The organism is Bacteroides sp. Phil13, assembly GCF_001940965.1.
Taxonomy (GTDB): domain Bacteria; phylum Bacteroidota; class Bacteroidia; order Bacteroidales; family Bacteroidaceae; genus Bacteroides; species Bacteroides intestinalis.
The window spans coordinates 1-52,255 of sequence record NZ_MSHA01000084.1; the positions used below are offsets into that span (position 1 = coordinate 1).

The 52,255-nt window shown below is 44.4% G+C and carries 41 protein-coding genes and 1 tRNA gene; 15 read left to right on the forward strand and 27 right to left on the reverse strand.

Features of this window, described 5'->3' with window-relative positions:
• Positions 1 to 1,183 (forward strand): methionine adenosyltransferase (gene metK / locus BWI44_RS16135; protein WP_286815028.1); only part of this gene is annotated, 1,183 nt, incomplete at its 5' end.
• A gap of 394 nt (positions 1,184 to 1,577) precedes the next feature.
• On the forward strand, positions 1,578 to 2,057 hold the full coding sequence (locus tag BWI44_RS16140) for a hypothetical protein (protein WP_278705540.1): 480 nt from the start codon (positions 1,578 to 1,580) through the stop codon (positions 2,055 to 2,057).
• A 40-nt stretch (positions 2,058 to 2,097) separates the two neighbouring features.
• Here the strand turns inward: BWI44_RS16140 and BWI44_RS16145 are convergent, their stop codons facing one another.
• The 10 genes from BWI44_RS16145 to BWI44_RS16190 form a co-directional block, all read right to left on the reverse strand.
• On the reverse strand, positions 2,098 to 6,192 hold the full coding sequence (locus BWI44_RS16145) for a hybrid sensor histidine kinase/response regulator transcription factor (RefSeq protein WP_286815031.1): 4,095 nt from the start codon (positions 6,190 to 6,192) through the stop codon (positions 2,098 to 2,100).
• 19 nt (positions 6,193 to 6,211) lie between these two features.
• On the reverse strand, positions 6,212 to 7,543 hold the full coding sequence (locus BWI44_RS16150; protein ID WP_286815034.1) for a family 43 glycosylhydrolase: 1,332 nt from the start codon (positions 7,541 to 7,543) through the stop codon (positions 6,212 to 6,214).
• 100 nt (positions 7,544 to 7,643) lie between these two features.
• On the reverse strand, positions 7,644 to 10,232 hold the full coding sequence (gene xyl3A / locus BWI44_RS16155; RefSeq protein WP_195423179.1) for a xylan 1,4-beta-xylosidase: 2,589 nt from the start codon (positions 10,230 to 10,232) through the stop codon (positions 7,644 to 7,646).
• Between the two features lie 48 nt (positions 10,233 to 10,280).
• On the reverse strand, positions 10,281 to 11,339 hold the full coding sequence (locus tag BWI44_RS16160) for a glycoside hydrolase family 43 protein (RefSeq protein WP_286815037.1): 1,059 nt from the start codon (positions 11,337 to 11,339) through the stop codon (positions 10,281 to 10,283).
• A gap of 54 nt (positions 11,340 to 11,393) precedes the next feature.
• Positions 11,394 to 11,567 carry a hypothetical protein gene (locus BWI44_RS16165; protein ID WP_195208667.1) on the reverse strand — a complete coding sequence of 58 codons (174 nt, stop codon included), beginning with the start codon at positions 11,565 to 11,567 and terminating at the stop codon, positions 11,394 to 11,396.
• Between the two features lie 263 nt (positions 11,568 to 11,830).
• Positions 11,831 to 12,727, reverse strand: a complete 897-nt coding sequence (locus tag BWI44_RS16170; protein WP_195208668.1) for an alpha/beta hydrolase — start codon at positions 12,725 to 12,727, stop codon at positions 11,831 to 11,833.
• A gap of 28 nt (positions 12,728 to 12,755) precedes the next feature.
• Complete coding sequence (locus tag BWI44_RS16175; protein ID WP_195208669.1) at positions 12,756 to 13,904, reverse strand: alpha/beta hydrolase; 1,149 nt, start codon at positions 13,902 to 13,904, stop codon at positions 12,756 to 12,758.
• A 10-nt stretch (positions 13,905 to 13,914) separates the two neighbouring features.
• On the reverse strand, positions 13,915 to 15,852 hold the full coding sequence (locus tag BWI44_RS16180; protein WP_394368896.1) for a sialate O-acetylesterase: 1,938 nt from the start codon (positions 15,850 to 15,852) through the stop codon (positions 13,915 to 13,917).
• Between the two features lie 420 nt (positions 15,853 to 16,272).
• Positions 16,273 to 17,994 carry a RagB/SusD family nutrient uptake outer membrane protein gene (locus BWI44_RS16185; RefSeq protein ID WP_117706179.1) on the reverse strand — a complete coding sequence of 574 codons (1,722 nt, stop codon included), beginning with the start codon at positions 17,992 to 17,994 and terminating at the stop codon, positions 16,273 to 16,275.
• Positions 17,995 to 18,015: 21 nt separating this feature from the next.
• Complete coding sequence (locus tag BWI44_RS16190; protein ID WP_286815060.1) at positions 18,016 to 21,141, reverse strand: SusC/RagA family TonB-linked outer membrane protein; 3,126 nt, start codon at positions 21,139 to 21,141, stop codon at positions 18,016 to 18,018.
• A 122-nt stretch (positions 21,142 to 21,263) separates the two neighbouring features.
• Here BWI44_RS16190 and BWI44_RS16195 point away from each other — a divergent pair, with 122 nt between their 5' ends.
• Positions 21,264 to 21,491 (forward strand): hypothetical protein, encoded by a 228-nt coding sequence (locus tag BWI44_RS16195; RefSeq protein ID WP_115503658.1) that lies wholly within the window; start codon positions 21,264 to 21,266, stop codon positions 21,489 to 21,491.
• A gap of 82 nt (positions 21,492 to 21,573) precedes the next feature.
• On the opposite strand, the gene BWI44_RS16200 is transcribed toward BWI44_RS16195, so the two are convergent.
• The 4 genes from BWI44_RS16200 to BWI44_RS16215 form a co-directional block, all read right to left on the reverse strand.
• Positions 21,574 to 23,025, reverse strand: a complete 1,452-nt coding sequence (locus BWI44_RS16200; RefSeq protein ID WP_195208671.1) for a family 43 glycosylhydrolase — start codon at positions 23,023 to 23,025, stop codon at positions 21,574 to 21,576.
• A gap of 2 nt (positions 23,026 to 23,027) precedes the next feature.
• Entirely contained in the window at positions 23,028 to 23,726 is a 699-nt protein-coding gene (locus BWI44_RS16205) for a hypothetical protein (RefSeq protein ID WP_007660994.1), read from the reverse strand.
• A gap of 30 nt (positions 23,727 to 23,756) precedes the next feature.
• Entirely contained in the window at positions 23,757 to 24,914 is a 1,158-nt protein-coding gene (locus BWI44_RS16210; RefSeq protein ID WP_044154864.1) for an alpha/beta hydrolase-fold protein, read from the reverse strand.
• 528 nt (positions 24,915 to 25,442) lie between these two features.
• Positions 25,443 to 25,844, reverse strand: a complete 402-nt coding sequence (locus tag BWI44_RS16215) for a hypothetical protein (protein WP_007660990.1) — start codon at positions 25,842 to 25,844, stop codon at positions 25,443 to 25,445.
• 179 nt (positions 25,845 to 26,023) lie between these two features.
• On the opposite strand from BWI44_RS16215, the gene BWI44_RS16220 reads away from it, so the two are divergent.
• The 11 genes from BWI44_RS16220 (at position 26,024) to BWI44_RS16270 (ending at position 34,346) form a co-directional block, all read left to right on the forward strand.
• Complete coding sequence (locus tag BWI44_RS16220) at positions 26,024 to 26,611, forward strand: LOG family protein (RefSeq protein ID WP_007660989.1); 588 nt, start codon at positions 26,024 to 26,026, stop codon at positions 26,609 to 26,611.
• Positions 26,608 to 27,336, forward strand: a complete 729-nt coding sequence (locus BWI44_RS16225) for a DUF4271 domain-containing protein (protein WP_115503652.1) — start codon at positions 26,608 to 26,610, stop codon at positions 27,334 to 27,336. Before BWI44_RS16220 ends, BWI44_RS16225 begins: the two co-directional genes overlap by 4 nt.
• A gap of 4 nt (positions 27,337 to 27,340) precedes the next feature.
• Entirely contained in the window at positions 27,341 to 28,093 is a 753-nt protein-coding gene (locus BWI44_RS16230; protein ID WP_007660987.1) for a uroporphyrinogen-III synthase, read from the forward strand.
• Between the two features lie 137 nt (positions 28,094 to 28,230).
• Positions 28,231 to 28,617, forward strand: a complete 387-nt coding sequence (gene rnpA, locus BWI44_RS16235) for a ribonuclease P protein component (RefSeq protein ID WP_007660986.1) — start codon at positions 28,231 to 28,233, stop codon at positions 28,615 to 28,617.
• Positions 28,614 to 28,835: a membrane protein insertion efficiency factor YidD gene (yidD, locus tag BWI44_RS16240; RefSeq protein ID WP_007219099.1), complete on the forward strand. Its 222-nt coding sequence runs from the start codon at positions 28,614 to 28,616 to the stop codon at positions 28,833 to 28,835. Before rnpA ends, yidD begins: the two co-directional genes overlap by 4 nt.
• A 20-nt stretch (positions 28,836 to 28,855) precedes the next feature.
• A complete protein-coding gene (locus BWI44_RS16245; protein WP_007660985.1) occupies positions 28,856 to 29,500 on the forward strand; it encodes a TatD family hydrolase in 645 nt (214 codons plus the stop codon).
• 76 nt (positions 29,501 to 29,576) lie between these two features.
• Positions 29,577 to 30,869, forward strand: coding sequence for a tyrosine--tRNA ligase (tyrS, locus tag BWI44_RS16250; protein ID WP_007660984.1), 1,293 nt, complete (start codon positions 29,577 to 29,579; stop codon positions 30,867 to 30,869).
• Between the two features lie 103 nt (positions 30,870 to 30,972).
• Positions 30,973 to 31,046: transfer RNA gene (locus BWI44_RS16255), tRNA-Gln, on the forward strand.
• A 238-nt stretch (positions 31,047 to 31,284) separates the two neighbouring features.
• Complete coding sequence (gene kduI, locus BWI44_RS16260; protein ID WP_007660981.1) at positions 31,285 to 32,127, forward strand: 5-dehydro-4-deoxy-D-glucuronate isomerase; 843 nt, start codon at positions 31,285 to 31,287, stop codon at positions 32,125 to 32,127.
• Positions 32,128 to 32,198: 71 nt separating this feature from the next.
• Entirely contained in the window at positions 32,199 to 32,993 is a 795-nt protein-coding gene (locus tag BWI44_RS16265) for a gluconate 5-dehydrogenase (RefSeq protein ID WP_007211540.1), read from the forward strand.
• 108 nt (positions 32,994 to 33,101) lie between these two features.
• On the forward strand, positions 33,102 to 34,346 hold the full coding sequence (locus BWI44_RS16270; protein ID WP_007660975.1) for a BT3233 family polysaccharide utilization protein: 1,245 nt from the start codon (positions 33,102 to 33,104) through the stop codon (positions 34,344 to 34,346).
• 80 nt (positions 34,347 to 34,426) lie between these two features.
• Here BWI44_RS16270 and BWI44_RS16275 read toward each other — a convergent pair whose 3' ends face one another.
• From BWI44_RS16275 to epsC, 12 genes are all read right to left on the reverse strand, one after another.
• Positions 34,427 to 35,041, reverse strand: a complete 615-nt coding sequence (locus BWI44_RS16275) for a polysaccharide deacetylase family protein (protein ID WP_022393111.1) — start codon at positions 35,039 to 35,041, stop codon at positions 34,427 to 34,429.
• Positions 35,042 to 35,149: 108 nt separating this feature from the next.
• Entirely contained in the window at positions 35,150 to 38,494 is a 3,345-nt protein-coding gene (locus tag BWI44_RS16280; protein ID WP_195210030.1) for a protein O-mannosyl-transferase family, read from the reverse strand.
• 619 nt (positions 38,495 to 39,113) lie between these two features.
• Positions 39,114 to 39,959 carry a metal ABC transporter ATP-binding protein gene (locus tag BWI44_RS16285; RefSeq protein WP_195210031.1) on the reverse strand — a complete coding sequence of 282 codons (846 nt, stop codon included), beginning with the start codon at positions 39,957 to 39,959 and terminating at the stop codon, positions 39,114 to 39,116.
• A gap of 27 nt (positions 39,960 to 39,986) precedes the next feature.
• Positions 39,987 to 40,913: a metal ABC transporter solute-binding protein, Zn/Mn family gene (locus BWI44_RS16290; RefSeq protein ID WP_138291358.1), complete on the reverse strand. Its 927-nt coding sequence runs from the start codon at positions 40,911 to 40,913 to the stop codon at positions 39,987 to 39,989.
• 164 nt (positions 40,914 to 41,077) lie between these two features.
• Positions 41,078 to 41,734, reverse strand: a complete 657-nt coding sequence (mnmC2, locus tag BWI44_RS16295) for a tRNA (5-methylaminomethyl-2-thiouridine)(34)-methyltransferase MnmC2 (protein WP_044533936.1) — start codon at positions 41,732 to 41,734, stop codon at positions 41,078 to 41,080.
• Positions 41,735 to 41,739: 5 nt separating this feature from the next.
• Positions 41,740 to 42,213: a YqaA family protein gene (locus BWI44_RS16300; RefSeq protein ID WP_007660966.1), complete on the reverse strand. Its 474-nt coding sequence runs from the start codon at positions 42,211 to 42,213 to the stop codon at positions 41,740 to 41,742.
• Positions 42,198 to 43,196, reverse strand: a complete 999-nt coding sequence (locus BWI44_RS16305; RefSeq protein ID WP_182427865.1) for a hypothetical protein — start codon at positions 43,194 to 43,196, stop codon at positions 42,198 to 42,200. Before BWI44_RS16305 ends, BWI44_RS16300 begins: the two co-directional genes overlap by 16 nt.
• A 62-nt stretch (positions 43,197 to 43,258) precedes the next feature.
• Positions 43,259 to 44,533 (reverse strand): phosphoribosylamine--glycine ligase, encoded by a 1,275-nt coding sequence (gene purD / locus BWI44_RS16310; RefSeq protein WP_044533937.1) that lies wholly within the window; start codon positions 44,531 to 44,533, stop codon positions 43,259 to 43,261.
• Between the two features lie 37 nt (positions 44,534 to 44,570).
• On the reverse strand, positions 44,571 to 46,796 hold the full coding sequence (locus BWI44_RS16315; protein ID WP_195210032.1) for a S9 family peptidase: 2,226 nt from the start codon (positions 46,794 to 46,796) through the stop codon (positions 44,571 to 44,573).
• A 2-nt stretch (positions 46,797 to 46,798) separates the two neighbouring features.
• The gene (locus BWI44_RS16320; RefSeq protein WP_044534307.1) at positions 46,799 to 47,374 is read right to left on the reverse strand and encodes an ORF6N domain-containing protein; all 576 of its coding nucleotides are present in this window, start codon (positions 47,372 to 47,374) and stop codon (positions 46,799 to 46,801) included.
• Positions 47,375 to 47,555: 181 nt separating this feature from the next.
• Complete coding sequence (locus BWI44_RS16325; protein ID WP_195210033.1) at positions 47,556 to 49,025, reverse strand: THUMP domain-containing class I SAM-dependent RNA methyltransferase; 1,470 nt, start codon at positions 49,023 to 49,025, stop codon at positions 47,556 to 47,558.
• A 220-nt stretch (positions 49,026 to 49,245) separates the two neighbouring features.
• Positions 49,246 to 50,145 carry a serine O-acetyltransferase EpsC gene (gene epsC, locus BWI44_RS16330; RefSeq protein WP_195210034.1) on the reverse strand — a complete coding sequence of 300 codons (900 nt, stop codon included), beginning with the start codon at positions 50,143 to 50,145 and terminating at the stop codon, positions 49,246 to 49,248.
• A gap of 163 nt (positions 50,146 to 50,308) precedes the next feature.
• On the opposite strand from epsC, the gene cysK reads away from it, so the two are divergent.
• On the forward strand, positions 50,309 to 51,256 hold the full coding sequence (gene cysK / locus BWI44_RS16335; protein ID WP_115503640.1) for a cysteine synthase A: 948 nt from the start codon (positions 50,309 to 50,311) through the stop codon (positions 51,254 to 51,256).
• A 509-nt stretch (positions 51,257 to 51,765) separates the two neighbouring features.
• On the opposite strand, the gene BWI44_RS16340 is transcribed toward cysK, so the two are convergent.
• Positions 51,766 to 52,255: RHS repeat-associated core domain-containing protein (locus BWI44_RS16340; RefSeq protein WP_286815115.1), on the reverse strand; the 490-nt coding region annotated here is incomplete at its 5' end.

Here is a 52,255-nt window from a genome sequence, read left to right on the forward strand (position 1 = left end):
GAAAGTAGCTTGCGAAACTCTGGTAACTACCGGACAGGTAGTACTGGCTGGAGAAGTGAAAACCAAAGCGTACGTTGACTTACAACTCATTGCGCGCGAAGTAATTCAGAAAATCGGCTATACAAAAGGCGAGTACATGTTCGAAAGTAACTCGTGCGGTGTATTGTCCGCCATTCATGAGCAAAGTCCCGACATTAACCGTGGCGTAGAGCGTCAGGACCCTATGGAACAGGGTGCAGGCGACCAGGGTATGATGTTTGGTTATGCTACTAACGAGACTGAAAATTACATGCCTCTTTCTCTCGACCTGTCACATCGCATTCTGCAAGTGCTGGCCGACATCCGTCGTGAAGGTAAGGAAATGACTTATCTCCGTCCCGATTCTAAGAGTCAGGTAACCATTGAATACGATGATAACGGCACGCCCGTACGCATCGATACGATTGTAGTTTCTACTCAGCATGATGATTTCATTCAGCCGGCTGACGGCAGCGAGACTGCCCAGTTGAAAGCGGATGAAGAAATGCTTGCCACAATTCGTCAGGATGTCATTAATATCCTGATGCCACGTGTCATAGCTTCCATTCATGCAGAGAAAGTTTTGGCATTGTTCAATGATCATATCACTTATCACGTCAATCCTACCGGAAAGTTCGTTATTGGCGGACCTCATGGAGATACCGGTCTGACAGGGCGTAAGATTATTGTAGATACATATGGTGGTAAGGGTGCTCATGGTGGCGGCGCTTTCTCAGGTAAAGACCCCAGTAAGGTAGACCGCAGTGCTGCTTATGCTGCCCGTCACATTGCCAAGAATCTGGTGGCTGCCGGTGTAGCCGACGAGATGCTGGTACAGGTATCTTATGCTATCGGTGTGGCACGTCCCATCAATATTTACGTCAATACTTATGGACGCGGTCATGTAACGATGAGTGATGGTGAGATTGCAAAGAAGATTGATGAACTTTTCGATCTTCGTCCGAAAGCCATTGAAGATCGTTTGAAACTCCGTAATCCGATTTATCAGGAAACTGCAGCTTACGGCCATTTGGGACGTGAACCGCAAGTAATTACCAAGCACTTTAAATCTCGTTATGAAGGTGATAAGGATGTAGAAGTAGAACTCTTCACTTGGGAAAAGCTGGATTATGTGGATAAAGTGAAGGCTGCTTTCGGTCTGTAGTATTTTCCTTTCAGTTAGTAATCAGCGTAGCTTTACAAGCTATTTATATAGAAGCCGTCTTTCTCCATTCCGTTTTGCGGGGGAGAGGACGGCTTTTTATTTTCTTGTTACATCTTCTTAATCAGCCATTCCATGACTTTTCCCACTCATTTGTTCGGGAGCTAAACAGGTGTTTACTATGCAAGTTATGGCGAATAGACTTCTCAATAATAATGTAGATGTGCGCTTTTTTAGATTATTCTGTTTAATAATAAAACATTTTCTCTGAATAAAGAGTTATTTATATGGCTACGAAGATATAATTTATTTGTGATTTGTCATTATCTTTGTAGGCTTGGAATAATGCCAACGGTGTTATTAAATAATTGAAGATACACTTTTGAACTGATTAAGAATGAGCAATATCTTTAAAAAAATATTCTCTTTAACGAGAGATAATGACAGCAAACGGGATTTCCAGACTTGCTGCACTCCTATGGAAGTTTTTGATGAACAGAAAGTAAAAGCTATTGTAAAACACTGGCTTTTGTCCATTGATGAGTATGAGACTATCCCGGATGATATCGTTGCGTTGAACTTCAATCTTTGGGAAGCTGTTGAAGAGGATGGTGGGAGTTGCTATACGCTTGAGTTGACGGGTGCCAAACAGTATGATGCAGAAGATGATGACTGGGCATGCGAAGAGGATTTTGATCCAAGATTAAGGAACTGTGATGCATTGCAACTTTCGAGTGCAATCCCATGGGAGGATATATTGAAAGGGCTGGTAGAAGTCTTGAAAGAACTGAAGGTTGAGTTGGGGGAGATAAATCTCTTTCAGGTGGAGCATATAACTGTTGGATTTACGGAAGGGAATCTGGAAGTTATAAAATGAATCCTTTTGCAATTTACCGTAAATAAACATAATTTTAAGACTACTTGGAGAATGAGCTTGGTGTTTGCTTATATTGTTTTACAAAGCAGCGGGTAAAATATTTGGGATCATTAAATCCTACCCGGTAGGCTATTTCTGATACAATGACATTATTGGTACTGTTCTCTAATATCTTCTTTGCAATCTGTAACCTGTACAGTTGGATGAAACGTACCGGCGGAAGCCCGGTAAGTGAAATGAACTTCTTGTAGATGACCGTGTAGCTGATATTCAGTTTGTCTGTCAGATCCTTTACACCGAATTGAGGATCAGCATAGTTCTTTTCCAGAATATTCATAACTTCGTTCATGAACTGCTGGTCGGGTTGCCCCACTTCCAGCAGAATAGGATTCAAGTCTTGTTCCATGAATTTCTTCTGACGCAAATCCCTGTTCTTCAAGATGGAGTCTATGTGGGCTAATAATACGGATTGTTCGAAAGGCTTGGTGATATATCCGTCTACTCCGTTTTCATAGCTTTCTATCCGGGCAGTCTCACTCGAATTTGCCGTGAGAAGCAGGAAAGGAATGTGACTTAAAAGTTTGTTCTCGCGCAGTCTTTTGCAGAAGTCGGAACCATCGCATACGGGCATCATCAGATCGGATACAATAAAATCGGGCACGATATTCTGGGCTGTCTTATAGCCTTGTTCGCCATTGTTTGCTTCAGCGATATTGTATTTTTCTTTCAGCATATTCTTGATATAATGACGCATATCGGGATTATCTTCTACCAATAACAAAGTCGGCTTGTTCCTGTCTATAGGAATGAATGGCTCGATTTTGTCTTCAACGGGTACGGGATCTTTATATTCCTCATGAATTTCATTCTCCGCTGCGTCTGCCAGTGTAATGGGGAAATATAGTCTGAAAGATACACCTTCTTTTCCCGAACTCTTGACTTTAATTGTTCCGCCTAATAGGTTGATAAGCTCTTTCACGATGTGAAGTCCGATGCCCGTACTACTCTGACCGTAGTTCGTATATTTGTTTTGTTCGGGTATCCGGTAGAAACGGTTGAATATTTTGTCTATTTCGTCAGGAGCTATTATGCTGCCACTGTTGGTGACGGAGATAAACTGCATGAGCTTGTTCGACTTGTCTGTGAATTGGTTGGCACGCAATGTGATTTTTCCTTTATCGGGAGTATGCTTGATGGCGTTGGATAGTAGATTGAACAGTATCTTATGCAGGTTTTCCTTATCAGAATAAATATGGTCACTCTTCAAGCGGTATATCTTTTCAAAGCTGATATTTCGTTCTTTCATCAGGCTGGAAAAGTCAGTTATTGTTGTGTTCAGGAACTTGCTGAAATTGAATTGAGAGTAATTGAGCGTTAAGTTGTGGGTATCGATCTTGCGTAAGTCAATCAGTTGGTTGACCAGTGAAAGCAGGTATTGAGCATTCCGGTTGATAATCTGTAAGTCCTCTTTTTCTTTGGGATCGGTAGTTTGCCTGACAAGCTGGCTTGCCGGTCCTTGTATCAGGGTCAGGGGTGTCTTAAACTCGTGTGCGAGGTTGGTGAAATAGGATAGCTTCTCTTTATTGATAGCCTCCATCTGTTCGGACATGATTTCTATCTTTTCTTTCAGAAGTTTCTGGATATGTTGTTGCCTTGCATTATACCAATAGATGATATAAAGTAGAATGGACATTATCAATATAGCGATAAGTGAGTAGAACCATCCTGTTTTATAGAATGGGGGATGTACAATAATGCTGAGACAGGTGGCCTTGGTAGACCATGTGTTGTCTTGGTTGGTGCATCGTATTTCCAGCGTATATTTTCCCGGTGGTAGGTTGGTGTACTTGGCGTTTCTCTTTACCAATCCTGTGTTCCAGTGCTCCTCCAGTTCATGAATGCGATGGAAGTAGAATACCTTTTCCTGTTCGATATAATCCAGGCAGCTGAATGTGATTTCAAAGGAATTCTGCGGTGGATATAAATGCAGTTCCTTGGTTGTTGAGATACTTACAGGCAGATTATCGCTGTTCAGATAAGGTATCAGCTGGCTGCCGTTACAGACAACACTGGTGAGGGTTATCGTCCGCTGCTTTTGCTTGGGCAGGTTTACTAGCGGGCTGAAAGTTACGAAACCATCGATAGTTCCCAGTAACATATTGTGATTGATGGTCTTACAGCCCGATCTTTTATAGAACTGGGGCACCTGCAACCCGTCTCCTTCATCGAATTTGAAGGCCCGTTTTGTGTTGATATCGAAGAAGTAAACACCTTTTAGGGTACTGATCCACAGGTTCCCGTTCTCATCGTCCAGAATGTTCGAGATGCTGGTGTCCGAAAGACCGCAGCGCACGGCATAGTTCTTGAATGTATATTTTTCGTTGTTGCCGTTGTCTTCCAACAGGTAGATGCCATTTCCGAGGCTACCCAGATAAATCTCCCCCTTTTTAGTTTCGAATATACAAGTGATCTTTTCATTGATTTTGCTTTCGGGATCATCCAGTTTGTGCTGATAGTATATACATTCGTAGGTATTTCTGGAATTTTCCAGATCGATGACATACACGCCGTTTCCGCCAATCCATAATCTTGACTGTGAGTCGATGAAGATTGTATTCATGTTATGAACGGGTTCTTTGGACTGTGTGTAGAACTTTAGCCGGTTGATGGTTCCCGTAGAGAAGTCGAGTGTATTGATATGGCTGCCGTTGCATATCCACAATGCATTCCGGGCAGAGTCCAAGGCTATGTCATGGATGTCATCGGAGGTCAGGGAGGAATTCAAACTGTTGTAATGTTCGAATACGGGATGTGATAGATTATTTTTGTCCAGTTTATCCAGCCCTCCGCCTATTGTTGATATCCAGTAATTGCCGTGCAGGTCCTGAATGATATCCGAGATGTTGTTGTGAGCCAGTGAGCGCGGATCTCCCGGGCTGTGTTTGAAGAGCGAAAAGGAGTCAGCACCTTTCCTCTTAATAGCAAGTCCGCCATCTACAATTCCTGCCAGGATGTTTCCTTCTTTGTCTTCGAGCACTGTGCTGATGATGTTGGGCACTCCTTTCTCATACCCTTGCAGTGAATAATTGAAAGTTATGCGTTGCGGAGCCATGATATTAATTCCGCCGAAGTCGGTCCCTACCCAGATATTATCATTCTTATCAACAAATATCCGGTTGATGATATTATCATTCAGGGACCGGGTTTGTATGCCTCTGCTGAAAGTAACGAATTGATCATTTCGCTGGTATATGTTCACTCCGTTTCTGGTTCCGATAATGATGTCGCCTGATGAGTTTTTATCAATATCCGTGATGAAGTTGGAGGAAATGCTGTGAGGATCATTGGGGTTATGCTGATAGAGTATACAGAACTGATTCTGGGTGTTATAGCAGTATAAACCACTTTGAGTACCGATCCACAGATAGTCACCATACGAAAACAGGCGGTTGAAGATTAACTGAGAAGTATCTAAGTTTGTAACTACGGGTATATTGCTATAATCTTGTTTGCCCGAAGGGGTGAAATGCAATAAACACTTGTCGCCTCCCGCCCAGATATCACTACCGTGTTTTACAATGGTTTTGATATTCACGTCTTTCTTCAATATCCGGATATCTTTTATCTGCCTTTCTTCGTTCAGAATGATGTAGGCGAGTCCGTCACTTTTACCCACCCAGAGATTATTGAAATCGTCGACAAGCAGGGCCTGAACGGGAGAGTAAAGCACATTATTATTTTTACCGGAGTATTCCTTATAGAAGTTGAGATTTTCGTGAAGGAGATCAATGCTCATGATGCCGGCTTCGGAAGCTACCCACAAATAGTTGTTGTCGTCTTCGTCAATGTCATTAATATAATTACTTTCAATAAACTGATACGGTTGCCTGGGAGCTGTGGAGTAGTGTTTCAGTTCGTAACCATCGTAACGGTCGAGCCCGTTGGAGGTTCCGAACCACATGAATGAGTTGCGATCTTTGTGTATGGTTCGGATGGAGTTGTCGCATAATCCGTTCCGGATAGTAAGATAAAGGTAATTGTATTGGTTTGGATTATTCTGAGCAAGTGCTAAACCCTGCCCCTGCAGGAAGCAGAGCAGGGTTGTGATTAGCGTTATTGTCTTCGTATACTTCATATCCGGCCCGGAGATTTAGTTATTGAAAACTGATCCAGTCGATTTCAACTTTATCGTTTCCTTTTAGAGACACGTATAAATCGTGGATACCGGTCTGAGCGGAACGAACCGAGGATTCAATATTCGTCCATTTATCGGTTTTGGGAACTTTTATTTCTGAGATAACCGGACCGTTTGTTCCGTTTATACGTATTTGCAGTGTTCCTCCGTTGTCCGAGGTTACTCTTGCTTTCACTTTCCGGGGAGTACTATCTCCGAAGTTCACCCGGTTGTACTGCACCCATGCACCGTTTTTGCTCAATAAAGTTTTCCAACCTTCGAATTTGTTTGCCTGGTTCAGGTAATCGATGGTCGCTCCCTGATTGCTTAACCGGCTGTAGCGATCCAGTTGAATTTCTTTCCGGGCGTCTGTTATGCCCACTCCGCGCAGGGTAGGGGTTACTTTTTGGATAGTGCCGTCCGCGTTGAAGAATAAGGAGTCGACCCGTGCCGATCTGTTTTTATCGAATTCGGGGGAGTAATCGTTGTGGTGATAGAACAGATACCACTGGTCTTTGTATTCCACCAATGAGTGGTGATTGGTCCAGCAATCGGTTGGTGATTCATCCATAATGATACCCTTGAACTCGAAGGGACCCATGGGATTGTTTCCCATCGCATAAGCCAGAACTTCCGTTTTTTCCTTTACCCAGGGGAATGTGAAGTAATATTTTCCGTTGCGTTCAAAGGCGAAAGGTCCTTCTTTGAAACCTTCGGGTAATCCTTGAATTTGCATGGGTTCTGAGGCGAGTTCAAGCATATTGTCTTTCAACTTTGCTACTGACATTCCGCGGCCTGACCAGTATATGTAGGCTTGCCCGTCTTTATCAATGAGCACGCAAGGGTCGATGCCGTTGACTCCTTCAATGGGAGTGGCCTGCGGGGTGAAAGGGCCGTAAGGCTTGTCGGCTATGGCAACTCCAATGCTGAAACCGCGTTTGCCTTCGCCTTTAGGGGTGGATGGGAAGTAGAAATAATATTTCCCATTCTTGTATACACATTCGGGGGCCCACATGGAATAGGAGTCAGGAGCCACCCAAGGTACATTTTTCTGGCTTAGGATCACTCCGTGGTCTGTCCAGTCTACCAGATTGTCTGACGAGAAAACATGGTAATCTGCCATACAAAACCATTCTTTCAGACGCTCGATGGGGCTTGGAATGTCATGTGAAGGATAGACATACATCTTGCCTTCAAAAACTTTGGCGGTGGGATCGGCAGTGAACTGATCCGTAATAATGGGATTCTGAGCTTTTAATGTACCTATTATTACCAGAAATGCGGATAATAAAAATAGTCTTTTGTTTTTCATAAGTTGACTGTTTTTAATGTGTACGGGCTTTCTATTTCTTCATCCGGACACAAAGATAAAATAAAAATGATAGGAAGCCCCGAAATAGGGCGACTTCCTTTTATTGTAAAGTGACTTTGACAGATTGTAGGTCCCGGGCTGCGGAACTTGTTCCGTAGAATAACTCGTACTCACCCGGTGCCACACGCATGGTATTTGTAGAAGGATCGAAACATTCGAATGATTCGGATGGCAACTCTATCTTGACATCCTGTTGGGCTCCTGTTGCGAGTTCTACACGTGCATAGGCTTTCAGGGACTTTAATGGTCCATCAGCATCATCTGTTTTGCGTATGTAAACCTGTACGATTTCAGTTCCGGACCGTTTGCCTGTGTTGGAGACCGGTACAGTCAAGGTCAGCGACTCATCTGTACGGAGTTGGGTTTTGTTGCAACTGGCCGTACCTATGGCGAAATCCGTGTAACTTAATCCGAATCCAAATGGGAACAGAGGGTCGGACATATATCGGTATGTACGTCCTTTCATGGAGTAATCCTCATAATCGGGAAGTTGTTTCGTATTTTTGTAGAAAGTGACGGGCAGCTTGCCGGAGGGGTTATAATCACCGAACAGCACATCGGCTACAGCATATCCACCCAGTTCTCCTCCATACCATGCCTGGAGAATAGCGTCGCAACTTTCCGTTTCGGGCAGCAATGCCATAGACGATCCGGAACAATTGACAAATACTACTTGTTTTCCGGCATCTTTCAGAGCTTTCAGGAAGTTTCGCTGTACGGCGGGTAATTCTATATCTGTACGGTCACCCCCTTTGAAGCCGGGAATATTTACAGGCATTTCTTCCCCTTCCAGTTGTGGCGAAATGCCACCTACGAAGACCACTACATCTATGCCTTTAAGTTTCGAAATGCTTTCACTGTAATTGATCGGGAATTCTTTTCCGAGGTTGAACTTCAGGTTTGCAGCCCAGTTTTCTACTTGTGCATAGAGTATTTCTATCTTATATTCTTTCCCCTTCTCCACTTGTAGCATGGTGCGGGTATCGGTGGTTCTCCAAGTGCGGTGTTTAGTCATCGACTTGCCGTTTACCAATAATTCAAAGTAACTGCAACCTTCGAGATTGAGGAGAATTTCGCCTGATTCCTTCGGGATTAATACGGTTTCGTATTTGGCTGAGAACTTTTCAAGATTCACTCCCGGGCCGAAAGTATGTAATCCGTATGTAGTCACGTTGATAGGCTGGGTGGTACGGAGCGAAGAGACAGGCTCTCCCTGGCGTTCTGGATTGTTCCAGAATGTAGCTTTTATGCCGGGTTTCCCATCTATGCTGCATTGGTCAAGATAGGATTCCAATGTTTGGTCATTCACCAGGTCACAGCCTTTCATGTAGACGATCTGATTCTTTTTCAGTTTACTTTTGAAGCCGTCCAAGATGGTAATGGTCTGATTCGGAGTTCCGTTGTAGTTGCCCCACAGCATAGGTTTGTCATCAGCGTTAGGACCGATAACCGCAATCTTGCGGATGGATTTACTTAAAGGCAATACATTGTTCTTGTTCTGTAAGAGTGTCATTGTCTGGCGTGACATATTCAGTGACAAATCTTTGTGAGCCTTACAGTTGACTACCGACATCGGTATTTTTGTCCAGTTCACTAATGACGGGTCATCCATTTCTCCGAGTTCAAAGCGTCCTTCCATCAGGCGGAGCACATGTTTGTTCACTTCTTCTTCTGTTATCAATCCTCTGGATACGGCTTCCGGTAGTTTCTGATAAGCGTATCCGTATCCACATTCCACATCTGTACCTGCCATGGTTCCTTTGACGGCTGCATGTACGGCATCGGAGGAACTTTTGTGGGAAGTCCAGAAGTCGGCAATGGCTCCACAATCGGAGACTACGAGATATTTGAATCCCCATTCATCACGGAGTATTTGTTGAAGCAGACGGGTGTTTCCACAACAAGGATCATCGTCCAGGCGCTGGTAGGCGCACATAACTTCGCGTACATCGGCTTTTTGTACCAATGCCTTGAACGCAGGCAGGTAAGTTTCCCATAGGTCACGGGGACTGACGTTGTTCAGATTGGCTGTATGACGGCTCCATTCCGGACCACTATGTACGGCATAATGCTTGGCACATGCAAGCAATTTACGATACTTTTCATTTTCAGGTCCCTGTAATCCTTTTACCACTGCGATACCCATTTGAGAAGTCAGGTAAGGATCTTCCCCGTAAGTTTCCTGACCACGTCCCCAACGGGGATCACGGAAGATGTTTACGTTGGGAGTCCAGACAGAGAGACTGTGGAAACGGACGTCTTCCAGTCCGTTGCGTACGCGTTCGTTGTGTTTGGCACGCATTTCATCGGAGACTGCATTGAAGATTTCGAATACCAGTTTGTCATTGAATGAAGCGGCCATTCCTACCGGTTCGGGGAAAACGGTTACATTTCCCTGATTGGCTACCCCGTGAAGGGCTTCACTCCACCAATTGAATTTCTTTATTCCCAGGCGTGGAATGGCTTCCGAATCATCACACATCAAGAGCGCTTTCTCTTCTAAAGTCAAGCGTTTCACTAAATCCTTCGCTCTTTCTGCCGGACTTAGTTCGGGATTCTGATACGGCAATGTTTGTCCCCACCCCGATAGGGAGAATAACAAACCACAGGTTACTAATACCTTTTTCATAATAATGTTGTTTTCATGGTATAAAATTATGTTTTTATTTCTTGGTTGCTAAGGATGATATTTCCCCAGTATTTTAATTTCGTCTCCTGAAATATCTACTTCTAACAGTGTGGGTCTTCGTGGACCCGGGTTTTCGGAGTCGAGGCTTTGGTGATGCAGGCACATCAGCAACTTTCCATCGAATGTACGGAACAACATACCGTGCCCTGAATTATTAGGTATCAGAGGATCATTGCACTGAACCCAGGAACCGGCAAGTTTACCCGACTCGGAGTAGGCCACTCCTTGCGCACAACGGCTGTTGCTCCAACTGGACCACAACATTCCTAAACGCCCCGTGCCCGTCCGGAACAAGAACGGACCATCTGCCACATAGCCTCCCAGCGCCATGCCGATAGTGAGCTCGCCTATCGATTTCATTTCTCTTGGCCATGGGGCATCGGATGCTCTGAAAAGGGTGGTAGAGGTTCCTATTGATTCTGATAGTTCCGGAGTCAGTTGAACGTAGTCGATCATCCCGTCTACGGTTTGCATCCATTCGTGACAAAAGACCATATAGGGCACTCCGTCTTCTTCCCAGAAAGTACCGTCGAGTGTAGACCAGTCCTCCGGCAGATAGTTCTTGTCGCTGATGGGATGGTAAGGACCTGCTGCTTTGTCGGATGTAAGGATATGGGTGGCACGGCGTTGTACATTGTATCTATCAGGTACAGTGTCTACTATGATCTTGGGATTGGTAAAGGTAACGAAACAATAGTATTTACCTTTATATTTATGGAGCTCCGGAGCCCATATTCTTGGCGCGGTTCCAATCCAGGAAGTTGTATCCACAGTAATGTATTGATAGGGGCCTGTCCACTTTTTCATATTTGTACTTTTCCATAAACTACCGCCACTTCCAACCAGATAATACATCTGTGTTTCTTCATCGGCCAGGATAAAGGGATCGCTTAGCTGTAAAGAGTCAAAGGAAGTGGTGTCTATCTTATCTCCTTCCTTGCCGCCAATAAATGTATATTGTTTTATCGGCTCTGGGCTCTTAGTCTGGTTACAGGCAACCAGATTAAGAACGAACAGAGTTATTGTGAAATGAAACAGTATCTTCATAGTTGCAAGTATTGTTAAAACTACATCTGTATTATGTGAAGTATCAGTTGAATATCAAGCCTGGAAAACTCCCATTGACAGGCCGGCTATGGCACGATGTTCCCTGTCGGGTAAAGTACGGGAGCCTTTCCCAGTGCCCACGTCGTTCCTGTGATAACGGAACAGAATATTATTGCGCTTCCCGTCCTGACAATTGCTCTTGATAATTTCCTTCTTTTCGTTGTTCATCTTTTATACTTTTCAAAAAAATTATTCGAATGTTAATGTTAACTGCAAAAGTAACAGGTAATCCCATTAAGAAAGGGTATAAAACTGTTTTTGAGGAGGATTTTTCTCGCTGGCAGGGCGTATATGTGGCACAAGTGTTACATTTGCAGGACACAAGTGTTCTATTTGATCAATGCAAGTGTTCTGCAAATGAAATACAAGTATCCTGCAAATGGAGGATCAGACACCTTATTTTAGCAGGTGTGTTTCGAAGCAACAATAAATCATTTATCCATAGCAGCCTGCTTTCTAAAGAATTCCGTCATTTTATTGAAAGTCTGCTCATTGAAAGTTATAGGGCCATGCTGTCCCTGAGGTACAGAAATAAACTCCTCCAATCGTCCTTTTGCATTTAAAGCATCTTTGAAGAAAATGCTCTGACAACAGGGAACTACCTGATCGGCATCTCCATGAATCACCAAAAACTTAGGATCTCCTTCGTCAATATAAGTCATCGGATTCAAAAGAGCCAGCACATCCATATACTCGCTCGGTGTCCCTCCTATCAAGGCTGCCTCAGGTGAATCTGCTCCTTTGGTCGTAGCACAGTTTTCCATGCGCGTCATGTCTATCGGTCCGAACCAATCCACCACTGCATCCACCCGGCTGCTAAAGGAAGTACAATCACCCACATTTCCTTCAATATCCATCTCCGTATCACCTACCTTATATATTTTGACTCCATTAGTAGTGCCGGCCAGTGAAGACAGATGACCGCCCGATGAAAATCCGGTGATACCGATAAAGGATGTATCGAGCCGATACTCATCAGCATGAGCACGGATAAAGCGCACAGCTGCTTTCACATCATTAATCTGTGCCGGAAACTTTGCATCACCACTGGAACGATGATTGATGGAAACCACCGCAAATCCCCCGTCGAGCAACGGTTTCCCCATCGCCTGAAAAGCCATCTGCTTCATATTATTGGCAAACCAGGCGCTACCGTAAATCAAGACCACCACTTTATATTTAGTCTGTCCTCCATCGGGCAGATAAATGTCGAGTTTATGTCCCTCCAGATTGTCATTAGCATAGTTGATATCAGTCCATTGCGTAGTCTGTCCGAAAGACATTAATGAATAAAACAACGCACACACAAATCCAAAAACAAGTTTCATATTTTTCAGTTTATTAAAAAGTTGACAATTATTTAAAAAGAAGCGGAGCAAACTCATTCAATGCTCTGCGCCACGTAAGCCATTCATGGGCCGTATCGGGAGATTCATAATACACATATTTAATTCCCTGTTTGTCCATCATCTGCCGGAAAGCCTTCACTACTCCGGGGAAAGGATGCGGTTCGGCCGTACCAAGTCCCAGAAAGAAAACCTTAAACTGAGCGTTTACAGCCTTAGCATCTTTAAACTTCCCATTAAGGAAAGTAGTTGCATCCAGCGGTTCGGTACTCGGATAATTGGACGTACCACTGAAACCACCATAATAGGCAAAATGCCCGGGATTATTCATGGCAATATGCATAGTTTGGTTAGCTCCCATCGACAACCCTGCAATGGCGCGGTCTTCACGACCGGACAAGGTACGAAACTTCGCATCAATCATCGGAATGACTTCGTTCATCAGCACTTCTTCAAAAATAGAAGCAGCAAAAGGTGACTTTTCACCGGGCTTCGTAGCGTATCCATTGTCCATTACCACCAACATAGGAACTGCCTTCCCGGCGGCAATCAGATTGTCCAGAATCAAATTGGTCTTACCTTGTCTTCCCCATCCCGTTTCGTCCTCAAAACTACCATGTTGCAGATAAAGCACCGGGTAACGTTTATCTTTATTATCCCCATATCCCGCCGGAGTATAAACAAAACAACGTCTCCATGCTTTTGTCAGATTGGAATAATAATTCATCTCACTCAGCAAGCCGTGAGGAACATCTTTCAAGGCATAGAAATCGGCATCATGAGCCGGAACCTCTATGCCACTACCCCAACGACCTGCTCCATAGAAATAAGTTGTGCCCGGGTCGGGAACAGATGCCCCATCCACATTCAGCTGGTAATAATGGAATCCCTCCTGTTGTGGAGCGGACTCGCCTGTCCACACACCCTTTTCATCTTTGGTAAGGTCATACTTCACACCACCCAAATCGAGCTGTACTACCTTTGCTTCGGGTGCCGAAATTTGTATACGAACCTTACGCTCCGAATTGACCTGAGGATAAAGCTTCCCCGGTTGGTTCACTTCCGATGGTTTGAAATCCTCCACTGTCTGTGCAAAAGATGGTAAGCCTACACTTACCATCCATGACATCATACTCCAAAATAAAATTTGTCTCTTCATAAATTAGATATTACTTCTTAAATAAATTCGGTATAAATTCATTCAGACATCTGCGCCAGGTAAGCCATTCGTGGGCTGTTCCCTGCGATTTATATGAAGCTACACGGATATTCATGCCTTGCAGAGCCTCAATAAGTTGTGCGGTTCCCATATTTTCTTCCGTTCCGCAGCCCAGGAACAAGTAATGTACTTTCTTGTTGAAAATATCGGCATCAGCAAACACTCCATTGAAGGCATTCTTTACATCCAGTCCGAAGATAGCTCCACTGAAACTGCCAATATACGAAAATTTATCAAGATTGGTCAAAGTAATGTCGAAAGTTTGCTTGCCGCCCCATGACAGCCCCGCCATAGCACGGTGTTCGCGGTCAGTATAAGTACGGAATGTTTTGTCCACCATCGGGATAAGGTCATTTATCATCAGAGTGGCAAAAGAAGAACCATACAGGTTACGTTCATCATTCACATTCTTTCCGGGACGCGGGCGGAATCCCACTTCTACATCGCCACTTTCCATCACCACAATCATGGGCACACATTTACCTTCGGCAATCTGGTTATCGAGAATGTTGTACATGTAGCCCTGTGTGCTCCATCCGGTTTCATCCTCGCCCATGCCGTGTTGCAGATAAAGCACCGGATAGCGTTTCTTTGTATTTTTTTCATATTCGGCGGGAGTATAGACCACGCAACGACGGAAACGCTGCTGGCTTTCAGCATAGTAAGTACAGGTGCGCACCTGTCCGTGGGGCACATTCTGTGGGCGGTAATAATCGCCTTCTTTACCCTCAGGCACTTCTATCCCACTTGCCATACGGCTACAGCCAAAGTAAGTACAACTCATGGGGTCGATAACCGAGAAACCGTCCACCAACAAGAAGTAATAGTGGAAACCAACTACCAACGGGTCAGTCTTCACTGTCCACCAACCCTGTTCATCTTTATCCATATCATACTTCTTGCCGCAAATATCCACCTGCAAGCGTTTTACGTCGGGTGAAAAGATGCGGAAATAGGCACGGTTCTCCTTATCCAGACGTGGAAAATCGCAGCCGTGCATATTCGATGAGGCTTCCACAGTATTCTTTATTACTTCCTCTGTGGTGGGAAGTTCCTTACCCATCATCTTCAGCATGGCGGCAGCATAGCGGCGGCCCAAAACGCGATAACCGGCAGCATCAAAGTGCAGATGGTCGGCAGCACAGTTCAAGCCTTTTGACGAAACAACGGCATAGTTCTTTATCACCTGCGGCAAGGTTGCTATGATAGGATTCATGGCGGCACAAGTACCTGCGTGGTCGGCATTCACTACCTCACCGGCAAGTAAAGGAACTTCTTCAGCTTTCAAATCCAAATCAGCCAGCAAGTTGTCATATACATCCTTTACTTTTTCTGGCCATTCTTCTTCACCCGTATTCGATTCGCCCTGGTGCAACAAAATACCTTTTATCACGCCATCCTTCTTTGCTATTTTAGCCATCTCCACCAAGCGGGCATAAGGGTCGTTATCGTACTCCTTGAGCATACCCAACATCCATTGCGGAGCTGTCTTGATATATTCCCCGCGCTTGTCTTTCTGGAAAAGTTCTATCTTGCAGCCGCCCACTGCTACATGCACCACACCCACACGTACATTTTCCGGAAGGTTCTCTATCATTTTCCGCCCAAAGTAGTCTACGGGAGTCAACCCCGTACGCTGACGACACAGCGGAGCACGTGCCGGATACCATTTACCCTTTACCCTGCCCAATTCTTTATTGTCTACAGCTGACAACACTTGGAAACGCGGACTTACCAATGTGTCCTGAGCCTCATAGCGGGCATTCCCTTCCATGTTCGATTGTCCCAGACACAGATAGATATAAAAGTTTGCATCTTGTGCAGATACAGTCAGGCTTGTAAGAAGCAGACCTGCCAACAAAGCCATAATAAGTTTTATACTTTTCATTTTTATTTTATATTGATAATAAATATAATAATTTGCTCTAAGTTTTTCGGCATTGCCGGTGAGTGCGTAAAACAAGCATGCGATAAATAATAACAGCTTTTTCATTCTATTCAATTATAAGGTTTCTACTCGTTTGCTTTCAAATGCAGTAAGTGCATTGCAAAGAAAGACTTTTTTTGCGGTTTAAATCACTTCCCATGTAACATAAACCTTTCTCTATAGCTCATTTCCATAAAAAAGTAGAACTTATCGGGCAATTGGATAAAAGATAAGGTGAAGGATGTGAGGGCTGAAAAGCGGATATATTGATGGTCTACTCATAACGACAAAAAGGCCATACTAATATTTCTTTCAGTATGGCCCTCATGAACTTTACCTATAATATCTATCGTCCTATTGAAATAATGAATATCATTTTTATTAATTTGCCCAACCGCGTACCTGATGTATTTGGTCGTTGATTTCGATTATATTTTGTGGAAGTGGCCAGTATTCGTTCTTGCCCTCAACGAATTTAAGTGTAATGTTAGCTTCGGCATAGGGGTGACGTATGTCATACACAAGCTTGTGAGGTCTACTGCCACCGGAAGTCCAATATTCGTCAGTTTGATAAGGAACGTTATCAAGCACCTTGTCGTAGCACTGCTTGGCAATACCCCAACGAACGATGTCGAACCAACGGCAGCCTTCGAACCAAAGTTCATATTGCTTTTCGTTTTGAAGCACTTCGAGGTCAACAGTGGCAGATACGGTTGCTGAACCTGCGCGTTGCTGAATCTTGTTGATATACTTCTTAGCTTCATCCGGCTGACTTGATAAACAAGCTTCTGCATAAATCAGATAAGCTTCACCCAAACGGGCAATGCAGAGGTTTGTATTGTTACAGTTGTCACCTACAGAGAGGTTAGCGTCGTTAGGATGCATCATCATCTTCACTTCCATCACGTCACTACGAGAGAATGAACCATAAGTATTGGTGATACCACGGTTTTCGTCAAATTCTTTATCTGCGCGAGTAGTGCAAGTAGCATCGCTTTTCCAACCGCAGAGTTTTTCATCGTAAAAGAATTCGTCAGAAGTCAAGAAAGTAGCTTTACGACGATAGCTGTCACCATCGTTTGCCAGCATTTTGTGAGCAAACTCATGATTGATAGAGCCACCACCCCAACCACCGGTTGAGCAAATAAGTGGACTCGTACCACCACCTTTAATATCATCACCACGCCAGTTGAGTACGTTGGCCACCATCCAACGGCCACGATTATTACCACCTCTCCATCCTTCTGTACCACCTGCGGCCGCTGTATTAGTAACATAGTTGAATTCGAAAATCTTTTCTTCACAACCATCACCTTCTACGTGGAACAAGTCACGGAAACGTTCACCCGGAACGAGGTCGTAGTTTTGAGACTCTACAAGGGGTTTCATTACGCTAATCACCTTGGCATTGTCACCTGCAAAAAGAGCAGACTTACCGGCTACGAATCGAGCGAAACCTTGAGTTACAACCCAAGCACCTTCTTGATCATTCTTACCTTTACGTTCGGGCAAGTCAGAAAGAGCCTCTTCACATTCTTTCACGCACCAATCAAAGATAGCCTTTTGTGACTCTGCATTCACCGGTTTTTCATCGGTGATGAGGTGATCAATCAAAGGGGGCTGATAATACACCTGTGCAGCCAGCATGTGTGCCCATGCACGCATCACCTTAGCTTCGGCAACAGCTTGTTTCTTAACAGGAGTATCAGCTGTTTCACCAAAATAGTGAATTATCAAGTTGGCAGAATAGATTGCCTTATAGATGTGATTATAAAGCGTACTGATAGGGGCATAGCTGGGATCATAACGGAACTCATTAAGTCTACGGAAATCTGCATGGTCGTCAATGTTACCACCGGCTGCAAACACGTCGTCGGCAGAGTAGTTAAGACCCATGATATATGCATTCCAGATACCTTCAGTAGCACCGATTTCTCCGATATAAGTAGCATACATGGCTGTCAACGCGGATTCGGCATCCGCATCAGTCTTGTAGAAGTTAGCTGTACTGCTGGTTGCTTTCTGTTCCACATCAAGCATGTCTTCACACGCAGTAAACATCATATTTGAAAGCAAAGCGATTGATAAAAATATTTTTTTCATATCTCTTTCGATTAATTATAATTAGAATGTAACACTTACGCCAAATACCATCTTTTTCATGATAGGATATGCACCCTTGTCGAGACCCGGACAGTTGTATTCATTTGTACAGGTTTCAGGGTCGAGACCCGGATACTTGGTGAATGTGAAGAAGTCGTCCAATGATACGTAAAAACGTGCGTTGTCGATGAATACTTTATTGGTGATCCTCTTAGGCAATGTGTAACCAAGTTGAATTTGCTTAATCTTGAAGAACGAGCCATCGTAAACCATGGCAGATGAACGCCAGAATGTACCGCTACCTGTTACAGAAGCTGCGTCAGGAAGTTTGCCAGACTTGAAGTCTTTATAAATACCTTCTGATAAGTTGTTGTAGCCTGAACGATAGAGACCGTAGTAGACATCGTTACCGGCAGCACCGGTACCGAACAAAGTGAAGTCGAACCCCTTGTATTCAGCATTCAAGGTAATACCGTAAGTCAAAGTAGGGAGACCGGAACCGATGTTGGTCATGTCATCAGCTTGTGGGTCGTTGGTCAATTCGCCATCTTTGGTGTAATATTGTGCAGTACCGTCAGCAGCACGGCCCGCATACTTAAAACCGCGCATGTACCATATGGGTTCGCCTTGCTCGAAGTAGCAACGAACAACTTCGGGAGATGCACCTTCAACAGTTGCGCCGGAAATACGTTCGATAGATGGATCGAGGTAAGTCACTTCATTGTGAAGTGTGGCCATGTTAGCAGATATGCCATATTTGAGGTCACCGATATGGTCTTTCCAGCTAAGTTCTACTTCGAAACCGCTGTTTTCAACTTTACCGGCGTTCATTGTCATAGAAGAAACACCTGATTCAGGCATAGTGGGAGCACTTACAAGCAAGTCCCTGGTATACTTCTTGTAATAGTCGAGACCAACGCTCAATCTGTCGTTTAAGAAACGGAAGTCAGCACCCAAGTCGATTTGTTCTGAAGTTTCCCAAGTCAGGTTAGGGTTGGCAATACCGTTAGGCATTGAACCAAAAGTAACGGCACTTGTTGAACCATAGTTATAGAATTGTGAATTCGTACTAATACCGGCTGTATATGCATAGTTACTCAATACGTTTACGTTACCATTCTGTCCCCAAGATGCACGGAGCTTACCGTATGACATGATGCTTGGATTGACGTTATCTTTGAAGAAGCTTTCGTTTGAGAATGTCCAGCCTGCAGATGCAGAGAAGAACTTACCCCAACGGTTGTCTTTCGAAAGTTTAGAAGAGTCGAATGCATCGGCACGGAAGTTAGCCTGAACGCTATAGCGGTTGTCGTAGCTATAAGTTACACGGCCGAAGTAAGAGAGTGCTCGAGTAGTGCCCTTTATGCCGCCGATGTTCTTCGTTGTTCCTTCATTAGCATTTACACAATCGAGGTAGATGAAGTTAGAAGAATAAGCTTTAAGGATGTCCGAACCGGAAGCATTGGCGCTGACAAAATTTGAATCGCTTTGGCGATATGACATACCGGCCATGGCACCTACAGCGTGTTTGCCGGCGAAGATATCGTTATAGTTGGCGAAGTTTTCCCATTGATACCAAGTAGAATTTCTACTAGCGCCAGAGATAATGTAGTTGTCACCTTTGGTTTGACCATTGAGGTAGTAGGGGTATTGATAGTCAGATTCGTTGTTGAAGGAGATACGATAACCCAAACGAGAAGTGAAAGTCACTTGCTTGACAGGAGTAACGTTCATGTAAGCGGTACCATTAACGTTTACGCCACTGTTGCGTGATTCTGAACGGTCGCGTTGCGAGAAGGGGTTGCCACCGGCAAGACGTTGGTTGAAGTAGGAAGTAGCATAATAGCCGTTTTCATCACCAAAGAGAGTGTAGTTAGAATCACCTGCTTGAATTTTATTGTAGTAGTCACGATATTCACCCAACATTTGTTCCGGTTTTGTCCAGTAGAGCGGAGTCAGCGGGTCAATCAAAAGAAGCATCTCGAAGGAAGAACCATAACCTTGTTCGGATATACCACGAGTACTCCATTTCTCAATAGAGGTGTTGGTACCTACTTTCAACCAATCCTTAATCATATAATCGGCATTGATTTGAGCAGTAAGACGTTCGTACTTATCTTTGCTACCCTTAACGATACCGTCTTGGTTCACATGGTTCACACTTAAGAAATATGAACCGCGGTCGTTGCCACCTTCTAAAGTAAGGGTGTGTTGTTGAGCCCAAGTATCTTCGAAATAAGCCTTCAACCAGTCTGTATTGGTATTAGGATCCCATCCGTATTGAGTTTGAGCATCAGCCAAAGCGGCATTCACAGATTCAGCGCCAAGCTGCATAGTCATCCAGTCCTTGAATTGAGTAGCGTTAAGAAGACTGGGCACGTCACCGAGTGATTGGTTAGTCCACTTGCCGCTATAAGTAATAGAACTTCGTCCTTTTTTACCCGATTTAGTAGTGATAAGAACAACACCGTTACCGGCTTCAGCGCCATAGATAGCAGCCGAAGCAGCATCCTTCAATACTTCCATTGATTCAATCATAGAAGGATCGAGGTATTGGATAGAGCTGACTTGCAAACCATCAACAATCAACAAAGGACCGATGTTGTTTGAGTTTGAAGAATAACCACGAACGCGGATTGATGCGCCTTGACCCGGTTTACCGGAACCATTCAGAATTTGTACACCCGATGCCTTACCTTGCAAAGCAGCGGCAGCATCGGTAGTAGACAAACCTTTCAGCTCATCGGCCTTTACTGAAGCTACCGAACCGGTAAGGTCACTCTTGCGTTGCACGCCATAACCTACAACCACTACTTCGTCAAGTACTTCGGTGTCTTCTTCCAGACGGAAGTTGATTACGTTACGACCACTCACTTTTACAGTCTGTGACTTGTACCCTATAAAAGATACTTCAAGGGTAGCATTACTACTTTCAACTGATATAGAATAATTACCATTGAGGTCGGTAATACAACCGTTATGGGTTCCATTCTCTAGAATAGTCACCCCAATCATCGGCTCAGAATCATTGGCCGAGACAACAGTACCCTTGACTTGAAATTGCGCCGATGCTGACATACATGCCAAAAGCATAAGCATAAACAGAAAAGGAATCTTCTGATTTTTTTTGACTACATTTTTCATCATAATTAGTTTAAGAGTTAATAATCACATTTTTTCTTTTGTCATTAGCTATTGCTACAATAGCTTTCTAACCGTCATCATACATACATTTCATAGCTTTTAATTATTTAATTTTTTGAGGCCTGTTGGCGGAATCAGGGGGGCTGTCCGGCATTCTGCCGGAGCCATACCAGAGAGGAGGCAACCCCCTGTTTGCTCCGTATCATCCCCAGACAGGGGTACCTCTGACCGAAGATGATACGGAGTTGGTACGGTTCGGTTATTGCCCAACTCCGGCTTTGGCCCTTTTGGGGGCACAGGGAAAAAGCCATTCATTCCGCATCGGCAAGCCAACTGTTGATTTGCATTGTTGATTCAAATGGAGCTGTCTGAACCGGTTCGTCACGTTTGAGTGCGATTGCCCGGCAATAGCACTTTAGGGGAATGAGCCTGTTGCTAATGGTCGCGGAAATTCCATTTGGAATTGTCACTGTTCATATCGAATATGCCGAGAGATGGAGTGCTGTCGCCTACGGACACCAGAACCAGTTCCTTGTCTGTTCCCGGCACTTTTTTGGGCATGATTCGGTAGGTGCCGTCTGTCAACTGGTCGATTCGCCACAGTTGTTCGGGGGCTCCTGTGAATTCAGGAACAGTCACGATTTCCGCACCTGCTGTAGCGGCCAGTGCACGATTGGTTCCTTCAATCACAATCTTGTAATAAGGGCCGCCCAGGTATCCGCCCCCATCGGGCACGGCAGTAATGGTCCACTTCTGATGAGGACGGAACATATAATCACTGATTCTTACGTTGATTTTTCCTTGTGGCCAAGTTCCGATCACGTCTTCCAATGTTTGCGGTTTCAAGGGTACGACGGGCGTGTCGTCTTTTTCCCAGAAGCGGTGTCTGGTATATTCCATACGTACAAAATCGACGGCAAGTTCAAGGGCATACCCTCTACGCTCGGATTCAATCTCATACGTTCCCTCTTTGAATACTTCACCGGCAACGGGCCAGCCATTCTTCCATAAAAGCGGGCGTATGCCCAGCACACTGCGTCCACCCCGGTCGAAATCGGCTTCAAAGTGGCATGACATCTTCTCCACTCCGTCGGCCACCTTGAAAAGCCCGAAGTGTCCCGGGCCGGTTTGGCGGTTGCCTGCGGCAATCACCATTTTGCCGCCGCCTTCCAGCATTTTCCGTCCCATATTGTCGACATACGGCCCCGTCACTTTGCGCGAGCGGCCGACTACGATGTTGTAGGTAGAGTTGGGGCCATCGCAGCAGGTGCCATGCGTCCCTAAGAGGTAATACCAGCCGTCACGATAGATCAGGTCGGTTGCTTCGCAGTCGATGGCGATGTCTATTTCTTTGTTGCCCTCCATCCGTTTGCCGGTTGTGGGGTCGAGTTCCACAAGCCTGATAAAGCCGAAGTACGTGCCGTAAGACAACCACAAGCGTCCGTCTGTCGGGTCGAGCAGAAGCCCGGCGTCGATGGCATCGCAATCTTCATCATACGCGGAGGAGGCCACTTCTATGGGTTCCGTATATTTGAAATCAGGAGAATTGGGGTCCAAGGTTTTATTCCACATGGTCAATACTTTGCCGCTGTGTCCTCCGCCGAGGCCTCCTCCCGTGGCACTGTAAGCAACCAGGTAGCGGTCGCCGATTTTCACGGCATCGGGCGCGGCGCCTCCGCCGGGTCTTACTCCGCCGCCGTTCCATGTCCAGCCGTCTTCAGATATCAATCCGCCTCCGCCTGTGCCGAAAGTATAATATTTACCATCACACTCCATGATAGTGGACGGATCGTGGATGTATGGAGTGCCGATTTGTGCAATTGCTTTTTCAGATGTCAATGTAAACATCAGGGCTGCCGTGCCCAGAAGTATAGCTTTTGTTTTCATGATCATTTATGGCTGATAGTAATGTTTTTAACGGGTGTTCCATTCTCATTGAGGAAGCGAACGCAGAAATCGCTCATTCCGGGACCGTTGATGACGGCTCCGCGAATGATGTTCTTGCCCTTCTTTAAGGTCAGCCGGCGTGAGAGGCAGTCATCTTTGACCATACGCCGGTCGCCCGAAAGGATTACGGCTTCCTCACCGTTCAGCCACCACATGGATGCGGAGTTGGAACCTACTGACATCCGGATGTTTTCCATGTCTTCGGGACATTCGATGACTGTGACTACCCAGAACAGCACTCCGTACACTTGCTTCTTCAGGCCGGAGGCAAAACGGAAGAGCTTCACGTTGAACAGTTTGCTGTCCAACGCATGCCAAGCCAGCTTCTGTTTGCCTACTTTCACTTTATCCCCGTCTTTGGGCAGGACGGTGAATTGATTGGAGAAATACTCGGTTGCAAATGCTTCGCGAATGTAACTGTCGGTAAATACCGTATTGGAACGGTTGGGCTTGTCGATGGGTTCCAGCAATAGCCAGCGCTGGATAAAGCCTTCATTGTCCGGAGATATTGTATTCGAGGTTGCCGGAGAAAAGTAGTCTGACAACCGGGGGGACGCTTCACTCTCTTGAGCATAGCCATGTATACCCATCATAACCGCGATACAAGCCGCCAGGAATGATTTTAGATGGAAGATATTCATCTTGTTATAGTCTGTTTTATGGATTATACATTATTTCGTTTTAAATAATAGGGGAGCAAATTCTTTCAGGCATCTGCGCCAGGTGAGGAACTCGTGGGCAGTGCCCGGCGATTCGTAATAGATCGTATTGATTCCTGCGGCCTGCAAGCCGTCGCTGAGGTTCTTGGTCCTTTCCGGATGTTCTTCCGAACCGATGCCCAGGAAGAAGACGTGTACCTTGTCGTTGAATGCCTTACGATTTTTGAATACACCGCCGTACACGGTATCAAGTTGCTTCAGATCGATGCTGCCTGCTCCGCTAAATCCGCCGATATAAGCAAATTTATCCAGATTGTTCAGGGTGGTGTTGAAAGTAAGAAGTCCACCCCAGGAAAGTCCGGCCATGGCGCGATTATCCCTATCGGTCAGTGTCCGGAAATTGGATTCGATATGAGGAATGATTTCATTCACTAAAATAGCAGGAAACTCTGCACCAAATCTTTTTCTCGCATCCTCAGGAGTCTCACCCGAATTGGTCTTGAATACTTCAATATTTCCATTGTCCATGACTACGATCATTGGTTTGGCTTTACCTTCAGCAATCAGGTTATCCATAATAAAATTCATTTTGCCCTGGTTTGCCCAACTCGTTTCGTTTTCTCCCATACCATGTTGCAGATAGAGCACCGGATACTTCTTGGTAGGGTTCTTGTCATATTCCGCCGGAGTATAGACGATACATCTGCGCCATTCTTTGCGGATATCAGAGTAGTACCAGCTTTGGCTGATCAGTCCGTGAGGTACGTTCTTGATGGAATAGTAGTCCACACCTTTCTCCGGGATTTCAATACCACTTACCCATTTGCCCATACCGAAAAATGGTTTACCATTGGGATCGGCGGCACTTACTCCGTCTATTATTACCTGATAGTAGTGGAAGCCTATTACTTCAGGTTCTTTTGATACGAGCGACCAATATCCGTCTGCCTCTTTAGTCATTTCACCTCGGAAACTGATTTCTACTTTCTGGGCATTGGGAGCGTGTATTCTGAAGTGTACACGTCTGTCTTCACCTATACGGGGATAATCAGCTCCATTGATGTTATGTTCATTGGGAGTGGTTCCTGCCGGAAAATCTTGCTGTTGGGCATTCATAGTGAATGGGAACATTAACAAAGAAGAAAAAATAAGTTTTAATACATTTTTCATAAGCATTAGAATAAAATTTAGATATAAAATTAACAACTCAGTGAACTTCCTATTTTAAGTGGATACTGAGCATAAAATTACTCTGCTAATGCTTCGTGCTGGATTACTATTTTGCTTTCGGGGAGGATTTTTTTAGGAGGGTAAGATTCGTCTGCCGGATAGAAAGAAAAATCCTCTTCTTTCCTATATCATAATCTTTTTAATCTGATTGTCAGATAAATATATGGTTTGAAGAAGATGTAGGATGGCGTAGGCAAGTTTTATCCTACACCCCAAACTTAGGAACAATAAGCAGGATCGGAAGAAGGTCATATAAAAATCATGCTTTGCTTTATTGTTTTTGTTCTTTTGCCTATAGCAAAACTTTGTCCTACAGTTGCGGGCTCTATGTTTTTCATATGGGGGGTGTGCATCCCGCAACTGTGGACTATACAGCCCTCAACTGGAAAACGAGGTTTTGCTTATAGCATAATGACATTAATCTTAAAACTTTAGGGGAAAAAGAAAGGGGTATATCAGGTTTTGCATTTATAATAATTGCGACGTTTCCAGCATATTAATCAGTTGCACCCTCTGGATAGAGAAACTGGTGCTTTCTTTCTGTACATACTTCAATAATTCAAGCCCATCCTGATGAAGCTTGGATTTCCGTAGCAAGTCCTCTGCTTCCATATCATCGGATATCTTCAGCATAGTCATGGCGGCAAGTTCTATTTTTCCCATTTCATTGGGATCGCCTTTATATCGGTCTATTAACTCTTGTGTATTCATGCTCAACAACTCATCAGTAGGGAAGCCTAGTATCTGTCGGGTCAGACCGTCATATTCAGTCCATTCATTCCAACGATACTTCTTTTTTTTGAGTAGGGCGTTCACAATCAAAGAAATGATTTCTTGAATCATTCGTATCAGGTAATCTTGTTTAATCATAATTATCTATCGTCTTTATAGGTGATGGTAAACTCGGTTTATTGTTCTTTGGAACTTTGAGAATTCCGGTTTCTTATTAAAGTAATGCTTTGTGCTCACAAAATTAGTGATATTTTTAAGATATCGTTGAAAATCCATACCTTTGTGCGCATTAATAATATAAGGTATAGCAATTTTCCATGAATAAGATAACTTCCGTATGCGTATATTGTGCTTCGAGCACCAAGATTGCTTCTGCTTATTTTGAAGCAGCCCGCGAATTGGGTACTTTGTTGGGGCAGCGCCACATCCGTTTGATAAATGGTGCGGGAGGCATCGGACTGATGAGAGCTACTGCCGACGCAGTACTGGCGGCAGGTGGAGAGGTGACCGGCGTTATTCCTCACTTTATGGTGGAACAGGGCTGGCAACACAAAGGGCTTACGGAAATGATAGAAGTAGAAAACATGCATCAGCGCAAGCAAAAGATGGCGGATTTGAGTGATGCGGTCATCGCACTGCCCGGTGGATGCGGCACTTTGGAAGAATTGCTGGAAATTATTACTTGGAAACAACTGGGTCTCTACTTGAATCCTGTTGTTATCTTAAACACCAACAACTTTTTCGATCCTCTCTTGGCTATGTTGCAGCATGCGATGGATGAGAACTTTATGCGCGAGCAACACGGTGCTATCTGGCATGTGGCAAGTACACCGCAGGAAGCTGTCGAACTGATTCATACCATACCTGTCTGGGATAGTTCCATACGTAAATTTGCGGCAATATGATCAGGCTACTGTTGACATGGATTACGGGATTCAAGGGAATGCCTATTCCCTATTCTCCTAAATTGGATGACGGAATCACTATACTCCTGTTGTGCTGCTTTTTCATATCTGCCTATGTCTTATCCCGTAGTCGTAAGTTCTTAGTGCAACTGATGAAAGACTTTCTGCTCAACCGTGAGCGGACCAGTATCTTTGCAGCCACCACGGCAGCGGATATGCGTTATATGTTACTGTTGATCTTGCAGACTTGTGTACTGGGAGCTGTCTGTACCTTCAACTATCTTATAGATGTCCGTCCGGAACTGGGAGAACGCATTCCTCCTTATATCCTGCTTGGAGTATATCTTGCGATAGCTTTACTTTATCTTTTCTGGAAGTGGGTGACTTACTCTTTCCTGGGTTGGATTTTTTTTGACGGAAACCGTACAAGCCTCTGGATGGAGTCTTATTCTACACTGCTTTATTACCTTGGATTTGCCCTTTTCCCGTTTGCTTTATTCCTTGTTTACTTCGATTTGAGTTTACTTGCAACTGTGATAATTGGTTTATTTCTGATGTTTTTTACTAAAATATTGATGTTCTATAAGTGGATAAAGCTTTTTTGTAACAATTTATATGGCGTTTTGCTTTTAATTTTGTACTTTTGTGCCCTTGAAATCATACCTTGTTTTATTGTATATCGAGGTGTGTTACAAGTAAATGATTATTTGATAATAAATTTTTAGGACGTTGAAAATTAAGAAAGTACTTGTGTCGCAGCCGAAACCGGCATCAGAGAAATCTCCTTACTACGACATCGCCCAGAAGTACGGCGTGAAAATTGATTTTCGCCCGTTTATCAAGGTGGAAAGTCTGTCTGCTAAAGAATTCAGACAGCAAAAAGTGTCAATCCTGGATCATACCGCTGTTATCTTTACATCGCGTCATGCCATCGACCACTTCTTTCACCTGTGTACAGAATTACGCGTTTCCATTCCGGAAACTATGAAGTATTTCTGTGTGACAGAGGCTGTTGCATTGTATATCCAAAAGTATATTCAATACCGCAAGCGTAAGATATTCTTTGGTAATACAGGAAAGTTTGAAGACTTGTTGCCTTCTATCATCAAGCATAAAACTGAGAAGTATCTGGTTCCGATGTCTGATGTGCACACAGACGAGATCAAAAATCTCTTGGAAAAAAGCAAGATACAGCATACAGAAACTGTTATGTATCGTACGGTAAGTAATGACTTTACTGCAGAAGAAGAATTTGATTATGACATGCTTGTATTCTTTAGTCCTGCAGGAGTAACTTCTCTGAAGAAGAATTTCCCGGACTTCCAACAGAAGGAAATCAAGATTGGTACCTTTGGTTCCACTACAGCACAAGCTGTACGCGATGCCGGACTCCGTCTCGATCTGGAAGCTCCCAGCGTACAAGCTCCGTCTATGACGGCAGCGCTGGATATGTTCATCAAAGAGAACAATAAAGGAAAATAAATTTAGAGTTACGAGCTACAAGCTACAGGCTACGAGTGCCATGCGGAATAGCATGCCATTTATAGCTTAACTTGTAGCTCGTAACTTGTTTACTGCGGAGCTACTTGTAGCTCTTAGCCTGTAACTCGTAGCTAAGAATGCTTAATACCCTGCATAAGACCGAAAGGCTGGATAAGAAGAAAGTCATCGATAAGATGTTTTCAGGCGGTGCGCGTTCGTTTTCCGTCTTCCCTTTGCGTGTGGTATATCTGCCGGTGGAGGAGTTGGAGGCTCCTGTTTCCATACTGGTCAGTGTATCAAAACGCCGTTTTAAACGGGCGGTGAAACGTAACCGTGTGAAACGTCAGATACGTGAGGCGTATCGGAAAAACAAGCACGGACTATTGCAGGCGCTCCAGGATAAGGAGCAGCAACTTGCTGTGGCTTTCATTTATCTTTCCGACCGGTTGACTGACTCGATGGAAATTGAAGAAAGGATGAAGATTGCGTTGGCTCGTATCACGGAGAAAGTAGCCTCCTTATGAAAAAGCTGCTTTCATACCTGCTGTTGCTTCCTATTTATTTTTATCAGAAGTGCATTTCACCCCTGACTTCTCCTTCGTGCCGCTTCACTCCCACATGTTCACAATATGCCGTTGAGGCGATCAAGAAACATGGTCCTTTTAAGGGATTGTATTTGGCAATCAGGCGTATACTGCGTTGTCATCCCTGGGGAGGTTCCGGATATGATCCTGTTCCATAAAGACATAATATCTTTACTGTATGATAATTCCTGCTGATATACACACTCATTGCCAACCGGAAGTGCCTGGAGAAGCTATTGTGAATTGCTTTCCCGAAACATTTGTTCCGCAACTGGAAGGGTGGTATTCTGTGGGAATACATCCGTGGTATATAACTTCTTCCACTGTATCTCTGGCTGAAAAAAAGAGATGCTTGGAGGAGCTATTGTATCATCCTCAGGTTTTGGCTATGGGTGAAGCTGGATTGGATAAATTGGCTGATGCTTCTCTGCCTTTACAGAGGGAAGTTTTCGAATATCAGGCACGGCTGGCTGAAGAAACTGATAAGCCGCTGGTTATTCATCTGGTGAAGGCTGTGGATGAACTCTTAAAATTGAAGCAGAAGATACGTCCGGTGAAACCGTGGATTATTCATGGATTTCGCGGAAAAGCAGTGCTGGCAGAAGAATATCTCCGACATGGTTTTCACCTTTCTTTCGGAGAAAGGTATCAGGAAGAAGCATTGCGAATCGTACCATCTGACAGGCTGTTTTTGGAAACGGATGAGAGCATGACTTCTATTGATACGCTTTATGAACGAGCAGCTATGATTCGTAAAATTCCCTCTGGGGAACTCAGGGAAACGGTTCGGAAGAATGTGGAGGAAATCTTTTTTAGGCGATAAGAGTTGTTAGTTCAGATAAAGAGTCGTACTTTTGCAATTACAAAGTATATCAAATATTTAAATAGTTAATCATTCGATGAATTTTGTAGAAGAATTGAAATGGCGTGGCATGCTCCACGATATGATGCCTGGTACGGAAGAACTTCTGGCTAAGGAACAAGTGACCGCATACATAGGTTTTGACCCTACGGCGGACTCGTTGCACATTGGACACCTTTGCAGTGTAATGATACTGCGTCATTTCCAACGTTGCGGACATAAGCCGATGGCATTGATTGGTGGTGCTACAGGTATGATTGGTGACCCTTCCGGCAAGTCGGCAGAGCGCAATCTGCTCACAGAAGAGATTCTGCAACGCAATATGGATGGTATGAAGAAGCAGTTGGGCAAGTTCCTGGATTTTGAATCAGATGCTCCCAACCGTGCAGAACTGGTGAACAACTACGACTGGATGAAGAACTTCACATTCCTTGACTTTGCTCGCGAAGTAGGTAAGCATATCACCGTAAACTATATGATGGCGAAAGATTCTGTAAAGAAGCGCCTGAATGGTGAAGCTCGTGACGGTTTGTCTTTCACTGAGTTTACTTATCAGTTATTACAAGGTTATGACTTCCTGCATCTGTATGAAACCAAAGGTTGCAAACTGCAAATGGGCGGTTCCGATCAATGGGGTAACATTACAACAGGTGCCGAGTTAATTCGTCGTACAAACGGTGGTGAGGTATTTGCACTGACCAGTCCTCTGATTACGAAGGCTGACGGCGGTAAGTTCGGTAAGACTGAGTCCGGTAATATCTGGCTTGATCCTCGCTATACTTCTCCGTATAAATTCTATCAATTCTGGTTGAATGTGAGCGATGCTGATGCTGCACGTTACATTAAGATATTTACTTCTTTGAGCAAAGAAGAAATAGATGCTCTGATAGTAGAACATGAAGCTGCACCGCATCTGCGTATTCTTCAGAAGCGTCTGGCAAAAGAAGTGACTATTATGGTTCATTCTGAAGAAGATTATAATGCAGCAGTGGATGCATCCAATATATTATTCGGTAATGCAACTTCTGATGCTTTGAAGAAATTGGATGAAGATACTCTGTTGGCTGTATTCGAAGGTGTGCCTCAGTTCGAAGTGTCTAAGGATGCTGTGGCGGCTGGAGTGAAAGCAGTCGATCTGTTCACTGAGAACGCGGCTATCTTTGCTTCCAAAGGTGAGATGCGTAAACTGGTGCAGGGTGGTGGTGTTTCTCTTAACAAAGAGAAGCTGGAAGCCTTTGACCAAGTGATTACTTCTGCTGATCTTTTGGATGAAAAATACCTGCTTGTACAGCGCGGGAAGAAGAATTACTATCTGATTATTGCCAAATAAACGGTTAATTAATAACAGATATGAAAAAATGCCCCGAAATATTTGGATATTTCGGGGCATACTTCTATCTTTGCACCGCTTTTTAACAGAAAGCGCATAAGTTTGGACTATGGTGTAATGGTAGCACAACAGGTTTTGGTTCTGTTTGTCCAAGTTCGAATCTTGGTAGTCCAACCAAAGAAGGCCCTGAAAGAGAAATCTTTCGGGGCTTTTTATTTAGAATTACTCTGATGGCTCTCTCTATTGTATTATTTTCTGTTAAAGATTTCCTATTTTTATCCATTTGAACAATAATACTACATAATTGGGACAAAAACACAATGTTTCTCCGTTTTCTTTTGCTACATTTGCATCGTGTACGTAAACGAAGTATGCCAATAACCGATTATTATAAACTTTAAAACGTAATAGGATTATGAAAACGAACTATGAAATTCGCTATGCAGCGCATCCCGAAGATGCAAAAAGTTACGATACCAAACGCATCCGTCGTGATTTCCTCATTGAGAAAGTATTTTCTGCTAACGAAGTAAATATGGTATATTCCATGTACGACCGTATGGTTGTGGGTGGTGCAATGCCGGTAGGCGAAGTGTTGAAGCTGGAAGCTATCGATCCGCTGAAAGCTCCGTTCTTCCTGACTCGTCGTGAAATGGGTATCTATAACGTAGGTGGTCCTGGTGTAGTAAAAGCCGGAGACGCTGTATTCGAATTGAATTATAAAGAAGCTCTTTATTTGGGCTCAGGTGACCGTGAAGTGACCTTTGAAAGCAAGGACGAAAAGAATCCTGCTAAATTCTATTTCAACTCACTGACTGCTCACCGTAACTATCCTGATAAGAAAGTGACGAAAGCTGATGCAGTAGTTGCTGAAATGGGTAGCTTGGAAGGTTCCAACCACCGTAATATTAATAAGATGTTGGTTAATCAGGTATTGCCGACCTGTCAGTTACAGATGGGTATGACAGAACTTGCTCCGGGTAGTGTATGGAATACAATGCCGGCACACGTTCATAGCCGTCGTATGGAAGCTTATTTCTATTTTGAAGTGCCCGAAGACCATGCAGTTTGCCATTTCATGGGTGAAGTTGATGAAACTCGCCATGTATGGATGAAGGGCGATCAGGCTGTATTGTCTCCTGAATGGTCTATTCACTCTGCTGCCGCTACTCACAACTATACCTTTATTTGGGGTATGGGCGGTGAAAACCTGGATTATGGAGATCAGGATTTCTCTTTGATTACCGACCTGAAGTAATATATTGAGTAAATCACGACTCTGAATCGTAAATTAGAAACAAATAACTATTAAACCTAAGTAAATAAATTATGGTAAACTTTTCATTAGAAGGCAAAGTAGCACTTGTAACCGGTGCTTCTTATGGAATTGGTTTCGCTTTGGCAACTGCTTACGCACAAGCCGGTGCCAAAATCGTGTTCAACGACATTAAACAAGAATTAGTAGACAAAGGTTTGGCTGCTTACAAAGCTGAAGGTATCGACGCTAAAGGTTATGTATGCGACGTAACGAATGAAGAGCAGGTGAATGCTATGGTTGCCCAGATTGAGAAAGAAGTGGGCGTGATTGATATTCTGGTAAACAATGCAGGTATCATCAAGCGTATTCCGATGCACGAAATGTCTGCTGCTGAATTCCGTCAGGTGATCGATGTAGACTTGAATGCTCCGTTTATCGTATCAAAAGCCGTTATTCCTTCTATGATAAAGAAAGGTCACGGCAAGATTATCAACATCTGCTCTATGATGAGTGAGTTGGGCCGTGAAACTGTATCTGCTTATGCTGCTGCTAAGGGTGGCTTGAAGATGCTGACTCGTAACATCGCTTCTGAATACGGTGAATATAACATCCAGTGTAATGGTATCGGTCCGGGTTACATTGCTACTCCGCAGACTGCACCGCTTCGCGAACCGCAAGCTGATGGTTCTCGTCACCCGTTTGATGCATTTATCGTTGCTAAGACTCCGGCTGCACGTTGGGGTACTCCTGAAGATTTGATGGGTCCTGCCGTATTCCTGGCTTCCGACGCTTCTGACTTCGTAAACGGTCACGTACTCTACGTTGACGGTGGTATCTTGGCTTACATTGGCAAACAGCCTAAATAAGTATATGAATAGATAATGGGAAATGGATAATTGATGCTGTCAGTTATCCATTTTTCCCATTATCTATATCTTCATTATCCGTTTTCAATTATCAATTGATTAAGCAATATGAAAAAGTTATTCCTTTTACTGGCAACAGCATTTGTATGTTTTGCCTGCACCAACACTAAGGATGTGGTTACTGTAACGGTAAGTAATCCTTTAGCAATGGAGCGTTCCAATGAAATGGTTGAAGTGGCTATGAGTGACATCTCTAACCAACTGAAACTGGCTGACACAGCTCAGATTGTGGTTCTGAATGCTGACGGACAACAAGTCCCCTATCAGATTACTTACGATGAAAAAGTAATTTTCCCTGCAAGCGTAGCTGCGAATGGTACAGCTGTCTATACTATCCAGGCAGGAACACCTGAGAATTTCGCTGTAAAGGCTTGTGGTAGATATTATCCTGAACGTGTGGACGATGTAGCATGGGAAAACGACCTGGTTGCTTTCCGTACCTATGGCCCTGCTTTGCAAAAGAGTGGTGAACGTGCTTTCGGTTATGATGTTTGGACAAAGTACAATACTACTGAACCTGTTGTAGAAGCTCGTTATGCAAGCGAATTGAACCCGGAGACCAAAGCTAAGATTGCTGAACTGAAGAAGACTGACCCGAAAGCTGCACAGGAATTGTATAAATCAGTTTCTTATCACGTAGATCATGGAAACGGCTTGGACTGTTATAAAGTAGGTCCTACACTGGGTGGTGGTACTGCTGCTCTGATGCCCGATGGTGAAATCGTATATCCTTATTGCTATGCAACACAGGATATTCTGGACAATGGTCCGCTGCGTTTCACTGTGAAGCTGGTTTATAATCCGCTGAACATCAAGGGAGACTCTACAGTAGTTGAAACACGTGTTATCACGTTGGATGCAGGTTCTCATTTGAATAAAACAGTTGTGGTTTATGATAACCTGAAAGAAACTACTCCGGTAGTTGCTGGTATCGTATTGCACGAACCGGATGGTGCTGTAGTAGCTGATGCTGCTAACGGTTATATCACTTATGTAGATCCTACGGATAATGTGAATAATAACAATGGTAAGATCTTCGTAGGTGCTGCTTTCCCGGCTACTGTAAAAGAAGCTAAATCGTTGCTTTTCCCTGAAAAGGAGAAGAATGAACTGCGCGGTGGTGCCGATGGTCATGTACTGGCTATCAGCGATTACGAGCCGGGTTCAGAATATGTTTACTACTGGGGTGCAGCTTGGGATAAGGCTGACATCAAGACTCCGGAAGCATGGAATGCATATATGGCAAATTATGCTCAGCAAGTACGCAATCCGTTGACGGTGACAATTAAGTAATCGATACTGTATAGAATAAAAATGCCCTCTGAATATTTTCTATTCGGAGGGCATTTTTTTATATAACTATGTAATTAGGATTACAATAACTTAAACTCGTACCCTTCTTCTTCCAGAAAATCAAGTGCCCGTGGCAATGCATATTGCAGGTTTCCGTTATTCCAGGATTTTAATGAATCATGGAAAGTGATAATAGAGCCATTTCTTGCATATCTCATCACATTGGCAAGTACTTGCGGACCACGTAACTTCTTACTGTAATCACGGGTTACTAAATCCCACATTACAATTTTATAGCGTCTTTTTAATACGAAATATTGTCCCCAACGCATATGCCCGTGTGGCGGGCGGAAGAGGTCTGTTTTCATCAGTTCGTTTGCTTTGTCTGTATTGGCAAGGTAATTATCAGACAAATACTCAAATCCGCGAATATGGTTGAAAGTGTGGTTGCCAATGCGGTGCCCTCGGTCTATTACCATCTGAAATACATCAGGATGCTTACGTATATTGTCTCCCACCATGAAGAAGGTGGCTTTAATATTGTGTTTATCCAATAATTCAAGTACCCAAGGGGTTACTTCGGGAATAGGGCCATCATCAAAAGTCAGGTAGACGGCTTTTTCGTTCGGATCCATTCGCCAGATGGCACCGGGATATAACTTTCGGACAAACTCAGGAGGTTGTTCTATAAACACGATTATTAGTAGTTAGCGGTTAGTAGTTAGGGATTTATATGATTAGTGATTAGCGATTAGCAGTGGGGGCTACAGTCGCTAATCACTAATCACTATCTGCTAATAACTTTATTTCATCCGGTCAACACACATTTGATATAGCTCGTTCAGCTTGCTGTCGTATACGGGAGCCAATTCTGAGTTATACTTCTGCATGAGCTTAACTTCTGTGCTGAGGATAGGCAATTGATAGTCAACAACTTCATGGCTGGACATTGCAAAGCGTTGGTCATCCAGGCTCAGATACCATGTGAGGTATTCCACAGCTTTATCGGCAAGTGCCTTCATGATGTTGTCGCCTTTCTCTTTTTCACCCAACTGATAGTATGCTTCTGCCATTTGCATAGCACCATTTTGCCAGTCATAAGGTACGTTATAGGCAGGAATCATCTTCTCGGCGTACTCCAAGGCTGCTTTAGCCTTATCCGTCTTGCCTTCGCGTATCAACTGGCCAATGAGTTGTGAGAAGATACGACGATGAGAATAACACATACGCATAGCATTCTCATCAATATAGATACCTTCCTTATCAATTCCACCGAATTTGAACTTGTTCATCAGGTTGTCGTACATTTTTTCGCTATCCAACTTGACACCTGTTTTTTCAGTATCAAACGGAGTGAAGCGGTAAGTCAGACCTTCCTGGACGAAGTGGTTGCCCATGCCAAGGTGGTTTTCCGTACCTACGCTGACTGCCATATAGATAGGACGTTCCCAATTGGCTTCAGCCAGCATTTCAAGCATCATCAGTTCGCTCTTATAGAGGGCACGTTTACCTTTCAGTGAAATGTGCATATAGTCGGGGATACTGTCACCCGGTATCATCATACCACTGCGGCGTACAGCTTCCTTGTCCACCTTCATCATGATGCTGTCTGTAGGAATCACCTTAAGGTCATCATTCTTGCTGCGTACCCAGTATTTCAGGATGTTCTGAAGTTCGTACGGATTTTCTCCGAATTCTTTCTTCACATTTACCAATGCTTCAGGGTTACCGTTCAGTGCCTGCTTTTCAGCCTCAGCATAGAGGGCGTCGATGCTCTTTTTATAATCAGGCTGTACAGGGATGTATTCGTTAGTTCCTTCTACATACTCCATACGGTCCCAAGTGATGGGCAGTGACGGAGAGTCGTAGGCAGGACGTTTCATCTGATCGATGTACCAGTCCGTTTGCAAGTAGCTGAGGTTACAGGTACGTGCATCTGTACGGAAACCTTCTGTCTCCTGATTGTACCATAAGGGGAATGTATCGTTATCACCGTTGGTGAAGATAATCGGATTACCGGTTTCTTGCAGAGACATCAGGTAGTTCTGACCAAAGTCACGTGCCAGATAGCGGTCGCTGCGATCGTGGTCATCCCATGTCTGGCTTGCCATCTGTATGGGGACAAGCAGGCAGACAACAGATACCAGCGTTGCGGCGGGAAGTTCTTTCATCTTGGCATAATGCTGCAACAGACGGACAATACCTGCCACACCCATACCTATCCAGATGGCAAAGGCATAGAACGACCCGGCATATGCATAGTCACGTTCACGCGGCTGACTCGGTGTCTGGTTCAGGTAGAGCACAATGGCGATACCCGTCATAAAGAATAGGAAGAACACCACCCAGAATTGCTGGATGCCCTTTTGTCCACGGTATGCCTGCCATAACAGGCCAATGATACCGAGCAACAAAGGCAGACAGTAGAAGACGTTGTGTCCCTTATTGTTTTGCAACTCTTGTGGCAACAGGCTTTGGTCGCCTACCAGGAAGTTATCGATGAACGAAATTCCTGTGATCCAGTTGCCATGTTCTATTTCTCCACTACCCTGCAGATCGTTCTGGCGTCCGGCGAAGTTCCACATGAAATAGCGCCAATACATCCAGTTGAGCTGATAGGTGAAGAAGAACTTGATATTTTCCCACTGTGTAGGCATATTCACCATCACCATTTGTCCGCATTGGTCGTAAGGAATGTCATTACCTTTTATGTCTACCCAAGCTTGATATTCCCTGGCGTGCTGACTGCTGTACATGCGCGGGAAAAGCATGTTCTGAGCATATTCGTATTCGATACGTCCGGGAATTTCGATATAGCTATCCTTTTCATCGGGCGTAGCTTTTTCTTTGCGGATAAATTTGGTACCACTGTATGAAACGCGTGGTTCGCAATAACCGTCTTTTACATCGAGGGCAACTTTAGAAGAGAATGCTTGTCCGTAGAACAACGGACGGGTTCCGTATTGTTCGCGTCCCAGATATTCACCCAGCGTGAAGATATCTTCAGGTGAGTTCTGGTCCATCGGCGTATTGGCTGTAGAGCGGATCACGATGATGGCATAAGAAGAATATCCGATGACGATCATCATTGTACAAAGCAATGATGTGTTCAGCGTACGCGCGGAAATGCGATATTTCTCTTTCATGCTTGCCTGCATCTTCGGGCTGAGATAGAAGAACAGGAAAGCGATAACTATAATACCTATTACTACAGCACTTGTTCCGTGTCCGTAGAATGGGATACCCAACAGGGCGATAGTCAACACGAAGGAGATGGCCATGCGCATCTTGTTTTTCTCCGTGTAGCTTTCGTATATACCCCAGATAATGGAGCCTGCCAGCACAATGATATAAACCATTACACCACTGTTGAAGGACATTCCTAACGTATTTACGAAGAACAGTTCGAACCAGCCGCCTACTTTTACAATACCCGGTACCATACCATAGAGTACGACAGCCACTAAAATGCCGGAAGCAAGCAATGCCAGCAATGAGCCTTTGGCATTTGCGTTTGGCACTTTTTTGTAGTAGTAAACCAGTACGATGGCGGGTAAACAAAGCAAGTTCAGCAAGTGTACACCAATACTCAATCCGGTCAGATATGCGATCAAGATAAGCCAACGGTCGCTGTGCGGTTCGTTAGCCACATCTTCCCATTTCAGTATCAGCCAGAATACAACGGCTGTGAAGAGAGAAGAGAATGCATAAACTTCACCTTCAACGGCACTGAACCAGAAAGTATCACTGAATGTATATGCCAGTGCACCTACCAGGCCGCTACCCATGATGGTAATCAACTGTCCTTTAGTAATATTATTTTCATCTGTAGCCACAAGTTTGCGTACCAGATGCGTGATGCTCCAGAACAGGAACAGAATACAAGCGCCACTCATCAGTGCACTCATATAATTCACCATTTTAGCAACGGTGCTCGGATCTGAAGCAAATTGTGAAAAGAGGTTGGCTACCAGCATGAAGAAAGGTGCTCCGGGTGGGTGTCCTACTTCCAGTTTGTAGCCGGTAGTGATAAACTCCGGGCAGTCCCAAAAGCTTGCAGTCGGTTCTATAGTCATGCAGTAGACCGTGGCTGCAATGATGAAAGTAATCCAACCTACGAGGTTGTTTATGGTTCTGTACTGTTTCATTCGGAAATAATTCGTTATGTTTTTAAGTTATATCTCTGTATTTTAGCGTATACGGGCGCAAATATAGTGATTTAACTGCTAAAACTGTGGAAGTAATGCATATTTATTAGGATAGGTTAAAAGATATACATTGATTTTTGGTAGATAAAAGTTTCATGAAAATTCAGTTTACCCCAAATGGTAACTTTGTTCACTCCACACGGTAACTCCATTTACATACCGCGGTAAAGACCGTTACATGCCGCGGTAAAGGTCGTTACAATAAGGAGTAAAAGCCGTTACATACGGCGGTAAATGCTTTTACATTTTACAATAAACAGTCGGTAAATGCTATTTATTGATTATCAGTAAATTAATAAAAAACCATCAGCGATCTTTAGTTCATTTCTGTGCGGATAGGAATGAAATGATGATTTATCAGTTCGCTTTTGATAGTACCGCTTAATCATTTGCTCCATTTCTTATCCATAATGAGCATAATTCAAGGCTTGATTCCAAAGATAAATATACAAATTATACATTCATGTATAATACATCTATGTATAACTTTGTTTGAAATATGTGCAAAACACTATTTTTGTACTTGTTCTGGTAATGATTTGTATTCTTTCCTGCTTTTTCAATGTTTGCAGTTACAACATCCACATTCATCTCCGTGCTTATGTTCCGCCAATATGCGATGCGGCAGAGCTCCATGTCCCAGCAGTTCTATCGGGCAATTGAAGTTCCGTTCCAGCCATTCTTCGCTTACACCCGTATCGGGATGGTAATCTAGCGTCTCATTCACGCAGGCGATGGATTTCACCTGTTGCAACACTGTGCCGATGTCATGGCTGACAAGAATGATAGCGCAATCATGGTTAATCTCAGCCAGCAATTCGTAAAGCCGGGCTTCGAAGCGCTTGTCTATATACGTACTGGGCTCGTCGAGGACAACAAGTGCAGGATCGGAAATGATGGCACGTCCTAGTAGGGCACGTTGTAATTGTCCGCCACTCAATGCACCGATAGCACGTTTTTCCAGACCTTCCAATCCCATGCGGGCAATCACTTGCCGGGCTTTTTCCCGATGCGTCGCAGTGAAGCGTGAAATCAGTGACTTTTGTGAACTGAGTCCTGAAAGAATCACTTCTTCCACTGTTATAGGAAATTTACGGTCAATGCTATTGTATTGGGGTAAATACCCCATTTTTAGAACGGAGCGATTGGCTGTCAGTGCCGGGCGTTGCGCTGCGCTTCCCTGCTTGTCACTTGTCACGAATCGCTTATCACTATATAAAATTTCTCCTGCTGTAGGTTTCAGCAGGCCGAGAATACACTTGATGAGCGTTGTTTTTCCACCACCGTTGGGGCCGATGATACCCAGAAAATCCCGGTCGTAAACGGTGAGGTTTACATTACGCAGCACTGTACGGCTATCATAACCAGCGCTGAGATTTTTTATTTCGATAAGGGGCGTACTCATTTCTTTACTCTATTTTACAGTCTCCGATTACTTCTTAACGACCAGTTCCCTGGCAATGTTCAACATCTCTTCTTCCCAATCGTAAGAAAGCGGATTGATAGGAACTACCTTCGTATCTGTTTGTTTAGCTATGATTTCTGCATTGCGGCGGTCGAATTCAGGTTGTACGAAGATGACGCGTACCTTTTCCTCCTTGCAGGTATCTATCAGGTTTTTGAGATGGGAGGGAGAGGGCTCTTTTCCATCTTCTTCAATAGAAATCTGATGTAAACCGTAGTCGCGTGCAAAGTAGGACAATGCCGGATGATAAATCATAAAGGCACGGTCCGCATTGGGGGCAGAGAGCATGTGGCAGATAAGGCTGTCGGTATGTTCTATCTGATTACAGAGGTTTTTATAACGCTCCATGTAAGTTTCTTCATTATTCTTGTCGATGGTGCACAGGGCGTTTACAATATTTCCGGCAATAATTTGCGCGTTGTAAGCGGAACTCCAGATATGTGGTTCTACACCGAGGATGTGGTGTTCATCTTCCTGGATAGAATCGTGGGCATGCGCTTCGTCGTCGCCGTGATGGTGGTGGACGTGAGAGGAATCAAAAATCAAATCGATACCGCGGGAAGTGTCGAAGAACTGCAAATGTGGCGCATTATCTGTCAGCTTATCCATCCAGGTTTGTTCAAAACCGATATAGCCGATGCGGAAGTATGCTTTACTTTTGGCAAGATCGACAAGTTGCTGCGGAGTAGGGTCATACGTTTCCGGACTGCTACCTTTGGGTACCATGCTGACAACGTTGAAGTTATCTCCTGCGATGGCTTCGGTGAAGTAGCGTAACGGTTCGATGGTAACAGTGATGACAGGTTTATCGTCTTCATTCTTATTTTGAACGCTGTTATTCTTGCAAGACATGGCAAGCAAAGCAGCGAGGATGTACAGGAATGTTCGTTTCATTTCTTTCTTTATTATATTTATGGTTTCCAATATTTGTTGTAGTAACGCTTTAAAAATAGTCTGGTACATCAATGATAATTTTTCTCCTATTGGGAAAAAATATTTTTCCGGTAGGAGAAATATAACACCCATTTATACCAAGTTATTTTTAATGATTACATAACTTAGTTGTTTGTTCTCTTGGTTGCTCTCAGTATTTCCCGTTTTCCGTCCGGAGGCCCCGGAAGGCGTTCCACAAGAAACCCGATAGCTTGCAACATACGGCGGATAACACCTTTGGCGCAATACGTCGTTAATATTCCCCCTATATTCATAGATGCGTAAAGTGAGTGAAATAGCTGCTCGTTCCACATTTCAGGTTGCTTTTCGGGGGCGAAGGCATCGAAATAAACGAGATCGGGATTTAATGATAAAGTACTCACTGTATTTGCATCTGCCTGTATTTTTCGCAGAGTGAAGTACGTGGATATTCTCACATCCTCTTCCCATGGTGCAGTATGTAACTGCTTAAACAGCAGGTTGTCACTATATCCCAATACATCGACTTCTTCCCAGGCAAGAGGATAAAGTTCAATACCGGTATAGTGTACGGGACGCTTTTCTTGTTCGGCAGCTTCCAGTGTAAGCAGGGCATTCAGCCCGGTACCGAAACCTATTTCCAGAACATGCGGCTGGGGTGCAGCCGAAGCTTTCAGTCCCATATCTATAAAGATGTGCTGCGACTCTGTACGCGCTCCTTTCACCGAATGGTAATGTTCATTCAGTTCCGGCACAAACAGCGTTGCACTTCCGTCTTCCGTATGTTCTATGATTCGTTTCATAACTCTTAAAACATTGATATTACTCCTTGCAATGCCAACAGCATCAAGATGTATCGCACCAGCTTTCCGGCAAACATGGATGAGGTAGTCAGCCATACATTGCTGCGCATGAAACCCAGCGCAATGGCTATTGCCTCGCCCACAAAAGGCAGGAATGCAAAGAAAGCCATCAGAGCACCTTTTCCTTGCAGGAAAGCTTGCATCTTGTCTACTTTCTCCTTTTTTACTTTAAAATATTTCTCTATCCAGTCTATCTTACCTAAACGCCCCATGTAGTAGCACGTCATACCGCCTATTGTGTTCCCCAATGTAGCAGAGAGGACACACATGGCAGGATTCAGCCCCACTTTCACCAATGCTATCATTACCAGCTCTGAACTGAACGGAATGATGCTTCCCGCCAGTAAAGCGGAGATGAAAAGGCCGAAATAGCCCCAGTCTATCAGGAGTTGAACCAGTGAATCTACAAAAGCGTCCATATATTAAATCCGAATAAAAGTACAAGCCCTGCGAGGGCACAAATGAAAAACACATTGGAAGCCCGACTGTTCGTCAGCACCACGAAATGTCCTGTCAGGATACTGACACCTATCAGCAGCAGAGGCAGGAGATGAACCGTCAAAACCGGTTGTAACAGGATATAGGCAAAGATGCAGAAGCTCAGAAAAATAAGAAAATGCAGATAACTGCGGGTACGTATCTTATCTTCGTAACCTGCCACCAGACAGTGGATGGAACTGACTAGGTATAATACGAACAGATAGCCCAATGTAGCTATTTCCCACAAGGGGAAGTCCCAGAGATTAATAGGGTGGAATGTTGCCAGTTCGATGAAAGGCTGGTAAAATAAGCCCATTTCATCGTAGAAGTAAGCATGTCCCAATAGAAACCAGTAGGGTAAAGCCCAACCGACCAGACTGCCGAAAAAGCTCTTTGGAGTGAGTGCCTGAAAACTGTGTGCACCTATCCAGTAGAGGGGAATAAACAGTGTCAGTTGTGGGAAGAACAGACTACCCAACCCGATAAAGAGGAACGAATAGAACATAGTGCCTGCCGGACGGGAATGTTGGTAGCCCTTGAACAGGAAGAATAGAGATATAAGAAATGCTATCGAGGCAAAGTCCCCGGCATAAACTGGATGCAGGGCCGGACAAACGGATATAAACAGGAAATAAATGGCCGTTTGTACGGATGCCCGCATACGGATGATGGCAAAAGTATTGTTTAGTTCTATCAGGAAGTAACCGACGACGCCATAGAAGATGAAACTTAAAGGTGTACTTGCCCATGCCGGAATATATCCATCTATGATAGTATCCCACAGGGGATAATTACTTTTTATTACCGGAACTTCAGGCAATAGAATAGAGGTCAGTATCCAGCAGAATAGTGACAAGAGGATGGCAGCGGGCAGTGTGAAACGTCCCGCTGTGATCCGGTTCTGTAGTCGTTTACTTCGTATCATAATATTAATTGTGGTAAGGTGATAGGGTGATAAAGTGATAATATCACCCTATCACTCTTTTAAAGGTCGAAGCCGATATCACGGCGGAAATACTTCTTGTCGAATTGAATCATTTCCGCAACTTTATAACTCTTGGCAAGGGCTTCTTCTTTGGTTTCACCATACGAACATACGGCAATTACGCGTCCGCCGTTTGTTACCACTTGGCCGTCTTTCATTGCTGTTCCGGCATGGAAGAGGATGCTGTCTGTAACGGTAGCTTCTTCAAATCCGGTCATTACTTTACCTTTCTCGTAAGCTTCGGGATATCCGCCGCTGACGAGCATGACGCAAGCAGCCGTACGCGGATCCATTGTCAATGTCTTTGTATCGAGGTTCACGTCGCGTACACCTTCCAGAAGTTCCACGAAGTCGCTCTGTACACGTAGCATGACGCTTTCTGTTTCGGGGTCTCCCATGCGGACATTATATTCTATGACCATCGGTTCGCCTTTCACACGGATCAGTCCGAGGAAGATGAAACCTTTATAAAGGATGTCTTCTTCTTGCAGTCCGCGGATGGTGGGCTCAATGATACGGGTACGCACTTTTTCCATAAATACCTCGTCGGCAAAAGGAACGGGAGTCACGCTTCCCATACCACCGGTATTCAGACCTTTGTCACCTTCGCCGATGCGTTTGTAATCTTTGGCAACGGGCAACACTTTATAGTTTTTGCTGTCTGTCAGCACAAATACGGAGCACTCGATGCCGCTGAGGAATTCTTCGATAACTACCGTGGCACTGGCCTGACCGAACATACCACCAAGCATTTCTTTCAGTTCCTTTTTGGCTTCTTCGAGTGTAGGAAGGATCAGTACGCCTTTTCCTGCGCAAAGACCGTCGGCTTTCAGCACATAGGGTGCTTCAAGGGTTTCAAGGAAAGCGAGTCCTTCTTCCAGATTTTCGGCATTGATGCTTTTGTAGCGGGCGGTGGGGATGCCATGACGTTCCATGAAACCCTTGGCAAACTCCTTGCTGCCTTCCAATTGGGCACCCTTGGCAGTAGGGCCAATGATGGCGATATGTTGTGTGGCGGCGTCTCCGGCAAAGTTGTCGTAGATACCTTCTACCAACGGATCTTCGGGACCTACCACAATCATATCTACTTTTTCTTTCAGGGCGAAAGTTTTCAGGGCAGGGAAGTCGGTAGCTTTGATAGCTACATTCTCGCCTACTGCACTGGTACCGGCATTACCGGGGGCGATAAAAAGTTTCTCTACTTTCGGGCTTTGGGCTATTTTCCATGCCAGAGCGTGCTCGCGGCCGCCACTTCCTAATAATAATATCTTCATCTTTATATTTCGTTTAATTTATTGCTTCTATTTTATTTTATAAATTGTCTTCAAAATATCTTGTTATCTTCTCATGCAGATGTACTCGGTCACGTCCTATGACATTGTGCTTATGCGTGGGATAAATGAATAAATCGGGATACGTGCGTGCATCCACACAGGCTTTTATGAACGAAAGTGTGTGTTGTGGCACACAGGTATCGTCATGGTCATCGTGAATCAGTAATAGATGTCCTTTCAGGTTGCCTGCCAGATTCTTCAGGTTGCATTGTTCGTAACCTTCCGGATTGCTTTGCGGCGTATCCATGTAGCGTTCTCCGTACATAATTTCATAATATCCCCAGTCAATAACCGGACCGCCTGCAACACCTACTTTGAATATCTCCGGATAGCGGAGCATCAGGGCTGTAGTCATGTGTCCGCCAAAGCTCCATCCGTGTACACCGATGCGGTTACCGTCTACGTAAGGCAGGCTTTTCAGGAATTCCACACCTTTCACCTGGTCTTTTCCTTCTTCGATGCCGAGATGGCGGAAGGTGACATTTTCAAATTCAAGACCACGGTTATCGCTTCCGCGATTATCAAGGGTGAACATGATATAACCTTTGTTTGCCATGTAGATGTCCCAGCCGCGTGCACCGTTTTGCCAGCCACCGGTGACCATCTGTGCGTGCGGACCGCCATATACATAGATGATGGTGGGGTATTTCTTTGCCGGGTCGAAGTCTGCGGGTTTCACAAGGCGGTAGTAGAGGTCGGTCACGCCGTCGGCCGCCTTGATGGTACCGGTTTCTATATTTGGCATAGTGAAGCCCTTGAACGGATCTTCTGCTGTAAGCAGTGTATATTCCCGATGTTTTTTCGGGTTGGCAGACATTATCTTTATGCTACGGGGGCAAGTGGGCGAAGAAGATTTGTCAATGAGATGCGTACCCATAAAGCCGGATAGCTGTGCCGAATGAATTCCTTCAGAGTTTCCTAAAAGGCTTCGTTTACAGTCCTTCAGACTGACAGAGTAAATATTGCTTTGTAGAGGAGAAGTTTCAGTACTCTGAATAATGACGTGCTGCGTCTGCCGGTTGAATCCTAATACTTGTTGTACCAACCATTCGCCTTGGGTCAGTTGCTTCAGCAATTCTCCTTTTACATTGTATAGATAGAGATGATTGAATCCGTCACGCTGGCTTTGGTAGATAAACTTGTTGTTGTCCCATGGCAGGAATACGATGGGGTGTTGAGGTTCTACGTATTTGGGATGCGTTTCCTCAAAGAGAGTAGCCATTAATTCACCGGTCTCGGTGTTGTATTGGCATAGTTTGGCATAATTCTGGTCGCGGTTCAATTCGATAAGATAGATGCTTTTGGCATCCGGAGCCCAACTGATATTGGTGAAATAACGGTCTGTGGGATCACCTGTGTTCAGATAGACCGTTTTCTGTGTTTCGGTGTTATAGATGCCTACCGTTACTTTATGGCTTGTCATGCCTGCCATAGGGTAACGTACATTATTCAGTTCACCTATGCGTGCTGTGATGTCTACCAATGGATATTGTGTTACCATGCTCTCATCCATCCGGTAGAAAGCGAGCAGGTTTCCCTGGGGACTCCAATAGGTACCTTTGTTGATACCAAATTCATTGCGGTGTACGCTTTGGCCGCATACGATACCTTCAGCTTCGGTGGTTACCTGACGAGTTTGTCCGTCATTGGTCATTACGTAGAGATTGTTGTTGAGTGTATAGGCCAAGTGGCGGCTCACTTCGTTCCAATCTTCATTGGCAGCTTGGGCGGGACACGGTTGGTTCCAAATTAACTCTTTCTTTTTCCAGTCGATAAGTACGCGGTATTTACCGGTGTTCAGCAAAAGGAGTGGGTCTACTTGGAGCAGAATTCCAATAACAGCACTGTGGGGAGTATTGATGGTCTTTGCGGAGTAGAAGTTACGCAACTTTCCTAACTCTTTTTCTGCCAATAGCTTATTGGCCTCTTTCAGGGTAATGACTGTGAAATTTTCTCCTGCTTTTGCTCCTACTCCATTTACTGCCCAAATGCCTTTTATACTGTCGATACCCAATTCTAAGCATGCGGCATCACCATACCACTGATACCATTTGTTTTCAGCAATGCGATACGTTTCTCCGCCAGGAAGCAAATCTTCCAGCGTTGGTTTCTTTAAATCTTGTGCCATAACGTTTGTTGCAAAGAGAGTGGGTAACGCCAATAGCGCTATTCCCATCCATTTACAGATTATCTTCATGTTCATAGTCATTTATTGTCATTCTCTTTTCTGAATCCTTTTATTTCTATTCTGCCCATCGGAGTGCTTTTCACTTGTATTGCAGCACTCAGCTTTGCGAAGGCGGAGAAGAGCTCGTCGAATTGTTTCTCGTAACTGTCTCTGTCGGAGGTGACGTCTTCTTCCAGGTATTCAATGCGTTCTCTTAGTTCGTCAAGTTCTTTCTTTGGGGCGTGGGAGAGAAGATATTGTCGCATACGGACGAAGGCGCGCATGATGTTGATGTTGACTTCGATGGCTTTGGGACTCCGGAGGATGCCGGAAAGCATGGCGACGCCTTGTTCGGTGAAGGCGAAAGGGGAGTAGCGGGTACCGCCTTTGTTTGAGGTTGCAATTTGCAACCTCAAACTGGAAATCAGACAGTTAACTTCTTCGTTTGATAATTGGAACATAAAATCTTCAGGAAATCGCTCTGCATTTCTTCTTACCATTTGTTTGAGGTATTTTGTTTCTACCTCATACATCTCCGCCAAATCAAAGTCCAGCATCACCTTCTGACCTCTGATTTCGTATATCTTATTCTCTATAATAATTAGATCATCCATTTATGCCTTGTCCTTTTAAGGTCGCAAATTGCGACCTTATATTGTCTACCAATAAGTTATCTTCTACTTCCCTGACTTGAACTCCCAATTTGGAATATCAAGTTGATACTTGTAACTTATCTCTTTTATGTTTTGTCAGTTTGAGGTCACAATTTGTGACCTCAAACTGTTTATCAGCAACTTACTCCCCGTCTTCCCTCTTTCTCGGCTTAAACTCCCTTTTCGGCTTAAACTCTCCGCTTCCTCCCGGACGGCGTTCCCTGTCGAACGGTTTCCGTTCCCGGTCTCCATCCTTGCGGAACTCCCTCGGCTTGAACTCACCTCTCGGCCTATCTTCTTTTGAACCAAACTCACGGGGTTTGCTGTCTCTTGGTCTGAACTCCCTCGGTCTGTCGTCTCTGGATTTGAATTCGCCCGGTTTACGAGATTCCCTTGGTTTGAATTCTCTCGGTTCTCTAGACTTGAAGGCGGATTCTTCGTTTTCGCCTTCGCCCTCACCTTCCTGCTTCTTGAACTCCTTATACTTTCCGTCGAAAATCTCGTATTTACGGAATTCACATTCCAGTGCACCGTTGAACAAAGGTATCTTGGCGGTCGGTTTCAGTCCTATCTGGTCGAAGCACTCTTCACGGTAAGAAAGCACCCATGCCGTGTTTCCGATGAAAGCATGTTTCAGGCGTTCGCCTATCATCTGATACAATCCCAGCAGGTTGTTGGTAGAGATACGTTCTCCATAAGGCGGGTTGGTGATGATCATTGATTTCTCCGCGGGTTGCTCAAATTGCTGGAACGGCTGTAACTTCAAGACAATATCTTTCGATACACCTGCCGCTTTCACATTGTGTGTAGCTATTTCATTAGCTTGCGGGTTATTGTCGTAGCCATATATCTTATGCGTAAATTCGCGTTCTTGACTATCGTCATTGTAAATCATGTCGAACAAATCCTGATCGAAGTCATTCCACTTCTCAAAAGCGAATTCCTTGCGGAACACTCCCGGAGCAATGTTGCGTGCAATCAGTGCCGCTTCAATGGGAATTGTACCCGAACCACACATCGGGTCTATTAAGTCACATTCCCCTTTCCATCCTGTCATCAATATCATTCCGGCAGCCAGTACCTCGTTTAGCGGAGCTTCTACCGCTTCCTGGCGATACCCGCGGCGGTGCAGTGACTCGCCCGATGAGTCGAGAGAGAGCGTACAAGTGGTCTGTGCAATGTGTATATTCAGCAATACATCCGGTTTGTTGATGCGTACGGACGGGCGTTTGTTAAACTTATCACGGAAATAGTCCACAATGGCATCTTTTACTTTGTAAGAAACGAACTTGGAATGGCGGAACTCTTCGCTGAATACAACGGCATCTACGGCAAAGGTTTTCTCTACATTCAGGATCTCTTCCCAGCAGATAGCTTTGATTTGGTCATACACTTCATCAGCGTTCTTGGCTGTGAAGCTTTTGATTGGTTTTAGAATACGTATTGCTGTACGCAGGCAGAAGTTTGCTTTGTACATCATTTCCTTGTCTCCACTGAAAGACACCATGCGTCGGCCTATTTCTATGTCGTTTGCTCCTAATGCAGTCAGTTCTTGTGCCAGTACTTCTTCCAGTCCTTGGAATGTTTTGGCAATCATTTGAAAGGATTCCATTTATTTGTTTTTGATTTTACGATTTACAATTTGATGGCTGAAGTTGTTGCAACTTCTTCTATCTTGTTGTTTTTCTTTATAATTATATATTCAATTTCTCTCTCTTCTGAAACACTTGTACTTTCCGTATGCAACACTTGTGTGGCTTTTCTGAAATACTTGTGTCGTTCTGCCGGAACACTTGTGTCCTGCAAACGGGTTGCTTTGACCTGCGCGGCGGTTATTTTTTTGCTTTAGTCTGTACAATTCTCGCTCCTGGCGGCACATTTTCCGTTACCCAGATATTACCGCCTACTGTGGCACCCTGTCCGATGGTGATGCGTCCCAGGATGGTGGCATTGGAATAGACGATAACATTGTCTTCCAATATCGGATGGCGTGGAATACCTTTGATCGGCTTGCCGTCAGCATCCAGTGGGAAACTCTTGGCACCCAGCGTCACTCCCTGATACAGTTTCACATTATTGCCGATAATGCATGTTTCACCAATTACCACACCTGTTCCGTGGTCTATGGTGAAGTGGCTGCCGATGACGGCACCCGGGTGGATATCTATTCCCGTCTCGCTATGGGCCATTTCGGTGATAATGCGGGGAATGAGAGGAACACCGAGCCTCAGCAGTTCGTGCGCAATACGGTAATTGCTGATGGCGCGTATGGCTGGGTAGCAACTGATTACTTCTCCGAAACTATGTGCGGCAGGGTCTCCATTGTAAGCAGCCGCTACATCCGTAGCCAGTACACGGCGCATTTCCGGCAGGTGGCTGATGAACTTGGCGGCAATCAGCGCAGCTTCTTCACGTTGGAGTTCGGTGCAGCAACTGCATTCGCCGTCGCCGGTAAAGCAAAGACCTGCAAGCACTTGCTCGGTCAGTAAGTCGAACAAACGTTCAACATTCACTCCGATGTGGTACTTTACGGTACGACTGTTGACTGTGGAATTACCGAAATAACCAGGGAAAAGTATGGCACGCGACAGCTCTACGATGTCATGCAACGCTTTGGCCGAAGGCAATGGATTACCGTCCGTGTGCTGATGAAACAGTCCTCTGTAAGACGAACTTTCCGATAGTTCATCGACTGTCTGTGTCAAAATGTGAGTAAAGTTCAATGGACTCATTGGGATATCCTTTTATAATAAGGTGGGTACAAAGGTAACTATTCTCAGCGAAAATCCCTCATTTATAGTATGAAAATCCCACAAATATGGTATTTCTTGTGAACCGTTATCTCGCTATCTTTGTACTTTATAAAGAAGAGTATAAATTAAAACCCAATAAGTTATGAAAAAGATAGCAAAACAGCTCACTGATCTTGTGGGCAACACTCCCTTGCTGGAGCTGAGCAATTACAATAAAGCGAAAGGTTTAAAAGCCCGTCTGATCGTGAAACTGGAGTCATTTAACCCTGCCGGAAGTGTGAAAGACCGCGTGGCATTGGCGATGATTGAAGATGCGGAAGCTTCCGGTTTGCTGAAACCCGGAGCCACTATTATAGAACCTACCAGTGGAAACACCGGAATCGGGCTTGCATTTGTTGCTGCTGCAAAAGGTTATAAACTGATTCTTACGATGCCCGACACCATGAGTGTAGAACGCCGTAACCTGCTGAAAGCCCTTGGTGCCGAACTGGTGCTTACACCGGGTGCCAATGGCATGAAGGGTGCCATAGCCCGTGCTGAAGAACTGAAAGCTGCTACTCCGGGTGCGGTAATTCTTCAGCAGTTTGATAACCCTGCAAACCCTGCCATGCACGAACGTACTACGGGACAGGAAATCTGGAGGGATACGGAAGGAGTGGTTGATATTTTTGTAGCCGGTGTCGGTACCGGTGGAACCGTTAGTGGTGTAGGTGCGGCCCTGAAGAAGCATAATCCGGGGGTGAAGGTGATGGCAGTGGAACCTACCGATTCTCCCGTACTTTCGGGAGGTGCACCGGGAGCACATAAGATACAGGGGATCGGTGCCGGTTTTGTTCCTAAGAACTACAATCCGGCAGTAGTAGATGAAATTCTGCAGGTAACGAATGATGATGCTATTCGTGCGGGTCGTGAATTGGCTAAGTTGGAAGGTTTGCTGGTAGGAATTTCATCCGGAGCAGCAGTCAGTGCAGCTACCCGCCTAGCACTTCTTCCTGAAAACATAGGAAAAACAATAGTCATATTATTGCCGGATACAGGCGAACGTTATCTTTCGACGTTGCTGTATGCGTTCGAAGAATATCCGCTGTAAGATGCCTGATGGATTCTTTTAATGGAAATTTGTTGAATATTTGTTATCGGATTTCGGAGTGAAGAAGTGTTCTGATTGAAAATGTCGTACAGACTGAACTTAGAATGGTATAGATAAATATTTCTTTTATGTCCTTTAGAAGTGCCTGTGGCCCTACTTTGGTAGGGCTACACCTTTTACCCCGGATAGCTACACCATTTCGCGGTCACTTCAAATATTGACACAACCTCTAAGTCAGACTAATAGATTAATAATGTCAACACTCAACTCAAGCGGATAAGAAATACGACTAGCCAGAAACAAAAAAATCATTTCAAAAGTCATTGTACGTTTGGATTATTCTATCACAAATTAATTGAATATCAGTATTATGTTTTTTATTCCTTCCATCATATTCTAGTCCCATTTCGTTAACCAAGATATTTTGTAAATAGTTTATCAGTTTTTTCTTATCATGACAAAACTGAAGAATTACTGGAATATAATCTCTATATTCATCTATGGCTAACTCATAACCAACTCCAATAGGATTCCATTCGGCTAAAATTTGGTTTATCATTTCTGATTTTAATACCACCGTTCTCATAGTAATTGACATACTTACTTTTACTGATTTCTATAGAGACTGAAGAACCCACCCATGTCCATCCTTCAGCGATGTCGCCACCTCTTTCAGCCCAATGATAATTGCCGTCACTATCCTTATACCAATCCGCTCCCGTAGGATCTATCCTATTTATAGGATCACCTCCACAATAAACATAAGGAGAGGTCGGGTAATACTTTTCGGATGAAGGATCTACCGTAGTAAAGATTCCCAGTGCCGCATCATACTGCCTTACCCCATAATCATACCAGTTCAGCCCCTTCTTTGCATCCAGTTCCTTACCATTATACTTATAAGGCTGCACATTCTCCTCACTTGCAAAGACGCCTCCGAATGGATAATAATGGTTGATTTCTTCTACGCCACCGTTCTTGTTAACCAGTACCCGGTTG

Coding starts and splice junctions, on each gene's coding strand:
- BWI44_RS16140 (WP_278705540.1), top strand. CDS start 1,578: ATGAGCAATATCTTTAAAAAAATATTCTCTTTAACGAGAGATAATGAC.
- BWI44_RS16145 (WP_286815031.1), bottom strand. CDS start 6,192: ATGAAGTATACGAAGACAATAACGCTAATCACAACCCTGCTCTGCTTC.
- BWI44_RS16150 (WP_286815034.1), bottom strand. CDS start 7,543: ATGAAAAACAAAAGACTATTTTTATTATCCGCATTTCTGGTAATAATA.
- xyl3A (WP_195423179.1), bottom strand. CDS start 10,232: ATGAAAAAGGTATTAGTAACCTGTGGTTTGTTATTCTCCCTATCGGGG.
- BWI44_RS16160 (WP_286815037.1), bottom strand. CDS start 11,339: ATGAAGATACTGTTTCATTTCACAATAACTCTGTTCGTTCTTAATCTG.
- BWI44_RS16165 (WP_195208667.1), bottom strand. CDS start 11,567: ATGAACAACGAAAAGAAGGAAATTATCAAGAGCAATTGTCAGGACGGG.
- BWI44_RS16170 (WP_195208668.1), bottom strand. CDS start 12,727: ATGAAACTTGTTTTTGGATTTGTGTGTGCGTTGTTTTATTCATTAATG.
- BWI44_RS16175 (WP_195208669.1), bottom strand. CDS start 13,904: ATGAAGAGACAAATTTTATTTTGGAGTATGATGTCATGGATGGTAAGT.
- BWI44_RS16180 (WP_394368896.1), bottom strand. CDS start 15,852: ATGAAAAGTATAAAACTTATTATGGCTTTGTTGGCAGGTCTGCTTCTT.
- BWI44_RS16185 (WP_117706179.1), bottom strand. CDS start 17,994: ATGAAAAAAATATTTTTATCAATCGCTTTGCTTTCAAATATGATGTTT.
- BWI44_RS16190 (WP_286815060.1), bottom strand. CDS start 21,141: ATGATGAAAAATGTAGTCAAAAAAAATCAGAAGATTCCTTTTCTGTTT.
- BWI44_RS16200 (WP_195208671.1), bottom strand. CDS start 23,025: ATGAAAACAAAAGCTATACTTCTGGGCACGGCAGCCCTGATGTTTACA.
- BWI44_RS16205 (WP_007660994.1), bottom strand. CDS start 23,726: ATGAATATCTTCCATCTAAAATCATTCCTGGCGGCTTGTATCGCGGTT.
- BWI44_RS16210 (WP_044154864.1), bottom strand. CDS start 24,914: ATGAAAAATGTATTAAAACTTATTTTTTCTTCTTTGTTAATGTTCCCA.
- BWI44_RS16215 (WP_007660990.1), bottom strand. CDS start 25,844: ATGATTAAACAAGATTACCTGATACGAATGATTCAAGAAATCATTTCT.
- BWI44_RS16220 (WP_007660989.1), top strand. CDS start 26,024: ATGAATAAGATAACTTCCGTATGCGTATATTGTGCTTCGAGCACCAAG.
- BWI44_RS16225 (WP_115503652.1), top strand. CDS start 26,608: ATGATCAGGCTACTGTTGACATGGATTACGGGATTCAAGGGAATGCCT.
- rnpA (WP_007660986.1), top strand. CDS start 28,231: ATGCTTAATACCCTGCATAAGACCGAAAGGCTGGATAAGAAGAAAGTC.
- yidD (WP_007219099.1), top strand. CDS start 28,614: ATGAAAAAGCTGCTTTCATACCTGCTGTTGCTTCCTATTTATTTTTAT.
- BWI44_RS16245 (WP_007660985.1), top strand. CDS start 28,856: ATGATAATTCCTGCTGATATACACACTCATTGCCAACCGGAAGTGCCT.
- tyrS (WP_007660984.1), top strand. CDS start 29,577: ATGAATTTTGTAGAAGAATTGAAATGGCGTGGCATGCTCCACGATATG.
- kduI (WP_007660981.1), top strand. CDS start 31,285: ATGAAAACGAACTATGAAATTCGCTATGCAGCGCATCCCGAAGATGCA.
- BWI44_RS16265 (WP_007211540.1), top strand. CDS start 32,199: ATGGTAAACTTTTCATTAGAAGGCAAAGTAGCACTTGTAACCGGTGCT.
- BWI44_RS16270 (WP_007660975.1), top strand. CDS start 33,102: ATGAAAAAGTTATTCCTTTTACTGGCAACAGCATTTGTATGTTTTGCC.
- BWI44_RS16280 (WP_195210030.1), bottom strand. CDS start 38,494: ATGAAACAGTACAGAACCATAAACAACCTCGTAGGTTGGATTACTTTC.
- BWI44_RS16285 (WP_195210031.1), bottom strand. CDS start 39,959: ATGAGTACGCCCCTTATCGAAATAAAAAATCTCAGCGCTGGTTATGAT.
- BWI44_RS16290 (WP_138291358.1), bottom strand. CDS start 40,913: ATGAAACGAACATTCCTGTACATCCTCGCTGCTTTGCTTGCCATGTCT.
- mnmC2 (WP_044533936.1), bottom strand. CDS start 41,734: ATGAAACGAATCATAGAACATACGGAAGACGGAAGTGCAACGCTGTTT.
- BWI44_RS16300 (WP_007660966.1), bottom strand. CDS start 42,213: ATGGACGCTTTTGTAGATTCACTGGTTCAACTCCTGATAGACTGGGGC.
- purD (WP_044533937.1), bottom strand. CDS start 44,533: ATGAAGATATTATTATTAGGAAGTGGCGGCCGCGAGCACGCTCTGGCA.
- BWI44_RS16315 (WP_195210032.1), bottom strand. CDS start 46,796: ATGAACATGAAGATAATCTGTAAATGGATGGGAATAGCGCTATTGGCG.
- BWI44_RS16320 (WP_044534307.1), bottom strand. CDS start 47,374: ATGGATGATCTAATTATTATAGAGAATAAGATATACGAAATCAGAGGT.
- BWI44_RS16325 (WP_195210033.1), bottom strand. CDS start 49,025: ATGGAATCCTTTCAAATGATTGCCAAAACATTCCAAGGACTGGAAGAA.
- epsC (WP_195210034.1), bottom strand. CDS start 50,145: ATGAGTCCATTGAACTTTACTCACATTTTGACACAGACAGTCGATGAA.
- cysK (WP_115503640.1), top strand. CDS start 50,309: ATGAAAAAGATAGCAAAACAGCTCACTGATCTTGTGGGCAACACTCCC.